At 69.1% G+C, this 55,092-nt stretch carries 57 protein-coding genes, 1 tRNA gene and 1 other RNA gene (1 of these 59 only partly in view); 36 read left to right on the top strand and 23 right to left on the bottom strand.

The window, feature by feature from the left end; genetic code table 11:
- From N5D62_RS18770 to N5D62_RS18755, 4 genes are all read left to right on the top strand, one after another.
- On the top strand, nucleotides 1-1,936 hold the 3' portion of the coding sequence (locus tag N5D62_RS18770; protein WP_279759395.1) for a DNA translocase FtsK. It extends 440 nt beyond the left edge of the window; the window shows 1,936 of its 2,376 coding nt (coding positions 441-2,376); its start codon lies off the left edge, out of view; the stop codon is at nucleotides 1,934-1,936.
- A gap of 84 nt (nucleotides 1,937-2,020) precedes the next feature.
- Nucleotides 2,021-2,644 (top strand): outer membrane lipoprotein chaperone LolA, encoded by a 624-nt coding sequence (gene lolA, locus N5D62_RS18765; protein WP_279759394.1) that lies wholly within the window; start codon nucleotides 2,021-2,023, stop codon nucleotides 2,642-2,644.
- A 7-nt stretch (nucleotides 2,645-2,651) separates the two neighbouring features.
- Nucleotides 2,652-4,046 carry a replication-associated recombination protein A gene (locus N5D62_RS18760; RefSeq protein WP_279759393.1) on the top strand — a complete coding sequence of 465 codons (1,395 nt, stop codon included), beginning with the start codon at nucleotides 2,652-2,654 and terminating at the stop codon, nucleotides 4,044-4,046.
- A gap of 3 nt (nucleotides 4,047-4,049) precedes the next feature.
- Complete coding sequence (locus N5D62_RS18755; RefSeq protein WP_279759392.1) at nucleotides 4,050-5,051, top strand: amino acid ABC transporter substrate-binding protein; 1,002 nt, start codon at nucleotides 4,050-4,052, stop codon at nucleotides 5,049-5,051.
- Here N5D62_RS18755 and N5D62_RS18750 read toward each other — a convergent pair.
- Entirely contained in the window at nucleotides 4,966-5,973 is a 1,008-nt protein-coding gene (locus N5D62_RS18750) for a LysR family transcriptional regulator (RefSeq protein WP_279759391.1), read from the bottom strand. The genes N5D62_RS18755 and N5D62_RS18750 overlap by 86 nt on opposite strands.
- Before the next feature lie 136 nt (nucleotides 5,974-6,109).
- On the opposite strand from N5D62_RS18750, the gene sugE reads away from it, so the two are divergent.
- The gene (gene sugE, locus N5D62_RS18745) at nucleotides 6,110-6,430 is read left to right on the top strand and encodes a quaternary ammonium compound efflux SMR transporter SugE (protein ID WP_279759415.1); all 321 of its coding nucleotides are present in this window, start codon (nucleotides 6,110-6,112) and stop codon (nucleotides 6,428-6,430) included.
- A 79-nt stretch (nucleotides 6,431-6,509) separates the two neighbouring features.
- On the opposite strand, the gene N5D62_RS18740 is transcribed toward sugE, so the two are convergent.
- The 3 genes from N5D62_RS18740 to N5D62_RS18730 all read right to left on the bottom strand — a co-directional run bounded on the left by N5D62_RS18740 (nucleotide 6,510) and on the right by N5D62_RS18730 (nucleotide 9,756).
- Nucleotides 6,510-7,760, bottom strand: a complete 1,251-nt coding sequence (locus N5D62_RS18740) for a hypothetical protein (RefSeq protein WP_279759390.1) — start codon at nucleotides 7,758-7,760, stop codon at nucleotides 6,510-6,512.
- Between the two features lie 13 nt (nucleotides 7,761-7,773).
- On the bottom strand, nucleotides 7,774-8,412 hold the full coding sequence (locus N5D62_RS18735; protein ID WP_279759389.1) for a hypothetical protein: 639 nt from the start codon (nucleotides 8,410-8,412) through the stop codon (nucleotides 7,774-7,776).
- A 204-nt stretch (nucleotides 8,413-8,616) separates the two neighbouring features.
- A complete protein-coding gene (locus N5D62_RS18730; RefSeq protein ID WP_279759388.1) occupies nucleotides 8,617-9,756 on the bottom strand; it encodes a hypothetical protein in 1,140 nt (379 codons plus the stop codon).
- Nucleotides 9,757-9,827: 71 nt separating this feature from the next.
- Between N5D62_RS18730 and N5D62_RS18725 the strand changes: the two genes are divergently transcribed.
- Entirely contained in the window at nucleotides 9,828-10,148 is a 321-nt protein-coding gene (locus N5D62_RS18725; protein WP_279759387.1) for a hypothetical protein, read from the top strand.
- 37 nt (nucleotides 10,149-10,185) lie between these two features.
- Here the strand turns inward: N5D62_RS18725 and N5D62_RS18720 are convergent, their stop codons facing one another.
- The 6 genes from N5D62_RS18720 to rpsU form a co-directional block, all read right to left on the bottom strand.
- On the bottom strand, nucleotides 10,186-10,941 hold the full coding sequence (locus N5D62_RS18720; RefSeq protein ID WP_279759386.1) for a hypothetical protein: 756 nt from the start codon (nucleotides 10,939-10,941) through the stop codon (nucleotides 10,186-10,188).
- Nucleotides 10,942-10,959: 18 nt separating this feature from the next.
- Nucleotides 10,960-12,537, bottom strand: coding sequence for a TRAP transporter large permease subunit (locus N5D62_RS18715; RefSeq protein WP_279759414.1), 1,578 nt, complete (start codon nucleotides 12,535-12,537; stop codon nucleotides 10,960-10,962).
- A complete protein-coding gene (locus N5D62_RS18710) occupies nucleotides 12,537-13,145 on the bottom strand; it encodes a TRAP transporter small permease subunit (protein ID WP_279759385.1) in 609 nt (202 codons plus the stop codon). The genes N5D62_RS18715 and N5D62_RS18710 overlap by 1 nt, the downstream gene beginning before the upstream one ends.
- Nucleotides 13,146-13,433: 288 nt before the next feature.
- Nucleotides 13,434-13,775, bottom strand: a complete 342-nt coding sequence (locus N5D62_RS18705) for a TIGR01244 family sulfur transferase (RefSeq protein ID WP_279759384.1) — start codon at nucleotides 13,773-13,775, stop codon at nucleotides 13,434-13,436.
- A gap of 35 nt (nucleotides 13,776-13,810) precedes the next feature.
- Nucleotides 13,811-14,257, bottom strand: a complete 447-nt coding sequence (locus N5D62_RS18700) for a GatB/YqeY domain-containing protein (protein ID WP_279759383.1) — start codon at nucleotides 14,255-14,257, stop codon at nucleotides 13,811-13,813.
- Nucleotides 14,258-14,400: 143 nt separating this feature from the next.
- Entirely contained in the window at nucleotides 14,401-14,613 is a 213-nt protein-coding gene (gene rpsU, locus N5D62_RS18695) for a 30S ribosomal protein S21 (protein ID WP_012346814.1), read from the bottom strand.
- Nucleotides 14,614-15,085: 472 nt separating this feature from the next.
- On the opposite strand from rpsU, the gene N5D62_RS18690 reads away from it, so the two are divergent.
- Nucleotides 15,086-16,111 (top strand): GGDEF domain-containing protein, encoded by a 1,026-nt coding sequence (locus N5D62_RS18690; RefSeq protein ID WP_279759382.1) that lies wholly within the window; start codon nucleotides 15,086-15,088, stop codon nucleotides 16,109-16,111.
- Nucleotides 16,112-16,159: 48 nt separating this feature from the next.
- Here N5D62_RS18690 and N5D62_RS18685 read toward each other — a convergent pair whose 3' ends face one another.
- From N5D62_RS18685 to N5D62_RS18650, 8 genes are all read right to left on the bottom strand, one after another.
- Nucleotides 16,160-16,636: an EVE domain-containing protein gene (locus N5D62_RS18685; RefSeq protein ID WP_279759381.1), complete on the bottom strand. Its 477-nt coding sequence runs from the start codon at nucleotides 16,634-16,636 to the stop codon at nucleotides 16,160-16,162.
- A 72-nt stretch (nucleotides 16,637-16,708) separates the two neighbouring features.
- Nucleotides 16,709-16,893, bottom strand: a non-coding RNA gene (gene ssrS, locus N5D62_RS18680) — 6S RNA.
- Nucleotides 16,894-16,920: 27 nt separating this feature from the next.
- Nucleotides 16,921-17,253, bottom strand: a complete 333-nt coding sequence (locus N5D62_RS18675; RefSeq protein ID WP_279759380.1) for a cell division protein ZapA — start codon at nucleotides 17,251-17,253, stop codon at nucleotides 16,921-16,923.
- Nucleotides 17,250-17,504, bottom strand: a complete 255-nt coding sequence (locus N5D62_RS18670; protein ID WP_279759379.1) for a cell division protein ZapB — start codon at nucleotides 17,502-17,504, stop codon at nucleotides 17,250-17,252. The genes N5D62_RS18675 and N5D62_RS18670 overlap by 4 nt, the downstream gene beginning before the upstream one ends.
- Before the next feature lie 48 nt (nucleotides 17,505-17,552).
- Nucleotides 17,553-18,191, bottom strand: a complete 639-nt coding sequence (gene nth / locus N5D62_RS18665; protein WP_279759378.1) for an endonuclease III — start codon at nucleotides 18,189-18,191, stop codon at nucleotides 17,553-17,555.
- 26 nt (nucleotides 18,192-18,217) lie between these two features.
- Nucleotides 18,218-18,850 (bottom strand): electron transport complex subunit RsxB, encoded by a 633-nt coding sequence (gene rsxB, locus N5D62_RS18660; protein ID WP_279759413.1) that lies wholly within the window; start codon nucleotides 18,848-18,850, stop codon nucleotides 18,218-18,220.
- 83 nt (nucleotides 18,851-18,933) lie between these two features.
- Entirely contained in the window at nucleotides 18,934-20,259 is a 1,326-nt protein-coding gene (gene phaZ / locus N5D62_RS18655) for a polyhydroxyalkanoate depolymerase (RefSeq protein ID WP_279759377.1), read from the bottom strand.
- Between the two features lie 229 nt (nucleotides 20,260-20,488).
- Complete coding sequence (locus N5D62_RS18650) at nucleotides 20,489-21,691, bottom strand: aspartate/tyrosine/aromatic aminotransferase (RefSeq protein WP_279759376.1); 1,203 nt, start codon at nucleotides 21,689-21,691, stop codon at nucleotides 20,489-20,491.
- Between the two features lie 167 nt (nucleotides 21,692-21,858).
- Between N5D62_RS18650 and uvrB the strand changes: the two genes are divergently transcribed.
- A complete protein-coding gene (gene uvrB / locus N5D62_RS18645) occupies nucleotides 21,859-24,024 on the top strand; it encodes an excinuclease ABC subunit UvrB (protein ID WP_279759375.1) in 2,166 nt (721 codons plus the stop codon).
- Nucleotides 24,025-24,039: 15 nt separating this feature from the next.
- On the opposite strand, the gene N5D62_RS18640 is transcribed toward uvrB, so the two are convergent.
- The 4 genes from N5D62_RS18640 to N5D62_RS18625 form a co-directional block, all read right to left on the bottom strand.
- Complete coding sequence (locus N5D62_RS18640; RefSeq protein ID WP_279759374.1) at nucleotides 24,040-25,251, bottom strand: acyltransferase; 1,212 nt, start codon at nucleotides 25,249-25,251, stop codon at nucleotides 24,040-24,042.
- A gap of 325 nt (nucleotides 25,252-25,576) precedes the next feature.
- The gene (locus tag N5D62_RS18635) at nucleotides 25,577-27,382 is read right to left on the bottom strand and encodes a rhodanese-like domain-containing protein (RefSeq protein ID WP_279759373.1); all 1,806 of its coding nucleotides are present in this window, start codon (nucleotides 27,380-27,382) and stop codon (nucleotides 25,577-25,579) included.
- A gap of 32 nt (nucleotides 27,383-27,414) precedes the next feature.
- On the bottom strand, nucleotides 27,415-28,392 hold the full coding sequence (locus tag N5D62_RS18630) for an aliphatic sulfonate ABC transporter substrate-binding protein (protein ID WP_279759372.1): 978 nt from the start codon (nucleotides 28,390-28,392) through the stop codon (nucleotides 27,415-27,417).
- A 116-nt stretch (nucleotides 28,393-28,508) separates the two neighbouring features.
- Nucleotides 28,509-29,414: a LysR substrate-binding domain-containing protein gene (locus tag N5D62_RS18625; RefSeq protein WP_279759371.1), complete on the bottom strand. Its 906-nt coding sequence runs from the start codon at nucleotides 29,412-29,414 to the stop codon at nucleotides 28,509-28,511.
- A 135-nt stretch (nucleotides 29,415-29,549) separates the two neighbouring features.
- Between N5D62_RS18625 and N5D62_RS18620 the strand changes: the two genes are divergently transcribed.
- Together N5D62_RS18620 and N5D62_RS18615 are read left to right on the top strand one after the other, a co-directional pair.
- Entirely contained in the window at nucleotides 29,550-29,945 is a 396-nt protein-coding gene (locus N5D62_RS18620) for a RidA family protein (RefSeq protein WP_279759369.1), read from the top strand.
- A gap of 1 nt (nucleotide 29,946) precedes the next feature.
- Complete coding sequence (locus N5D62_RS18615; protein WP_279759368.1) at nucleotides 29,947-31,050, top strand: NADH:flavin oxidoreductase; 1,104 nt, start codon at nucleotides 29,947-29,949, stop codon at nucleotides 31,048-31,050.
- Nucleotides 31,051-31,056: 6 nt separating this feature from the next.
- On the opposite strand, the gene N5D62_RS18610 is transcribed toward N5D62_RS18615, so the two are convergent.
- Nucleotides 31,057-31,692, bottom strand: a complete 636-nt coding sequence (locus tag N5D62_RS18610) for a TetR/AcrR family transcriptional regulator (RefSeq protein ID WP_279759367.1) — start codon at nucleotides 31,690-31,692, stop codon at nucleotides 31,057-31,059.
- Nucleotides 31,693-31,794: 102 nt separating this feature from the next.
- On the opposite strand from N5D62_RS18610, the gene N5D62_RS18605 reads away from it, so the two are divergent.
- The 26 genes from N5D62_RS18605 to nuoI all read left to right on the top strand — a co-directional run.
- Entirely contained in the window at nucleotides 31,795-32,199 is a 405-nt protein-coding gene (locus tag N5D62_RS18605) for a VOC family protein (protein WP_279759366.1), read from the top strand.
- Nucleotides 32,097-32,534 carry a low molecular weight phosphotyrosine protein phosphatase gene (locus N5D62_RS18600; protein ID WP_347881825.1) on the top strand — a complete coding sequence of 146 codons (438 nt, stop codon included), beginning with the start codon at nucleotides 32,097-32,099 and terminating at the stop codon, nucleotides 32,532-32,534. Before N5D62_RS18605 ends, N5D62_RS18600 begins: the two co-directional genes overlap by 103 nt.
- Nucleotides 32,535-32,703: 169 nt before the next feature.
- Nucleotides 32,704-33,237, top strand: a complete 534-nt coding sequence (locus N5D62_RS18595; protein ID WP_279759364.1) for a Fe-S cluster assembly transcription factor — start codon at nucleotides 32,704-32,706, stop codon at nucleotides 33,235-33,237.
- Between the two features lie 52 nt (nucleotides 33,238-33,289).
- The gene (locus tag N5D62_RS18590; protein WP_279759363.1) at nucleotides 33,290-34,510 is read left to right on the top strand and encodes an IscS subfamily cysteine desulfurase; all 1,221 of its coding nucleotides are present in this window, start codon (nucleotides 33,290-33,292) and stop codon (nucleotides 34,508-34,510) included.
- Nucleotides 34,511-34,552: 42 nt separating this feature from the next.
- The gene (iscU, locus tag N5D62_RS18585) at nucleotides 34,553-34,969 is read left to right on the top strand and encodes a Fe-S cluster assembly scaffold IscU (RefSeq protein WP_279759362.1); all 417 of its coding nucleotides are present in this window, start codon (nucleotides 34,553-34,555) and stop codon (nucleotides 34,967-34,969) included.
- An 8-nt stretch (nucleotides 34,970-34,977) separates the two neighbouring features.
- Nucleotides 34,978-35,301: an iron-sulfur cluster assembly protein IscA gene (gene iscA, locus N5D62_RS18580; RefSeq protein ID WP_279759361.1), complete on the top strand. Its 324-nt coding sequence runs from the start codon at nucleotides 34,978-34,980 to the stop codon at nucleotides 35,299-35,301.
- A 145-nt stretch (nucleotides 35,302-35,446) separates the two neighbouring features.
- Nucleotides 35,447-35,968, top strand: coding sequence for a Fe-S protein assembly co-chaperone HscB (hscB, locus tag N5D62_RS18575; RefSeq protein WP_279759360.1), 522 nt, complete (start codon nucleotides 35,447-35,449; stop codon nucleotides 35,966-35,968).
- A 30-nt stretch (nucleotides 35,969-35,998) separates the two neighbouring features.
- Entirely contained in the window at nucleotides 35,999-37,867 is a 1,869-nt protein-coding gene (gene hscA / locus N5D62_RS18570) for a Fe-S protein assembly chaperone HscA (RefSeq protein WP_279759359.1), read from the top strand.
- Between the two features lie 36 nt (nucleotides 37,868-37,903).
- On the top strand, nucleotides 37,904-38,242 hold the full coding sequence (gene fdx, locus N5D62_RS18565; protein WP_279759358.1) for an ISC system 2Fe-2S type ferredoxin: 339 nt from the start codon (nucleotides 37,904-37,906) through the stop codon (nucleotides 38,240-38,242).
- 42 nt (nucleotides 38,243-38,284) lie between these two features.
- Complete coding sequence (tsaD, locus tag N5D62_RS18560) at nucleotides 38,285-39,343, top strand: tRNA (adenosine(37)-N6)-threonylcarbamoyltransferase complex transferase subunit TsaD (protein WP_279759357.1); 1,059 nt, start codon at nucleotides 38,285-38,287, stop codon at nucleotides 39,341-39,343.
- A gap of 41 nt (nucleotides 39,344-39,384) precedes the next feature.
- Nucleotides 39,385-40,719, top strand: a complete 1,335-nt coding sequence (locus tag N5D62_RS18555; protein ID WP_279759356.1) for a branched-chain amino acid ABC transporter substrate-binding protein — start codon at nucleotides 39,385-39,387, stop codon at nucleotides 40,717-40,719.
- 184 nt (nucleotides 40,720-40,903) lie between these two features.
- Nucleotides 40,904-41,173, top strand: a complete 270-nt coding sequence (gene rpsO, locus N5D62_RS18550; protein ID WP_279759355.1) for a 30S ribosomal protein S15 — start codon at nucleotides 40,904-40,906, stop codon at nucleotides 41,171-41,173.
- Nucleotides 41,174-41,456: 283 nt separating this feature from the next.
- Nucleotides 41,457-43,595, top strand: a complete 2,139-nt coding sequence (pnp, locus tag N5D62_RS18545) for a polyribonucleotide nucleotidyltransferase (protein ID WP_279759354.1) — start codon at nucleotides 41,457-41,459, stop codon at nucleotides 43,593-43,595.
- Nucleotides 43,596-43,629: 34 nt separating this feature from the next.
- Nucleotides 43,630-44,616 (top strand): NAD(P)H-quinone oxidoreductase, encoded by a 987-nt coding sequence (locus tag N5D62_RS18540; protein WP_279759353.1) that lies wholly within the window; start codon nucleotides 43,630-43,632, stop codon nucleotides 44,614-44,616.
- Nucleotides 44,617-44,664: 48 nt separating this feature from the next.
- Nucleotides 44,665-45,405: a triose-phosphate isomerase gene (gene tpiA, locus N5D62_RS18535; RefSeq protein ID WP_279759352.1), complete on the top strand. Its 741-nt coding sequence runs from the start codon at nucleotides 44,665-44,667 to the stop codon at nucleotides 45,403-45,405.
- A 34-nt stretch (nucleotides 45,406-45,439) separates the two neighbouring features.
- Nucleotides 45,440-45,835: a preprotein translocase subunit SecG gene (secG, locus tag N5D62_RS18530; protein ID WP_279759351.1), complete on the top strand. Its 396-nt coding sequence runs from the start codon at nucleotides 45,440-45,442 to the stop codon at nucleotides 45,833-45,835.
- Nucleotides 45,836-45,969: 134 nt separating this feature from the next.
- Nucleotides 45,970-46,054 (top strand) — tRNA-Leu (locus N5D62_RS18525).
- A gap of 292 nt (nucleotides 46,055-46,346) precedes the next feature.
- Nucleotides 46,347-46,706 (top strand): NADH-quinone oxidoreductase subunit A, encoded by a 360-nt coding sequence (locus tag N5D62_RS18520; protein ID WP_279759350.1) that lies wholly within the window; start codon nucleotides 46,347-46,349, stop codon nucleotides 46,704-46,706.
- Nucleotides 46,707-46,877: 171 nt separating this feature from the next.
- Complete coding sequence (locus N5D62_RS18515) at nucleotides 46,878-47,354, top strand: NADH-quinone oxidoreductase subunit B (RefSeq protein ID WP_067067101.1); 477 nt, start codon at nucleotides 46,878-46,880, stop codon at nucleotides 47,352-47,354.
- Between the two features lie 20 nt (nucleotides 47,355-47,374).
- Nucleotides 47,375-47,971 (top strand): NADH-quinone oxidoreductase subunit C, encoded by a 597-nt coding sequence (locus N5D62_RS18510; RefSeq protein ID WP_279759349.1) that lies wholly within the window; start codon nucleotides 47,375-47,377, stop codon nucleotides 47,969-47,971.
- Nucleotides 47,972-47,973: 2 nt separating this feature from the next.
- On the top strand, nucleotides 47,974-49,230 hold the full coding sequence (locus N5D62_RS18505; protein WP_279759348.1) for an NADH-quinone oxidoreductase subunit D: 1,257 nt from the start codon (nucleotides 47,974-47,976) through the stop codon (nucleotides 49,228-49,230).
- 29 nt (nucleotides 49,231-49,259) lie between these two features.
- A complete protein-coding gene (locus N5D62_RS18500) occupies nucleotides 49,260-49,757 on the top strand; it encodes an NAD(P)H-dependent oxidoreductase subunit E (protein ID WP_279759412.1) in 498 nt (165 codons plus the stop codon).
- A gap of 12 nt (nucleotides 49,758-49,769) precedes the next feature.
- Entirely contained in the window at nucleotides 49,770-51,158 is a 1,389-nt protein-coding gene (nuoF, locus tag N5D62_RS18495) for an NADH-quinone oxidoreductase subunit NuoF (RefSeq protein ID WP_279759347.1), read from the top strand.
- Between the two features lie 22 nt (nucleotides 51,159-51,180).
- Nucleotides 51,181-53,514, top strand: a complete 2,334-nt coding sequence (gene nuoG, locus N5D62_RS18490) for an NADH-quinone oxidoreductase subunit NuoG (RefSeq protein ID WP_279759346.1) — start codon at nucleotides 51,181-51,183, stop codon at nucleotides 53,512-53,514.
- Nucleotides 53,515-53,527: 13 nt separating this feature from the next.
- A complete protein-coding gene (nuoH, locus tag N5D62_RS18485) occupies nucleotides 53,528-54,622 on the top strand; it encodes an NADH-quinone oxidoreductase subunit NuoH (protein WP_279759345.1) in 1,095 nt (364 codons plus the stop codon).
- A 42-nt stretch (nucleotides 54,623-54,664) separates the two neighbouring features.
- Nucleotides 54,665-55,092 (top strand): NADH-quinone oxidoreductase subunit NuoI (gene nuoI / locus N5D62_RS18480; protein WP_279759411.1); only part of this gene is annotated, 428 nt, incomplete at its 3' end.

The following is a 55,092-nucleotide window of genomic DNA, read 5'->3' as shown; positions in this document are numbered from 1 at the left end:
GGCCGCGAGCTGCGCGCTCGAATGGACCCGCCTCTACGGCTGGGAATCGCGCCTGCCCGGCCATGCCGGCGGCGTGCTGGGCTACCTGCTGGGCCCGGCCAGCATGACGCTGCTGGGCTTCGCCGGTTCGGGCGTCGTGTGGATCGCCGCGCTGGTGGCGGGCGTGGCGCTGTCGCTGAAGTTCTCGTGGCTGCGCGTGGCCGAGCAGATCGGCACCTGGATCGAGGGCCTGATCGAGAAGCGCGAGACCCGCCGCGAGATCGCCGAGGACAAGCGCGTCGGCAAGGAGGCCAAGCGCGAACGCGAGGCCATCGTCGAGGTCGAGCGCCACATCGAGGAAGAACACCACATCCCGATCGTCATCGAGCCGCCGGTGGTGGAGGTGCCCAAGTCCACGCGCGTCATCAAGGAGCGCCAGCAGACGCTGTTCACCGACCCGGCCGACACCAAGCTGCCGCAGGTCGACCTGCTGGACGCGCCGCCGCCGCGCATCGAGACGGTCACGCCCGAGTCGCTGGAGATGACCAGCCGCATGATCGAGAAGAAGTTGAAGGACTTCGGCGTCGAGGTGCGGGTGGTGGCGGCCTCGCCCGGCCCGGTGATCACGCGCTATGAGATCGAGCCGGCGACCGGCGTGAAGGGCTCGCAGATCCTGGGCCTGGCCAAGGACCTGGCGCGCTCGCTGAGCCTGACCTCGATCCGGGTCGTCGAGACGATCCCGGGCAAGAACTACATGGCGCTGGAACTGCCCAACGCGCGCCGCCAGACGATCCGGCTGTCCGAGATCCTCGGCTCGCAGGTCTACGCCGACGCCTCGTCCTCGCTGACGATGGGCCTGGGCAAGGACATCGTGGGCCTGCCGGTGGTGGCTGACCTGGCCAAGATGCCGCACTGCCTGGTGGCCGGCACGACCGGCTCGGGCAAGTCGGTGGGCATCAACGCGATGATCCTGTCGCTGCTGTACAAGGCCGAGGCGCGCGATGTCCGCCTGATCCTGATCGACCCGAAGATGCTGGAAATGAGCGTCTACGAGGGCATCCCGCACCTGCTGGCGCCGGTCGTGACCGACATGAAGCAGGCCGGCAACGCGCTGAACTGGTGCGTCAACGAGATGGAGCGGCGCTACAAGCTGATGTCCAAGCTCGGCGTGCGCAACCTGGCGGGCTACAACAAGAAGATCAACGACGCGGCCGAGCGCGAGGAGAAGCTCCCCAACCCGTTCAGCCTGACGCCGGAAGAGCCGGAGCCGCTGGACCGCCTGCCCCACATCGTCGTCGTCATCGACGAGCTGGCCGACCTGATGATGGTGGTCGGCAAGAAGATCGAGGAGCTGATCGCGCGCCTGGCGCAGAAGGCCCGCGCGGCCGGCATCCACCTGATCCTGGCGACGCAGCGGCCGTCGGTGGACGTGATCACCGGGCTGATCAAGGCCAACATCCCGACGCGCCTGTCCTTCCAGGTGTCGAGCAAGATCGACTCGCGGACCATCCTCGACCAGATGGGCGCGGAGGCGCTGCTGGGCATGGGCGACATGCTCTACATGGCCTCGGGCACCGGGCTGCCGGTGCGGGTGCACGGCGCCTTCGTCAGCGACGACGAGGTGCACCGCGTCGTCGAGTACCTGAAGGAGCAGGGCGGCGAGCCCAACTACATCGAGGGCATCCTGGAGGGCGGCGTGCTCGATGGCGACGGCGGCGGCGACGGCCTGCCGGGCCTGGCCGCCGGCGGCGACGGCGAAGCCGACCCGATGTACGACCAGGCGGTGGCGGTGGTGCTGCAGCACAAGCGGGCGTCGATCTCGCTGGTCCAGCGTCACCTGCGCATCGGCTACAACCGGGCCGCCCGATTGCTCGAGCAGATGGAGAAGTCCGGGCTGGTGTCGTCGATGGCGACCAACGGCAACCGCGACATCATCGTGCCCAAGCGCGACGAGTGATTCCCCGGCCGCGCTCCCTGGCTGCACCTCTCCGGCTGAACATCCCCGGCTGAACATTCCGGCTGAATGACCAAGGCGGTTTCCATGTCCCTTCGTTCCCTGTCCCGCGGCCTGGCCGCGATCGCGCTGGCCGCCGGCGCCGCGCTGGCCCATGCCGACGGCGTGAGCGCGCTGCAGCAATTCGTCTCCGAGGTGAAGAGCGGCCGCGCCGCTTTCACCCAGACCGTCACCGCGCCCGACGGCAAGCGCAAGAAGACGACGACCGGCACCTTCGAGTTCCAGCGTCCGAACCAGTTCCGCTTCACCTACGCCAAGCCGGCCGAGCAACTGATCGTGGCCGACGGCAAGGAAGTGTGGGTCTACGACCCCGACCTGCAGCAGGCCACGGTCCGCCAGATGGACCAGGCGCTGGGCGCGACGCCGGTGTCGCTGCTCGCGGGCGGCGACCTGTCCAAGGACTTCGTGCTCAAGGCGCTGCCGGCGGCCGGCGGCGTCGAGTGGGTCCAGGCGACGCCCAAGCGCAACGACGCCAACCTGCAATCGCTCAAGCTCGGCTTCAAGGGCCGCGACCTGGCGGCGCTGGAGATCCTGGACGGCTTCGGCCAGCAGTCGCTGATGCAGTTCTCGGCTGTCGAGCCCAACGCCAAGGTGCCGGCCGAGCGTTTCCGCTTCTCGCCGCCGCCGGGCACCGACGTCGCGCGTCCGTGATGCCGCGATGAGCAACGCCTCGCTCTTCCCGGACGAGTTCGATCCGGTCCCGGGCGCGTCGTCGTTCGCGGCGCCGCCGAGCCCGCATGCGCCGCTGCCCGAGCGGCTGCGGCCCCGCCAGCTCGACGAGGTCGTCGGCCAGCGCCACCTGCTGGGGCCGGGCATGCCGCTGCGGGTCGCGCTGGAAAGCGGCCGGCCGCATTCGATGATCCTGTGGGGCCCGCCGGGCGTCGGCAAGACGACGCTGGCGCGGCTGATGGCGCAGTTCTTCGACGCGCAGTTCATCGCGATCTCGGCGGTGCTGGGCGGCGTCAGGGACATCCGCGAGGCGGTCGAGCGCGCGCAGGCCGCGGCGGGGCAGGGCCGGCGCACGATCGTGTTCGTCGACGAGGTCCACCGCTTCAACAAGGCGCAGCAGGACGCCTTCCTGCCGCACGTGGAGTCGGGGCTGTTCAGCTTCATCGGCGCGACGACGGAGAACCCGTCGTTCGAGGTGAACTCGGCGCTGCTGTCGCGGGCGACGGTGCATGTGCTGAAGTCGCTCGACGAGCAGGACATGCGCGAACTGCTGGCGCGCGGCCGCGAGGCCCTGGGCGCTCCGCCGGTGAGCGAGGCGGCGACGCTGCGCCTGATCGGTTACGCCGACGGCGACGCGCGGCGCTTGCTGAACACGCTGGAGACGGTGGCGCAGCTGACGCCGCCAGGCACCGCGGAGATCGACGAGGCGCTGCTCGAGCGCACGCTGGGCGAGCAGCTGCGGCGCTACGACAAGGGCGGCGACCAGTTCTACGACGTGATCTCGGCGCTGCACAAGTCGGTGCGCGGCTCCAACCCGGACGCGGCGCTGTACTGGCTGGTGCGGATGCTCGATGGCGGCGTCGACGCGCGCTACATCACGCGGCGGCTGATCCGGATGGCCAGCGAGGACATCGGCAACGCCGATCCGCGCGCGCTGCGGCTGTGCCTGGACGCGGCGGAGACCTACGAGCGGCTGGGTTCGCCCGAGGGCGAGCTGACGCTGGCGCAGGCGGTCGTGTACCTGGCGATCGCGCCCAAGTCCAACGCCGTCTACAACGCCTACAACCAGGTCCGCGCGCTGATCAAGCAGGACAGCTCGCGGCCGGTGCCGGTGCACCTGCGCAACGCGCCCACGCGGCTGATGAAGGAACTGGGCTACGGCAAGGCGTATCGCTACGCGCATGACTTCCCCGGCGGCTACGTGGCCGGCGAGCAGTACCTGCCCGACGGCCTCGAGGACCAGCGCTTCTACGAGCCGGTGCCGCGCGGACTGGAGATCAAGATCGGCGCGCGCCTGGACGAACTCCGGCGGCTCGATGCCGAGGCGCTCGGCCAGGACGGGCCAGCGTCGCCGGACGCGGCCGACCCGTCGAGCGAGGCCTGAACGATGCGCGCGAGGATCGCCAGTCTGGTGGCCGCGTCGATGCTCGCGGTCGCCGGCATGGCGTGCGCGGCCGTGTCGGCGCCCAGGCCGGGCAAGCTGGTCTCGACCCAGCCGCAGGCCCCGGCGTCGCAGGCTGCCCGGCGTCCCCCCCAGCCGGCCGAAGGCCCGACGCTCACGCGCATCCGCGAGACCGGCGTGATCGTCATCGGCTACCGGCCCTCGTCGGCGCCGTTCTCCTACCTCGATGCCCAGTTGCGGCCGACCGGCTACTCGGTCGACCTGTGCGAGCGGGTCATCGCCTCGCTGCGGATCCGGCTGAACCTGCCTGACCTGGAAGTGCGCCGTGTGGCGGTCGGCTCCGCCACGCGCATCCCGATGGTCAGCAACGGCACGCTGGACATGGAGTGCGGCATCACCACCAACACCGCGGAGCGCTCGCGCAGCCAGGCGTTCTCGGTGACCATCTTCGTGGCCGAGACCAAGCTGATGACGCGCCACGGCGAGAAGGTGCAGAGCCTGGCCGACCTGCGCGGGCGGCCGGTGGTCAGCACGATCGGCACCACCAGCATCCAGCACCTGGCCAAGGTCAACGAGCAGCAGGGCCTGGGCATCCGCATCGTCGCCGGACTGGACGATCCGGACGCCTTCCAGCTGCTGCGCAGCGGCCGCGCCGACGCGTTCCTGATGGACGACGTCATCATCCGCAGCCTGCTGGCGCAGCAGGGCTCGGCGATCTCCGCCGACGACTACGTGATCTCGGACCAGGCGCTGACGATCGAACCCTACGCGATCGGGCTGAACCGCGACGATCCGCGGTTCAAGTCGATGGTCGACGAGGTGCTGGTCGGTTTGTTCCGCAGCGGCGAGATCCAGGCGATCTACAAGCGCTGGTTCGAGTCCCCGCTGCCGCCCACCGGCATCAACCTGCGGATGCCGATGAGCGCCGCCTTCCGGCGCGTGGTCGCGCAGCCGACGGACTCGCCGGATCCGGAGCGCTATCGCTGACGGGCCCGCGGCCGCTGTCCACGGGGCCCGAACAGCCGTCGCGCCCCTCGAGCAGCTCGACGAACCGCCGCGCGGCCAGTCCCAGCGGCCGCGCCTGGGTCCAGACGACATCGACATAGAGCTGCAGCGCCGTCGTGAAGTTGCCGGCCGGGATCTGGGCGAGCTCGCCCGAGGCCAGCGCGCCGCGCACGAAGCCCGACGGCAGCCAGGCCCAGCCGAGTCCCGCCGACACCATGCGCAGCGCCGCCACCGGGCTGTCGGTGCGCCACTGCACCCGCGAGACCGAGATCCGTTTGTCCACGTCGCAGGCGTCGCGGCCCGCCACGAGGATCTGGCGCTCGGCGATCAGGTGCTCGTCGCGCAGCGCGGCCGGGTCCTGCGCGAGCATCGGATGCGAGGCGGCCGCGACGGCGATCAGCGTCTCGCGCGCCACTTCATGGAAGCTCTCCGTGGGGTCGAGCCCCTGGCGTTCGAAGACCAGCGCCAGATGCGCGCGCCCGGACTTCAACATCGCCAGCGCGTCGGCCTGAGGCGCCGTCAGCAGCTCGACCTCGAGCAGCGGGAACTCCGCGGACAGCGTGCGCAGCGCGTCGCTCCACGGCGTCGCCGCGACGAGTTCCGGCACGACGGCGATGACCAGCGCCGGCTCCAGCCCCTGCGTCATCGACAGTGCATGGCGGTTGAGCTGGCCGAGTTGCTCGGTCAGTCGCCGCGCCTGCGGCTCGAGCGCGCGGGCCTGGGCGGTCGGCACCGGCTCGCGGCCGGCGCGGTCGAAGAGCACCAGGTCGAGCTCCGCCTCCAGTTGGGCGATCGTCATGCTGACCGCCGAGGGCACGCGCCCCAGCGCGCGGGCCGCCGCCGAGAACGAGCCGTGATCGATCGCGGCGAGGAAGACGCGGAGGTTGTCGAGGTCGAAGGCCATGGGGTGATCTATCAGCGGTCCTGAAGGAATCTGACTTTATGTATCAGATTCTCGAACATACAGTCCGCCCCAACGCCTTTCAAGGGGAAAGGCCGTGGGGTTCGGCAAGGCGCCGGACCAGGACAAGGAGATCGACATGGTGTGGGGTGTGCTGTTTCTGGCCGGACTGTTCGAGATCGGCTGGGCCGTGGGCCTGAAGTACACGGAAGGGTTCACGCGGCTGTGGCCGACCGTGGGCACGGTGGCGGCGATGGTGACCAGCGTGGTGCTGCTGGGCTGGGCGCTGAAGCACCTGCCGGTCGGGACGGCCTACGCGATCTGGACCGGCATCGGCGCGGTCGGCACCGCCATCGCCGGCATCGTGCTGCTGGGCGAGTCCGCGTCGCTGGCGCGGATCGCGTGCATCGGGCTGATCGCCGTCGGGATCATCGGATTGAAGATGGTGTCGTCACAGTGATCGGCCGCGGTTGCGGTCCCGGCCGTGGCTGCGGCAACGGCAACGGCGACGGCGACGGCGACGGGGGAGGGCACCGTGCTCAGCGGAACGCGGACAGGGCCTCCCGGCCCTTGGCAGTGAGGAAGCGCCAGACGGTGTCCAGCGGCAGGGCGAGCTCCTCGTCGCACATCCGCATGGCGTAGCTCGTCGCCTCGGCGCGGAAGACCACCTGGCCGGGCTGTGGATAGACATCGGTCCAGGTGATCGACGCCCGGCACTCCGCGTCGCCGTTGTCGGGCGAGTAGGCCTTGTCCAGCAGGTCGCGCAACGAGGGTTCGGGAGGCGCGGTTGGGGCGGTCGCCGCCGCGTCGGCCGTCTCCGTCCCCGTCCCGGGCGTCCCGGGCGTCCCGGGCGTTCCAGGCGCTCCGGCCGCCCCGTCCGGCTCCTCCGTCTCCTCTGGCTCGGTCGGCACCCAGGCGCCGGGTTCGAACCAGTCGGCCACGCGGGCCGGCTGGCCGGTGGCCACCTCGTAGACCGTGATCTCGTGGCCGACGAACGGATGGCTGCCGCCGCAGTAGCCGTCGCTGGCGGTCTGGATCACGACATGCGCCGGCGACCAGGCCAGCACGCTCTGCGAGCCGGACGTGTGGAAGCTCGCGTCCGGCGAGCGCTCGACGCGGCCGAAGTTGATGCAGGCCAGGTGGTCCCGCATCCGGGCGATCAGGTGCTCGTGGAGCGCCGCGTTGATGGCCGCGAGGCCCGGGCCGGCGCCGAGCAGGCGCACGCCCTCGTGCGGCGTGCCCCAGGCGTCCTGGTCGACGCTCTCGACGACGCCGTCGGCGTTGGGCATCGGCAGCACCAGCCGTTCATAGCGGCCGGCGCCGATCGCGTGCACGGTGACGATCGGCTTCAGGCCGGCCTCGCGGGCGGCGTGGTACTGGTCGTCGGCGATGCGACGGGCGGTGATCGGGAGCGGCTTGCCGCCGTCTGGCGCTTGCCACCGGCCGGTGAGCGCGCGGGCATCGCAGTCCAGGTGCAGCCGGCCGGTGAGGGCGCCCTTGGCGGCGATCTCGCGCCAGTCCCCGGGCGCACCGTCGGGGAGCAACACCAGGTCCGACAGCGCGGCGCGGTAGTAGTAGCTGCCTTCCTTCGCCTGGCCGGCGTTGTCCGACGCGAGCATCAGCGTGATCGGCGTCTTGCCGAGCGTGCCGGCCCAGACGCCGTCCTTGCAGGCCGCGGTAGCGGCAAGCGCGGGCGACGACGCCAGGGCGAGGCCCGCCAGCGCGGCGAGCAGGCTTGCCTTCGCCCTGCGCTGCCCTTGGTCGAGGGCTCGACGGGCCCAGGCCGTCATCGCCGTCATCTCGTCAGCGCCGCTCGATGTCGTAGATCGTGCCCTGCTTGGCCCAGTCCTGGACCACCGACTGCGGCACCGTCAGCGTCTTGTCCTCGAAGTAGTCCGGAGCGCTGACCTTCGAGGGGTTGTCGATGTCGCGCTGGGCGCCGCGGACCTTGTTGTAGCCCACCTTGGGCATCTGCAGTTCCAGCTTGCCGTCGGCCGCCTGCTTGATGCGGATCACGCCGTAGGTGGCGCCCGATTCGCCGGTCAGCTTGTTGAGGTCGATCAGGTAGAGGTCCCCGGCGGCGGGCGCCGCGGTGTAGTCGCCGACGTGTTTGCCGCGGTCGTCGGCGGCGATCTTGCCCACCAGCAGCAGCGCGGCCACGACGCCCAACAGCAGCACCCAGCTGAAGCGCTGGAACACCGGAATGGGGTGCTTGGTCAGCTTGGGTTCGACCTCCTTGGCCGGCAGCTCGGCCCCGCGCTGGCAGACGTCGCAGACCAGCAGGTACTTCTTGCTCGAGACCCACTGGAACAGGTAGTAGAGGTGATGGATCTTGTACTGGAGCGCCAGCTTGAACGGGCGCTCGCGCTCGCACGTGGCGCAGTGGTGGTGGTTCTGAACGCCCAGATCGGCGACGGCGCCCTTGGATCCCCAGATCAACATGTCGATGTCCTCCCTCGAAGTCGGTGCGGCGGACGTGAATCGCCCGCTCGATCAAGGGGCGCACGCTATCAGCGCCCCAGGCGCGAATCGCCCGGCTGCCCCAAAAAGCCAGCATTTTGCTGACCTACCGCACGAAAAAACCGAAGTCGACGGGGTGTCACCCGGGCGGGTGACGCGAGGGCGCATCGGCGGGGCGGGACCCCGTCAGCGGAATGACTTCAGCGCGTCCTGGCCGTCCTTCGTGAGGAAGGGCTGGACGACCGCGAGGGGCAGCGCGATGTCCTCGGCGCAGGGTGTCATCGCATACGAGGTGGCGCCCTCGAAGACCAGTTTCCCCGCCACCGGATGGACCGCGTAGCCGCCCCAGCGGATCTCGTCGCGGCAGTCGGCGTCCGGGCCGTTGGCCGTGCGCGCGTAGGCCGACATCAACAGGCGGCCGAGCGCCGAGGTCTTCGGGATCTCCTTGCGCAGTGCCGGGACGAGCCAGGCCGCCGTGTCCACGGGGGCGCCGGTGTCCAGGCGGTAGGTCGTGACGACGCTGCCGTGCCACGGATGCGCGCCGCCGCAATACCCTTCGGTCCAGGTGCTGATCACGGCGAAGGCCGCGTTCCATGCGAGGACCGTCTGCCCTTGCGAGGACTCGTAGCCGGCTTCGGGGCCGCGCTCCCGGCGTCCTTGGGCCACGCAGTCCAGGTGATCGACCGCCGCCTCGACGGCCTTGGCCTGCAGGACGGCGTTGAGCGCCTCCAGGCCGGGGCCCGTGCCGACCAGCCGCACGCCGCGATGCACGACGCCGATCGACTGCCCCTTTGTTCCGGCGCCACCGGGGACGGCGTAGCTGAGTTCTTCGAATCGCCGCCCGCCGATCTCGCCGGTCTTGTCGAGCCTGGGCTTCAGGCCGGCCTTGCGCGGCGCATTGAAGGCTTCGCCCGGGACCGCGTTCGCGACGATCGGGAGCCGCCTGGTGCCGTCCGCTGAACGCCATTCGCCGCCGAGCGCCGTTCCCTCGCAGGACAGCGTCAGCTGGCCCGTGGGGCGTTCCTGGGCGTCGAGTTCCTGCCACGTGCCGGTCTTGGCGTCGCGGACCAGCGTGAGGTCGCCGAGCGAGCTGCGGTAGTAGTAGCGGCCCACGGCGGGCCGGTCGTTCTCGGCGGCGTTCAGCTCGATGGACACCGGCGTGCCGCCGAGCGTGCCGCGCCAGGTGCCGTCGACGCAGGCGGCGGGCGCCGCGTGGGCCGGGGCGATGCCCAGCGAGGCGACGATCGCCAGCGTGAGCACGCCATGAAGGCGCAGGAGTCGACGCGGAGAGGGCGAGTCAGGGAGGGCCAGGGGACGTGCGCGCATGGCGGCGACTGTAGCCGCGGGCAGGGCATGGGACTTGCCGACGCACGTCATCCGGACTTCAGGAGATTCCCATGCCCGACTTCGACGAACGCCGCGACAAGGCCTACGACCACGCGCAGGAAGCGGCCTACTGGCGCGACAACTACGCCAAGCGGCCGTACGTGCAGCCCACCGACACGCATGACGACTTCGGTCCGGCCTATGCGTATGGCGTCGACGCCTTCGCGCGTTATCCCGATCGCGAGTTCGACGACTTCGAGGCGGAACTGCACCGCGACTGGGGCAACCAGCGCCAGGGCTCGTCGCTCGAATGGGCGCGGGCCAAGCCGGCGGTGAAGGACGCCTGGCAGCGCATCAAGGAGGCGTCGAACATGCCGCCTTCCACCCGCTGAGCGGGTGCGATCGCGATCGCGGTCTCTCCCCGCGCGTCTAGCAGGGCGAGGCGATCGCGCCGAACAGGCCGTTGAGCAAGCCGGTCGTGAGGCGGGCGCGATTGAGCACGATGTCGCCGAGCAGCGCCGTCACGCCAGCCAGCCAGGCGGCGTAGCCGAAGCCGACGTAGTCGTTGAACAGCAGCGTGTGCAGCCAGTCCTGCTGGAACAGATAGCCGTAGCCGGTGAGGCCGACGGCCGCCAGGACCAGCAGCGCCGGCACCGTCACTTGGATGGCCGCGCGCGGGCGCCACCACGCGATCAAGGCCAGCAGCGCGAAGGCCGCGGCGTTCGTGCCGCTGACGATGCGGAACTCGCACAGCCATTGGCGGCTGGCGGAGGCGTAGGCGGACTCGGCGATGCGCCGAAGCGTTTTTTCCGCCTCGTCGAGCGAAGCGATGTCTGACCGGGTGCCGTCTTCGATCAACTGCGCGATGCGCCGGCGGCATTCGCAGTCGGCGTCCTGCATGCGGTCGAGCACGGCCGCGGTGATGCGCGGAACGTCGTCCCGCAGCCGGCGTGTCGCGACGTCGCGCTCGATGGACAGGCGCTTGAGCGCGTCGCGGGCCATCGCCCCCAGGCGCGATTCATCCAGGCGCTCGATGCGCTCGCCGATGCGGCGTTCCATCTCCAGTCGGAGCAGCTCGCGCGCGCCGCGCTCGACGAGCAGTGGCTGCACCAGCGATGCCGCCAGCGCGAGGCCGAAGAGCAGGGCGCCGATCGCGCCGAGTGCGATCAGTCCACGGCGCAGCATGGCCGGCTCACCGCGTCCTCACTTCTTCTCGTCCAGCGAGCGCCGCACCGCCTCCATCGGATCCTCCGCGTCGGAGGCGGGCGCGGACGCCTCGGAGGCCGGCGCCGACGCCGCCTCCGGCAGTCCGAACAGCGCGTTCGTGTCCGCGTTCGGATCGACGCGGCCGGACTGGCCGGCGTCGATGCCCTGCAGCATCTCGGTGGCCTTGTCGAGGTCGACGATCTCGGCCTTGTCCAGGAAGGCCGTCACCGTCACCGGGAAGAAGATCACGATCGCCACCAGCACCAGCTGCATCAGCACCCAGGGGATCGAGCCCATGTAGATGTCGCTGGACTTCACCCGCTGCGGCAACGCGCCGTTCTTGAACAGCGAATCCGCGATCCCCCGCAGGTAGAACAGCGCGAAGCCGAACGGCGGATGCATGAAGCTGGTCTGCATGTTCACGCACAGCATCACGCCGAACCACACCAGGTCGATGCCCATCTTGTCGGCGACCGGACCCAGCAGCGGCAGGATGATGAAGGCGATCTCGAAGAAGTCCAGGAAGAACGCCAGGAAGAAAATGAACAGGTTCACCACGATCAGGAACCCGACCTGACCGCCCGGCAGGTTGGACAGCAGGTGCTCGATCCACTTGCCACCCTCGACGCCCTGGAACACCAGCGAGAAGGTCCGCGAACCGATCAGGATGAACACCACCATCGCGGTGATGCGCATCGTGCCGATCATGGCCTCCTTGACCACCGGCCAGGTCAGCCGCCGATGCAGCGCCGCCAGGATGAAGGCGCCGACCGCGCCCATCGCGCCGGCCTCGGTGGGCGTGCAGATCGCCGTGTCGATGCCGGGCAGGCCGCCCATCGAGCCCAGCACCGCGAAGATCAGGATCGCCGACGGGACGATGCCCCGCAGGCACTTGCGCCACAGCGCCCAGCCGTTGAGCGTGCGTGCCGCGAGCGGCACGCCGGGCACGTGCTCGGGCTTGATGCGTGACAGCGCGAAGGTGTAGAGCGCGAAGATCAGCACCTGCAGGATCGACGGCCCCCACGCGCCCTTGTACATGTCGCCCACCGGCTTGCCGAGCTGGTCCGCCAGCACCACCAGCACCAGCGACGGCGGCACCAGCTGCGTGATCGTCCCCGACGCCGCCAGCACGCCGGTGGCGTAGCGCATGTTGTAGCCGTACCGCATCATGACCGGCAGCGAGATCATCGCCATTGCGATCACCTGGCCCGCCACCGTGCCGGTGATCGCGCCCAGGATGAAGCCCACGATGATCACCGAGTAGCCCAGCCCGCCCCGCACCGGGCCGAACAACTGGCCCATCGAATCGAGCATGTCCTCGGCCAGCCCGCACTTCTCCAGCAGCGCGCCCATCAGCGTGAAGAAGGGGATCGCCAGCAGCAGGTCGTTGGAGAGGATGCCGAAGACGTTCTGCGGCAGCGCCAGCATGAACTCCGGCGGGAACCAGCCCTGGCTCACCGCGAAGAAGCCGCAGGCCAGGCCCAGCGCCGCCAGCGAGAACGCCACCGGGAAGCCGATGAGCATGATGATGATCAACCCCGCGAACATCAGCGGGGGAAACTGCTCCATCGTGATCATTGCAGCGGCCTCTCGTAATGCGTGTCCATCTCGACGAGATGGGCGAGGTAGCCGATACGCTTGATCACCTCGGAAATGCCCTGCAGGAACATGAGCCCGAATCCCACCGGCAGCGTCAGCGCCGCCGGCCAGCGGATCAGGCCGCCCGCGTTGCCGGAAACCTCGCCGCTGCTCAGCAGCTTCCAGGCATAACCGCCCAGGCCCAGCGCGGCGACCGTGTCGTCAGGCCGCATGCCGGTCGTGAGCTTCACCATGAAGAAGTCCCACGACAACCAGCCCGCGTAGCCCATCACCGGCAGCAGGAACACGATCAACCCGAACAGGTCGATGTAGACCTTGCCGTGGCCGCGCCAGCGCGTGTACAGGATGTCCACCCGGACATGCTCGTTGAGCCGCAGCACCTGCGCCGCGCCCAGCATCACGCAGATCGCGAACAGGTACCACTGGATCTCGAGGAAGGCGTTGGAACTGATGTCCAGCCCGTAACGGATCACCGCATTGGCGGCGCTGATAAAGCACGACAGCAGGACAGCCCAGGCGGCAAGCGTGCCGAACCGGTCCGTCAGCCAGTCGATGCCCTTGGCGAATGCAAGCAGGGCGTTCATCGACGAGTCCAGGTCTCCATCTTCAGAGCCCGCGACGGGGAGGGCTCGTTTTTCTTGGCGTAGACGTGGACTGTAGCGAGCGGGGGCTCGTCGAAAACCGATTTGGGGCGGGGGCTGGGGAAAGCACTGACGCCTCTGCTTGGACCGAGCAGGATCGAGCCGACCGGGGGCCCCTTGTCTCCATCTCCCCCCTTTGACTGCCTCCCGGCAGTCAAATTCCTTCCTTAAGTTCCGACAAGGGGCCCCCGGTCGTCTCGATCTCTCGAGATGCCGAGTGGCCCGCGGTCGTCACAGTTGGGTGGCGGCGGCGAAAAGGCGCGTGGAACGCGCGCCCGAGCGGCAGAACGCCAGCACCGGCTTGGGCACCTCGTCGAGCAGCGCGCGCATTGCGGCGATCTCCTCCGGCGACTGGTAACCCCCTTGCACCGGCAGATGCCGGTAGACAAGGCCCGCGGTCTCGGCCGCGGCACGGACCTGCTCGCTGGTCGGCTGGTCAGGACCTCCCTCGAAATCAGGGCGGTTGTTGATCACCGACTTGAAGCCGGCCTCGGCCAGCGCAGCCATCGCCTCCGGCGTCAGCTGCGGGGCGACGCAGAAATCCGGCGTCAGTTGTTGGACGGTCAGTTCCATCGAGCTCTCCTGTCGTTGAAGCGGCAGCCGGGCGCTCAGCCCGCCAGCGCCGCCTTCACCGCCGCCGAGACCAGACCCATGTCGGCCTTGCCCGCCAGCTTGCCCTTGACCGCGCCCATGACCTTGCCCATGTCGCCCGGTCCCTTCGCACCCAGCTCGGCCACGATCGCGCCGACCTCGGCCTTGATCTCGTCCTCGCTCAGGCGCTGCGGCAGATAGGCCTCCAGGACCTTCAGCTCCGCGCTTTCCTTGTCCGCCAGGTCCTGCCGTCCCGCGGCGGAGAACTGGCTGATCGAATCCTTGCGCTGCTTGATCAGCTTGTCGACGATGGCCACCAGCATCACGTCGTCGACCTCGACGCGCTCGTCCACTTCCTTCTGCTTCACCGCCGCCAGCAACATGCGGATCGTGCCCAGGCGCTCGCTGTCCTTGGCGCGCATGGCCGACTTCATGTCTTCGGTGATCTGTTCCTTCAAGGTCATACGGGCTCCTTGCTGTTCAAACAAAAACAAAAGCAAAAAACAAAAAAGCCCGCGGCAGCGTCCTGCGCGGGCTTTCTGTGCTGTTCGGGCAGTGGGGCGCGGTCAGTGACGGTCCCCGGTGCCGAAGCGTTCCGATCGGTCGATCAGTACAGCTTCTTGGGCAGCTGCATGCTGCGCACGCGCTTGTAGTGACGCTTCACGGCGGCAGCCTTCTTGCGCTTGCGCTCGGCCGTCGGCTTCTCGTAGAACTCGCGGGCGCGCAGCTCGGTGAGCAGGCCCAGCTTCTCGATGGTGCGCTTGAAGCGGCGCAGGGCCACGTCGAACGGCTCGTTTTCTTTGACGCGAATGGTGGTCATGAAATTCCTTCAAATAGCGCTCGGTGTTCGCAAGGAAGGACTTGCCTTCGAAGCGGAGGTATCCGGATTCCACTTCCGAATCGACGCGCAGGGTTTGCCAGCAAAACGCGGATTCTAGCCTTATTTTTGACGCTCCGCCATATCACGTGACACCCTCGTGTGGCCGCCACGCCAGCCCCCGAACGGTTCCAGGGCAAGACGGGCCCGGAAGACGCCTCGCGAATCCGACATTCTCCCTGACGCCGGCCGTGACATTTTCCCGCCCCGGGCGAGGCGCGGGCGAAGAACCGCCCGGCTGGGTGAAGCGGCTCGCCATCGGTCCGCGCCGCCGCGCGCTAGGATGCCGCACCCCAAGCTTAGGGGGAGAGACGCCCCGGCCCCGTCGGCGGCACTTGCCCGGGCGACGGACGCCCATCTACATTCGATCCACCACCATTCGACCGCCAGGGGAATCCCCGGCATGGCCCGACCCATGGAATTACAAGCCGCCGCGACACCCGCGCCTGCCAGTTTCGATGCTTGGCTGGCCTCGTCGGGATCGCCCCAGGGGCCCGTCGCGGCCGGCCTGCTCAGCCTGCTCGAGCCCACCGGCGCCTGCCTGACCGTGAAGTCGATGGCCACCGGTCGCTACGTGTTCGCCAGCCCGGGCATGAGCGAGTTCTTCGGCCGGCTGGAGACCGGCATCGTCGGCGCGGCCGACGCCGAGCTGATGCGCGGGGACGAAGTGCAGGCGATGCGCCGCTCCGAGCAGGCGACGCTGGCGCAGCGCGGCGTCGTGAGCTCCGAGCACCGCCTGGAGATCGGCGGCCGCCGCCGCGAGTTCATGGTCACGCGTTTCCCGCTAGGCCCGGAACACGTGATGGCGCTATGGAGCGACAAGACCGAGGAACGCCATCGCGAGACGCACCTGCAGCGCGCGCTGCAACAGCTCGAGCAGCAGCAGAAGTCGCTGGAGCAGATGCGCCGCGAGCTGCAGCAGGGCAGCGGCCGCGACGAGGTCTCCGGCCTCTACATGCGCGCGCAGTTCGACGACCAGTTGCTGCGCGAGATCGATCTCTCCACCCGCGAACACCGCGAGTTCACGCTGGTGCTGATCGCGCTGGACCCGGTGTCCCCGGAAACCGCCGAGGGCCTCGGCGAGGAGCCGCGCCAGCGCCTGCTCGAAGGCCTGGGCCGCATGCTGCGCGCCAACACCCGCGCGATGGACGCCGCCTGCCGCATCGGCGACGACCTGTTCGCGGTGCTGCTGTCGGGCGTCGGGCTCGCGACCGCGCATGCGCGCATGGAGCAGCTCCGCCGCCAATGCCACGCGCAGATCGTGGTGCTGCACGGGCAGGACCTGGGCCTGTCGCTGTCGATGGGCGTGGCGAGCTTCCCGCACACCGCGTCGCGTCAGGAAGAGCTGCTCGGCGCGGCCGAGATGGCCGTCAAGGAAGCGCAGCGCCGCGGCGGCAACCAGGTCGTGCTGGCGTCGATCCCGTTCGGGATGGGCGGCTGATCAGGATCGCCATGTCGGCCGCGCACGCGCGGCCGTTCCCGTTCCCGCTCAGGCGAGCAGCTGTTGCAGGTGCCGCCATTCCGCCGCCGTCACCGGCGTGATCGACAAGCGGTTGCCCGGCTGCAGCGTGCGCAGGCCCGCCAGCGCGGGATCGCGCTTCATCTCCGCCAGGCTCAGCAGCCGCGTCTTGCGCACGAAGCGCACGTCGACGTGCTGCCAGCGCGGCTCCTCGCGCTTGGACTTCGGGTCGAAGTAATGGCTGTCGGGATCGAACTGGGTCTCGTCGGGGTAGGCCGTGCTGCTGACCTCGGCGATGCCGGCGATGCCGGGCTCCGGGCAGGACGAGTGATAGAACAGCACGCCGTCGCCGACCCGCATCTGGTCGCGCATGAAGTTGCGCGCCTGGTAGTTGCGCACGCCGGTCCACGGCAGTTCGCCGGCCGCCTGCAGGTGATCGATCGAGGCCTCGTCCGGTTCGGACTTCATCAGCCAGTACTGCGGGGCGCTGGCGGGGGTGGTGCTCATCGGGGCTCCTCGCGAGATCGATCGACCATGAAAAAACCGCGCGTGACGTCGAATCAGGCGCGGTTCCGGGAAAGGGTGTCCACGGCGAGCCGTGAGCCGCATTCCTGAACCCAAGGGGTACAGGTGGGCGAGGTCAACATGGCTTCGGGTTCATCTGACGCGAGACGCTCACACCAGCCAGGTAATGTTCCAAGCCCTTGCTCGCGAGAGCATCGGTTCAAGGAAATATAAAACTCACGCGAACGCAGTGGACGAGGTGGATTCTACGCGCCGCGTCCCGCCGCTCACAGCAGTTGCCCGTCTTGGACAAGGGCTTCGTCGAGCCGCTTCATCAGCATTTCAAGATCGGGTAGGACTTCTCCGCGCGCATCGCCGGCCGCCGCTCCGCCCGCATCGCTGACGGCCGCTGGCGCCGACGAAGATTCGCTGAGCGAATACGCGAGGTTCAGCGCCGCGAGCACCGCGATGCGCTCGCGCGCCTTGATGCGTCCGGCGTCGCGGATGGCGCACATTTCCTTGTCGACACGGGCGACCGCCTTCTGCAGCGCGGCCTCGCCGCCCTCGGGGCAGCCGAGCAGATAGCTCTGACCCATGATCGTGACTTCCATTTGCTTCATGCGCCCGGCTTTCGAGTGTCTGGGGTATCGGCGCCATCGTCGCCCGAGAGCAGGTCGGCGGCTTCCAGCGGCAGGCGCTCCAGCAGCGCGTCCACGCGCGCGCGCGCCGCGGACAGCCGCGAGCGCAGGCTGTCGCGCTCCAGCGTGAGCGCCTGGACCTGCTGCTCCAGCAGGGTGTTCGTACGCTTGAGTTCCTCATGGCGCACCAGCAGGCGCTCCACGCGGTCGACAAGGTCGTTGATGCTAGACATGGCTTCCCTGACGGAATGAACGCGCGGATTGTAGGGGGCGGGGTTCGCTCAGCGCGCCGCGGCCAAGGGCGCGCTGTCACATTGCGCGACGACGGCGCAACGCTCGCACAGCGGCCGGCGGGCCTGGCAGACGTAGCGACCATGCAGGATGAGCCAGTGGTGCGCGTCGACCAGGAACTCCTCGGGCACGCGCGCGAGCAACTGCTGTTCGACCTCGAGCACGTTCTTGCCCGGCGCCAGGCCGGTGCGGTTGCCGACACGGAAGATGTGCGTGTCCACCGCCATCGTGGCCTCGCCGAAGGCGACGTTGAGCACCACGTTGGCCGTCTTGCGGCCCACGCCGGGCAGGGCCTCGAGCGCCTCGCGGCTGCGCGGCACCTGGCCGCCGTGCTGCTCGATCAGGAGGCGGCAGGTCGCGTGCAGGTTCTTGGCCTTGGTCTTGTACAGGCCGATCGTCTTGATGTACTCGGCGAGCTTCTCCTCGCCGAGCGCCAGGATCTTGGCCGGCGTGTTGGCCACGACGAACAGCCGCCGCGTCGCCTTGTTGACGCCGACGTCGGTCGCCTGCGCCGACAGCAGCACCGCGGCGAGCAGCTCGAAGACGCTGGCGTACTCGAGCTCCGTCTGCGGCGACGGATTGGCATGGCGGAGGATCTCGAAGAACTCGCGGATCTGGGTCGTGTTCATGGCGCGCGGTCGGGCTGGCGGAAGGGTCAGGCGCCGCGCTTGGCGCGGGCGCGGGCGAGCGCGGCCTCGATGACGGCGCGCTTGCGGTCGAGCTGGGCCGGGTCGGCGAGGCGCGACGCTTCCTCGAGGTGCTCGAGCTTGTGCTGGGCCTTGGCCTCGAGCCGGGCGTCATGCTCTTGCCGGTCGCGTTCGACGCGGATCTCGCGCCAGCGGTAGCGCTCGCGGGCGCGCTCGGCCTGCGGGGCGCTCCAGGCGGCCCAGCCGCCCAGGCCCGGCGTGACTGGCGTCAGCGAGATGCAGTCGACCGGGCAGACCGGGATGCAGAGCTCGCAGCCGGTGCAGTCCGCGTCGAGGACGACATGCATCTGCTTGTTGCTGCCGACGATCGCGTCCACCGGGCAGGCCTTGATGCACAGCGTGCAGCCGATGCACCAGGCCTCGTCGATGACGGCCAGCGCGCGCGGGCCTTCGGTGCCGTGTTCGGGATTGAGCGGCAGCGCGTCGCGGCCGGTGAGGGCGGCCAGACGCACGATGCCCTCGGCGCCGCCGGGCGGGCACTGGTTGATCGCCGCCTCGCCGCGCGCGATCGCGTGCGCGTAGGAGTGGCAGTCGGGATAACCGCAGCGCGTGCATTGCGTCTGCGGCAGGGCCAGGTTCAGGCGCTCGACGAGGTCGTCGAACGCGGCGCCCGAAGTGGGCGCGGCGGCGGCGGTCGGTTCAGGATCGGCGGAAGGGGCGGGATTCACTCGGACGGCTTGCGCGAACGGCGCGCCGCCGGACGAGTCGTGGCGGACGCGCGCCGGGCCGCGGCGGGCTGGTGCAACGGGGCCGCATCGTACTTGGCAATGAAGTCGCGGACCTCCGGATACACCTTCTCGCGCCAGCGGCGGCCCGAGAAGATGCCGTAGTGGCCGGCGCCGACCGCGTCGTAGTGGAACTGGTGCTTCGTGTCGATGCCGCTGCACAGCTCATGCGCGGCGCGGGTCTGGCCGGCGCCGGAGATGTCGTCCAGCTCGCCCTCGACGGTCAGCAGCGCCGTCTGGGTGATGTCCTGGGGACGCACCAGGCTGCCGCTGACGTTCCAGGTGCCGTTGACCAGCGCGAAGTCCTGGAACACCGTCTTGATCGTGTCCAGGTAGTACTCGGCCGGCATGTCCAGCACGGCGTTGTACTCGTCGTAGAAGCGGCGGTGCGATTCGGCGCTGTCGTCGTCGCCGCGGACCAGGTCGAGGAAGTAGTCGTAATGCGAGGTCAGGTGCCGGTCCGGGTTCATCGCGACGAAACCGGTGTGCTGCAGGAAGCCGGGATAGACCTCGCGGCCCGCGCCCGGGTAGGTGGTCGGGACGCGGTAGATGACGTTGTTCTCGAACCAGCTGTAGCTCTTGTTCATCGCCAGGTTGTTGACCGCGGTCGGGCTGCGGCGGGCGTCGATCGGGCCGCCCATCATCGTCATCGAGCGCGGCGTGGTCTCGCCGGCGGAAGCCATCAGCGAGATCGCCGCCAGCACCGGCACCGTCGGCTGGCACACCGAGATCACGTGGCAGTCCTCGCCGACGTGGCGGATGAAGTCCTGGACGTAATGGATGTAGTCGTCGAGGTGGAACGGGCCCGCGTCCAGCGGCACCATGCGGGCGTCGGTCCAGTCGGTGATGTAGACCTTGTGGTCCTTGAGCAGCTGCTTGACGGTGTCGCGCAGCAGCGTGGCGTGGTGGCCGGACAGCGGCGCCACGACCAGCACCGTCGGCTGCGCCTTCATCTTGGCCAGCACCGCGGAGTCGTCGGTATAGCGCTTGAAGCGCAGCAGGCGGCAGAAGGGCTTGTCCAGCGACACCAGTTCCTGCACCGCGACGTCGACGCCGTCGACCTCGACGCTGCGCAGCTCGAATTCCGGCTTCTCGTACTCCTTGGCCAGCCGGTGCATCAGGTCCAGGCCGGCCGACATGCGGTGCGACAGCGGCGTGTGCGCGAACGGCGACAGCGGGTGGCTGTAGAGCTTGGCCGTGGCGCTGGCGAATTCGGAGAACGGGCTCAGCAGCGCGCGTTGGGTTTCATAAAGCTGGTAGAGCATCTGGCGGACCTCTCGAGGGGGAGTGAGGCGGGAGCTGGCACCCGTTGTGCAATGCAGCAATTCTAGGTCCCGGCTGTGAGCAGTGTGTGTCGCCGATGGGTCGTGCCGGGCGGGAGCAGGGACTTCGAACTGCCGGATTTCGCCACAAATGCGCAGGGCCGGCCCGCTGTTGACGGAACCGGCCCTGGGTTCGATAGCGACCGTGCGATCAGCGCATCGAAGTGTGGCCTCAGCCCTGCTTGACGGCCGCGATCGCGGCGGCGACCGGCTTCAGGTTCTTGCTGTTGAGCGCGGCCACGCAGATCCGGCCGGAATCGACGCCGTAGACGCCGAATTCCGCGCGCAGGCGCTGCATCTGCTCGGCGGACAGGCCGCTGTAGCTGAACATGCCCTTCTGGCGGGTGACGTAGCCGAGGTCGTCGGTGATGCCGGCGGCCTTCAGCTCGGTGACCAGCGCCTCGCGCATCTGCTTGATGCGCACCCGCATGCCGGCCAGTTCCTCTTCCCACTGGGCGCGCAGCGCCGGCGTGGACAGCACCGTGGCCACGACCTGCGCGCCATGCGTCGGCGGGTTGGAGTAGTTGGTGCGGATGACGATCTTGAGCTGGCTCAGGACCTTGGCGGCTTCCTCGGCGGAGGCGGCGACGACGCTCAGCGCGCCCACGCGCTCGCCGTACAGCGAGAAGCTCTTGGAGAAGCTGGTCGAGACGAAGAAGTCCAGGCCGGCGGCCAGGAACTGCTGGATCACCGCGCCGTCCTCGGCGATGCCTTCGCCGAAGCCCTGGTAGGCCATGTCCAGGAAAGCGACCAGGCCGCGGGCCTTGACCGCCTCGACGACCTGCGCCCACTGCGCGGGCGTCAGGTCGTAGCCGGTCGGGTTGTGGCAGCAGGCGTGCAGCACGACGACGGTCCCGGCCGGGGCGGCGTTCAGCGCGGCCAGCATCCCGTCGACGTTGATGCCGCGGTTGGCGGCGTCGTAGTAGGGGTAGGTCTCGACCGGGAAGCCGGCGTTGGTGAACAGCGCGCGGTGGTTTTCCCAGGACGGGTCGGAGATCAGGACCGTCGCGCCCGGGTTGAGCTTCTTCAGGAAGTCGGCGCCGATCTTCAGGCCGCCGGTGCCGCCCAGCGCCTGGACGGTCGCCACGCGCTTGCTCTTGAGGATGTCGCTGTCGGCGCCGAAGACCAGGCCCTGGACGGCCGCGTCATAGGCGGCGATGCCGTCGATGGGCAGGTAGCCGCGCGGCTTGGGGGCGGCCTGCATCTGCGCTTCCGCGGCGGCCACGCAGGCCAGCAGGGGCAGCTTGCCGTTGTCGTCGTAATAGACGCCGACGCCCAGGTTGACCTTGTTGGGATTCGGGTCGGCGTTGAATTGCTCGTTCAGACCCAGGATGGGGTCGCGGGGGGCCATGGCGACGGCGGCGAACAGGGACATGGAGGCTTTCCTGACAGTGCGTTGGCAAGAGCGTGGAGGACCGGATCGGGAGAAACCCGTCCGGCTGCGCTACGCTGTCGCGTCCTGACGCCCGAGGCGCCTCCCGCGCGCCCAGCGAAGCCCGCCGATTGTAGGCAGGGAACCTGCGTTGCCCCTGGGAAACCCTGATGAGCCGATCCACCGCCGCCAAGCCCGAAACCCCCGTCGCCACGGGGAAGAAGTCCGCCTCCACCGAGGCGGCACCCGCCGTGGCGGGCGAGCCGCCGAAGGGCGAATTCGTTTCTTTCGAAGGCTCCCCGTTCCAGCTGTTCCAGCCGTACCCGCCGGCGGGCGACCAGCCCGCGGCGATCCAGCAGCTGGTCGAAGGCGTCCAGGACGGCGAGAGCTACCAGACGCTGCTGGGCGTGACGGGCTCGGGCAAGACCTTCACGATGGCCAACACGATCGCCCGGCTGGGCCGCCCGGCGATCGTGTTCGCGCCCAACAAGACGCTGGCGGCGCAGCTGTACAGCGAGTTCCGCGAGTTCTTCCCGAAGAACGCCGTCGAGTACTTCGTCAGCTACTACGACTACTACCAGCCCGAGGCCTACGTCCCGCAGCGCGACCTGTTCATCGAGAAGGACAGCGCGATCAACGAGCAGATCGAGCAGCTGCGGCTGTCCTGCACCAAGAGCCTGCTGGAGCGGCGCGACGTGGTGATCGTGGCCTCGGTCTCGGCGATCTACGGCATCGGCAACCCGAGCGACTACCACCAGATGGTGATGACGCTGCGGGTGGGCGACAAGGTCGGCCAGCGCGACGTGATCCAGCAGCTGGCGCGGATGCAGTACACGCGCAACGAGATGGAATTCACCCGCGGCCACTTCCGCGTGCGCGGCGACACGATCGACGTGTTCCCGGCCGAGCACTCGGAGCTGGCGCTGCGCATCGAGCTGTTCGACGACGAGGTCGAGGGGCTGGTGCTCTTCGACCCGCTGACCGGCCAGATCCGGCAGAAGATCCCGCGCTTCACCGTCTACCCCTCGAGCCATTACGTGACGCCGCGCGACCGCGTGGTCGCGGCGATCGAGACGATCAAGGAGGAACTGCGCGAGCGCGTGGCCTTCTTCATCAAGGAGGGCAAGCTGGTGGAGGCGCAGCGGCTGGAGCAGCGCACCCGCTTCGACCTGGAGATGCTGCAGGAAGTGGGCCACTGCAAGGGCATCGAGAACTACACCCGCCACCTGTCGCAGGCCGCGCCGGGCGATCCTCCGCCGACGCTGGTGGACTACCTGCCGGCCGACGCGCTGATGTTCCTGGACGAGAGCCACGTGCTGATCGGCCAGTTCGGCGGCATGTACAACGGCGACCGGGCGCGCAAGAGCACGCTGGTGGAGTACGGCTTCCGGCTGCCGTCGGCGATGGACAACCGGCCGCTGAAGTTTGAGGAGTACGAGCGCAAGATGCGCCAGGCCATCTTCGTCAGCGCGACGCCGGGCGACTACGAGAAGCGCCAGGCCGGCGCGGTGGTCGAGCAGCTGGTGCGGCCGACGGGGCTGGTGGATCCGGTGGTCGAGGTGCGGCCGGCGACGCACCAGGTCGACGACGTGCTGCAGGAGATCCGCGAGCGCATCGAGGTCAACGAGCGGGTGCTGATCACGACGCTGACCAAGCGCATGGCCGAGCAGCTGACCGAGTACCTGAGCGACAACGGCGTCAAGGTGCGCTACCTGCACTCGGACGTGGACACGGTCGAGCGGGTGGAGATCCTGCGCGACCTGCGGCTGGGCACCTTCGACGTGCTGGTGGGCATCAACCTGCTGCGCGAGGGCCTGGACATCCCCGAGGTGTCGCTGGTGGCGATCCTGGACGCGGACAAGGAAGGTTTCCTGCGGGCCGAGCGCAGCCTGATCCAGACCATCGGGCGGGCGGCGCGCAACGTCAACGGCAAGGCGATCCTGTACGCGGACCGCATCACCGAATCGATGAAGAAGGCGATCGGCGAGACCGAGCGCCGCCGCGCGCGGCAGGTCGAGTTCAACGCGGCCAACGGCATCACGCCGCGTGGCGTGGTCAAGCGCATCCGCGACCTGATCGACGGCGTCTACAGCGACAAGCCGGGCCGCGACGACGCCAAGGTGATCGCCGAGGCGGCCGAGGTCGAGGCGATGAGCGAGAAGGACCTGAGCAAGCGCATCCAGCAGCTGGAGAAGCAGATGCTGGAGCACGCGCGCAACCTCGAGTTCGAGAAGGCCGCGCGGCTGCGCGACCAGCTGTCCCAGCTCAAGGAGCAGGCCTTCGGCGCGGCGGTGCACGACAACGTCGTGCCGATCACCGCGAGCAAGGGCAAGTGAGGCCCGGCGCCCGGTTCAGGGCGCCGCGATCGCGTTGGGCATGGGCGTCGTCGCCGCTGGCCGGGCGGCGGCCTTGCGATGGGACATCGCGGGCCGCTCGATGACCTGGTAGGTCAGCCGGGTGATCGCCACCAGCACGACGGTGAGGCCGCAGACGATGCCCCAATAGGCGACGCGGCCGATCGGCGCCGCGTCCGCGTCCGCGACGGGGACGCGCCAGGCGAAGGCCAGGTACAGCAGCAGGCCCTGCAGCAGGTACATCGAATAGGTCGGCTCGCCGAAGCTGCGCGAGAGCGGCGCGGTCAGCGCGCCGAACAGTGATGTGCCGGCCGCGATCAGGCAGAAGGCGAGGGTGGCGGCGCACAGCGGGCGGTCGGCGTAGCCGCTGTCGCCGTCGACGAGCGCCAGCACCACGGCCGCGATCGCCGCCACCGAGGCCAACGGCGTGGCGGCGATCCGGCGCCACGCCGGCACGCGGACCAGCACGGCCGCGACGATGCCGCCCAGGAAGGGCTTGGACTGCGCCAGGTGCGGCTGCCAGACCGAGGTCACGATCAGCAGCGGCACGCACAGGCTGACGGCCAGCGCCCAGGGCGGCGGACGCAGCCGCATCGCCCAGGCGGCCGCGGGCAGCAGCAGGTAGAAGAGCCACTCGTAGGTCAGCGACCAGGTGACGCCGGCCAGGATGCGGCCGGTGTCGGCGACGCCGTTGATGTCGGGCTGTCCGGCGAAGGTGAAGGTCGCCCAGGCGCCGAGCTGGCGCGCCAGTTCCCCGGGGCGGACCCGCAGCGTCCAGCCCGAGAGGAAGCCGCAGATCAGCACCACGAAGGACACCGCCACCAGGTACATCGGGACCAGCCGGCGCAGCCGCGCGTCGAAGAACTCGTCCCAGGCGACCGGCCGGCCCGAGGCGCGCGCATCGAGCAGCTTCCCGACGAACAGGAAGGCGGTGACCATGAAGAACATCGACACCGCGATCGCGCCCAGGGACTTGGCCGGCGAGGGATCGACCGCCCAGGTGCCGCGCTGGGTCATGCTCCACCAGAGCTCGGCGTGCTGGATGAACACGGCCAGCGCCAGGTAGCCGCGCAGGCCGTCGATGGTGGGATAGCGGGAATCGGCGACATGTTCGCCGCCGAAGCGCAGCCAGGCGGCGTTCACCGCCATCGCGATCAGCGCGATCGCGGGCCAGGCCAGGTAAGTCCCGCTGAAGTCGACGACAGGCATCCGGAATCCCTTGCGCCGGCAGGGGGGCGGCGGTCCGGGATTGTTCGCGGCGATCCGGGGGACGCGATGCCCCGTCAATCAGGGGCGCCGGTGGCGCGTACCGGGCACGCCAGCGCGTCGGCCCGTTGTCCCGTCGGCATCGCGCACCGATTGCGGCGGCCATGCGCCTGGGTGCACGCTGGCGCCGCGCCTCGCCTCGCCCCGCCCCGCCCCGCCTCGCCTCGCCTCGCCTCGCCTCGCCCTGCCTCGCCTCGCCCTGCCTCGCCTCGCCTCGCCCTGCCTCGCCTCGCCTCGCCCCGGCCGGTCGGCGGGCTGAGCGTGTGGCTCAGCCCTCGACTACGCGGAAGAAGTGGGTCCCGTCGCGGTCGAGTTGCGCGATCAGCCCGAACTCCCAGTCCAGGTAGGCCTGCATCTCGGCGCGCGGGTGTTCGACGCCCTCGTAGGGGCGGCGATAGCGGTCGTCGCGCGGAAAGGCCAGGCGCGGATTGGCGGACTCGATCGGCAGGCCCGCGTCGTACCAGGCGCTGGTGCCGCCCTCGAGCACGAGCAGCTCGCGCCCCTCGGCGGCCAGCTCGGCCGCGAGGTCCGCCGCGACGAAGCGCGGCAGCACGCCCAGGTTGCCGGTCAGCACGACGCGGCGCGCCGGCGGGATCACGCTGCGCAGCGCTTCCGCGAGCCGGGCGCGCGGGCTCCACCAGGCGCCGGGGATGTGGCGGACGACGTAGGTGATGCTCGGCGCCACGTCGACGACGACGGTGTCGGGCTGCTCCTTGTCGGCGTCCTCGGCGCGGAACCCGGCCAGCGCCAGCGGCGTCACGGTGGCGACGGTGGGCGACAGCGGCTGCGGCGGCAGGTCGGGGCCGGATTCGGTGTGGGCGGCGGCGTCCGGCGGCAGGACCGCGACCTCCCAGCCCATCTGCGCCAGCCACGCGGCGGCCATCGGTGCGCGGATGCCGTCGTCGTCGGCCAGCACCAGGCGGGCGCCGCGCACGGGCGCGTGGTGGTCGGTCTCCTGCACGAGCTGCCCGCCGGGCGCGTGGCGGAAGCCGGGCCGGTGGCCGCGGGCGTACTCGGCGGCGCCGCGGACGTCGAAGCGGTAGGTCGTGCGCCGGGAATCGGCCAGCCAGTCGGCCAGGACCGCGGTGTCGATGCGCTGCACGCGCGCCCGCTTGGCGAGGGCGGTCGCGCCTTGCCGGGTGACGGTCGCGTCGCCCGCCGGAATGTCCTCGTGCGAGCGGCCCTGGCCCTGCGCCAGCGCCAGGCCGGCCAGGCGCCAGCCGATCGTGCCGTTGCGCAGCGCGAAGACGGGATTGGGCAGGCCGGCGTCGATCAGCGATTGCGCGCCGATCAGGCTGCGGGTGCGGCCGGCGCAGTGCACGACGATCGTCGTCGCCGGATCGGGCGCCAGGTCGCGCGCGCGGCGGACCAGTTCGCCGCCGGGCACGCTGATCGAGCCCGGCAGGCTGGCGATGCGGTACTCGTCGAAGCGGCGGGCGTCGAGCACGACGAGGTTGGCGCCCCGGGCGAGCAGCGCGTGGACTTCCTCGGCCGACAGCGAGGGCGTGTGGCGGCGGGCCTCGACGAGCTCGCCGAAGGCCTTGCTCGGCACGTTGACGTCGCGGAAGAGCTCGAAGCCGGCCTCGCGCCAGCCACCGAGGCCGCCGTCGAGCAGGGCGACGTCGGTGTAGCCCAGCGACTGGAGCTTGCGCGCCGACGCGGCCGCGACGCCTTCGCCGTCGTCGTAGACGACGATCGGCACCTCGCGCCGCGGCAGCCGGCCCCAGGCGTCGAGCTCCAGCCGCGACGCGGCCAGGTTCGCCGCCCACAACGGATGGCCTTCGGCATACGGCGCTTCCTCGCGGACGTCGAGCAACGCGATCTCCACCCGGGCCAGCAACGCGGCGCGGACATCGGCCGCGGTGCGCGTGGGCAGCGGCGTCGGATGACGCGGCGCGGGCGGTCGCGTGGGTGAGACGGTCGCCGCCGGCGTGGCCCCCGACGTCGACGTGGCGCCCGACGTCGAGTTCGAAGCGAAGGCGGCCGAGGCGTTGGCCGTGGCCTTGGAGAGGGAGGGGGCCGCCGGCGTGGCGGGTGAGGTCGAGGTCGAGGCGTCGGGGTTCAGGACGGACATGGCAGGGCTCCTTCGGATCGGACGTGCGGGGCTCAGGCCGGCTTCCAGACCGGCGACTCCTGGATCTGGACGCGGCGCGGCAGGATCTGCGCGCCGCTGAAGGCGTCGGCGATGCGCTGCTGTTCGGCGAGCGACTCGGCGTCGACCGGGCGGACCGCGTAACTGCGGCGCTCGTTGGCGGCGGCGACGGTCGCGGCGTCCAGGCCGAGCACCGGCGCGTGCCAGTCGGCCGCGGCGGCCGGGTTCTTCTTGACCCAGTCGCCGGCGCGCTGGAGTTCCTCGTAGACGTGCTGCAGCACCTCGGGATGCTGTTGCGCGAAGGGCGTGGCCGCCAGGTAGAAGCGGCGGTAGGCGGCGGTGCGCGTGCCGTCGACGAGGATGCGGGCGCCCGACTGCCGCTGCACGGCGGCCAGGAACGGATCCCAGACGACCCAGGCGGCGATGGCGCCGTTCTCGAAGGCGGAGCGGCCGTCGGCGGGGGAGAGATAGGCGGGCTCGATGTCGCGGATCGACAGGCCGGCCTGGTTCAGCGCCTCGAGCAGCAGGTAATGCGCGCCGGCGCCCTTGGCGAAGCCGATCTTCCTGCCCTTGAGCTGCGCGACGCTGGTGATCGGCGAGTCCTTGCGCACGACGATCGCCTGCGCGGTGGGCGAGGGCGTCTCGATCGCGTAGTAGGTGAGCTTGGCGCCGGCCGCGAGCGCGAAGGGCGGGACGGCGTCGGCGACATCGGCGCTGAGGTCGAGCGCGCCGATGTTGAGCGCCTCGAGCAGCGGCAGGCCGGAGGTGAACTCGTGCCACTGCACGGCGACCTGCTGCGGCGCGAGCGCCTTCTCGAGCACGCCGCGCGACTTCAGGTAGAGGGTGAGGGTGCTGGACTTCTGGTAGCCGATGCGCAGGGGGCGGGTGTCGGCGGCGCGGACGGGGAGCGCGGGGAGGGCGGTAGCACCGGCGAGCGCGGCGGCCTGGGCGAGCCAGCGGCGGCGGGACGGACGGTCGGAAAGGGCGGACATGGCGGCGGACTCGGCGGTGAGCAGTGAGGGGGAACGCCGCAGCCTAGGGATCGGGTGTCCGGGGAGGAACGAAGCAAAGTGAGGATCGATAGTCGGTCGCGATGCAGCGTGTGCGCTCAGGACGTCTCGGAGTCCTGCGACGTTTCCGACTGCCCCCGCAGCCAAGCGATCGCGGCCTGGGCGCTCGCCGACGGCGCGCGTTCGCTGCTGACCGCGACGTGGTACGTGTGCCCCGCGATCACCGGGCCGAAGGGTTGCTCGAGGTGGCCGGCCGCCAGTTCCTCGGCGATCAGCGCCTGGCTGACCAGCGCGATGCCGTGGCCCGCGACCGCCGCCTGGATCGCGTGCCCTTCATCGGAAAAGCGCAGTTGCCCCGCCGGCGACAGGCCCTCGATGCCGGCGGCTTCGAACCAGCGTTCCCAGGTCGGGTTCTCCGGCTGCGCGCGCCGCCAGTCGAAGCAGATCAGCGGCACCCGCGCGAGGTCCTCCACCGATCGCACGCCGAGCCGCGGATTCGCCACCGGCGCGAAGCGGTCGGTGAACAGCGGTTCGGCCGTCAGGCCAGGGTAGGGGCCGCGCCCGTAGCGGATGGCGATGTCGACCGCCGTCGAGCGCAGGTCGACGACATCGTCCGAGGCCTGCAACTGCAGGTCGATGCCGGGATGCAGGCGACGGAAATCCACCATGCGCGGCACCAGCCATTTCACGGTGAAGGCGTTCGTCGCGGAGATCACCACCTGCGGCCGGCGGCGCGGCTGGGTCAACCGATCGAGCGCCGATTGGAAGGCGTCGAAGCCGTCGCGCAGGACCGGGTACAGCTGCGTGCCGGCCTCCGTCAGCGTCACCCGGCGGACCTGCCGGTCGAACAGCGCGACGCCGCTCAACTCCTCCAGCCCCCGGATCTGATGGCTGATCGCCGTCGGCGTGACGGCCAGTTCCTCGGCGGCCGCCTTGAAGCTGCCCAGCCGCGCGGCGGCCTCGAAGGCGCGCAGCGCGGACAGCGGGAGAGAGCGTCGATCCATGGCGGGGTTCGATGAAAGATGAATCAGGCTCATCTTACGGCTGACAATTGAACCTTTGTCGCCGTGCGGCGCGCTCTCTATCGTTCAGTTACGGGCTTCATGTCGAGGTCTGCAACGAATGAATGGAATACAGCCATGCTGGAACGCGTCGTCACCCATCCCGATCCCTATGAGCCCTACCTGCTGTCGCAGGGCATCAAGTTCGGGAATCTGCTGTTCATCTCCGGCCAGGCCGGCGCCGGCGAGGACGGAAAGATCGTCCCGGGCGGTTTCCTGGCGCAGGGCGAGCAGGCCTTCGCCAACCTGCGCCGTGCGCTGGTGGCCGGCGGCGCCAGCCTGAAGGACGTGATCAAGGTGACGATCTTCGTCACCGACATGGGCCATTTCGATGACGTCGTCGCGCTGCGCCGCAAGTTCTTCTCGGCGCCGTATCCGGCCGACACGATCGCTGAGATCAAGGCGCTGTACACGCCCGAGGCCATGATCGAGATCGAGGCCATCGCCCAGGTGCCGGGCGGGGAGGGCCGTTGAGATGAGCGCGGCCTCCTTGTTCACGCCAGTGGCACTCGGGGCGCTGTCGTTGCCCAACCGGCTCGCGGTCGCCCCGATGACGCGGGTCAGCGCGACCGCCGACGGCCGGCCCACCGCTCGGATGGCGTCGTACTACGCGGGCTTCGCGGCCGGCGGCTTCGGGCTGGTGATCACCGAAGGGACCTACACCGATCGCGCGCATTCGCAGGGCTACCTCTTCCAGCCTGGACTGGCGGACGACGCGCAGCGCGACGCGTGGCGGCCGGTGGTCGACGCGGTCCATGCCGAAGGCGGGCGGATCGTGGCGCAGCTGATGCACGCCGGCGCGATCTCCCAAGGCAATCCGCACCGGGCCGGGACGAAGGGGCCGTCGGCCGTCCAACCCGCGGGGACGCAGATGAGCTTCTATCGCGGCGAAGGACCGTATCGGAGGCCGGAAGCGATGACCGTCGCGGAGATCGTCGAGGCGATCGAGGGCTTCGCGGCGGCGGCCGTGAGGGCGAAGGCGGCGGGCTTCGACGGCGTCGAGCTGCACGGTGCCAACGGGTATCTGCTGGACCAGTTCCTGACGGCGCACACCAACCTGCGCGAGGACGGCTACGGCGGCAGCCTGAACAAGCGCCTGCGGCTCGCGGTCGAGACGATCGTCGCGGTGCGGGACGCGGTGGGCGCGGGGTTCCCGGTCGGCTACCGGGTGTCGCAGGGCAAGGTCAACGACTTCGGCCACAAGTGGCAGGGCGGCGAGGCGGATGCCGAGGTGGTGTTCCGGACGCTGTCGGCGGCGCCGATCGATTTCCTCCACACGACCGAATTCGAAGCCTGGCAGCCGGCATTCGGCGATGGGCCGAGCCTGGCGGCGCTGGCGAAGCGACATGCGACGGTGCCGGTGATCGCGAACGGATCGCTGCACGAGCCGGCGCGAGCGGTCGGGATGCTCGAGCGCGGCGAGGCGGACTTGGTCTCGCTTGGTCGAGGCGCGCTGACGCATGCGGATTGGCCCAGGCGCGCTCGGCAGGGTGACGCGCTGTCCGAATTCGATCGCGCGCTGCTGGCGCCGATCGCGGATCTGGCGAACGCGGATCGGATCAGCGCGGCCTTGTCGTGAACGACGTCAGGGCCGGAGTGGGCTGGCGCCATGGATGGCGCCGCTCACCACCTGCCCGACAAACCTCGCATCGATCGCCTCTCGCGAGAACCAGCGCCGGTAGAACAGCGGGCCCACCAGGGCGGCGACCATGGCCGGGGCGTCGGTATCGGCGGCGATTTCCCCTTTGAGCCGAGCCCGCTCGATGACGGCCAGGAACGGACCCGCGTGCCCCGCCTGCGCGCGGCTCTGCAGCGCCGCCAGTTCCGGATTGCGCTCGCCCGCATCCACCATCGACGGCAGCACCGACGCCCATGCCGCCGTGCCCAGCAGGTGGGCCAGGTCGAGCAGCAGCGCCGTCAGGTCCGCCGTCAGGCTGCCGAGGTCCGGTGTCTGCTGCGGCGTGCCCAGGTGATGGCAGGCCTCGACGACCAGCTCCGTCCGCGTGCGCCAGTGGCGGTAGATCGTGGTCTTGGCCACGCCGGAGCGACGCGACACCTCGTCCACGGTCAGCCCGCTGACGCCGAGTTCCGCCAGCAGGGCGGATGCCGTCTTCAGCACCGTCTCGCGGGATCGCCGCACCCGCTCGTCGAGCTTCTCCACCCCCGTGCCGTCGCCATTCCCACCCCCGTCCAGGGGTGTTGCGCTCTTCTTGGCTGCCATCGTGACCTCAAGTTCTGCTACGCTATAGTAGCGCTACTAAATCGTAGCGAAACGTCCGTGGTCGTCCGCTGGGACGACCTTTGATTGATCGAAGGAATCGCCATGAACTTTATTTCGGTGCGGATCATCACCGCCGACATCCGCCGCCTGGTCGCTTTTTATGAACACGCCTTGGGCGTCCAGGCCAGTTGGCTGAACGAGGAGTTCGCCGAACTCCAGGCGGCCGGCGCGACGCTGGCCATCGGCAGCACCCGGACGCTGGGCTTCTTCTCGACCGGCGACCTCGCCCAGCCCGCCGCGAACCGGAGCGTGTTCCTGGAGTTCATGGTCGAGGACGTCGATCGCCACTTCGAGCAACTGCGACCCGAGGCGACCGCGCTCGTCCAGGCGCCGACGACGATGCCGTGGGGGAATCGCTCGCTGCTGATCCGGGACCCGGACGGCAACTTGGTCAACTTCTTCAGCCCCGTCACCGAGATGGCGCGCAAGAGGTTCGGGCTCCAGTGAGGGCATCCGGGAGTCGCGACAATCGCGCTCCCGATGATCGCTCCCAAGACCACGCCCGGCGCAGGGGCTATGAGCTCTGCGACCAACGGGCGCGCGCACTGCGCCCCGACGATTTCGAGCGCTTCGACCTGCTCGTCGCCATGGATGCCGGCCACCTCCGCGAGCTCCGCCGCCGCTGTCCTGCTGCGCTGCAGCACAAGATTTCCCTGCTTCCAGGGGAAATCCAGATACCAGATCCCTATTACGGCGGTGCGGACGGCTTCGACCACGTGCTTGACCTCCTTGAGTCAGGCTGCGCCCGTCTAGCGCAAATCGCGGCAGGCCGCCTGGCCTGAACCGGCCACCTCGGTGGCTGTCGGGGGTTACCCGAGCACGCGATTTCTTAATTGAGTAAAATGCTCGGACATTGCAGGGGATAACCCTTGCTCCGTGAGTCGACCCGGCGTCAGCCGAGCCGCCGCCTCCATGTCCTGAAGCCCAACAAGGGCGCCAAGGAGAAGTTCGATGCGTCTCACCACCAAAGGCCGTTTTGCCGTCACCGCGATGATCGACCTGGCCCTGCGCGAAAACAGCGGCCCCGTCGCGCTGGCGGCGATCAGCCAGCGCCAGCAGATCTCGCTGTCCTACCTGGAACAGCTGTTCGGGAAGCTGCGCCGCCACCAGCTGGTCGAATCCACCCGCGGCCCCGGCGGCGGTTACTCGCTGGGCCGCCGCTCCGACGAGATCACCGTGGCCGACATCATCGTCGCCGTGGATGAGCCCATCGACGCCACCGGCTGCGGCGGCAAGGAAAACTGCATGGGCGACGACAACGGCCGCTGCATCACGCACGACCTGTGGACGGCGCTGAACAACAAGATGATCGAGTTCCTCGACTCTGTCACGCTGCGCAAGCTCGTCGACGACCAGCTCGCCAAGGGCGTCACCGTCGAGGAGGCGCCCATCAAGCGCGCCATCTCCAGCACCCCCGTCGTCAAGCCCATCCGCATCACCGCGCCGAATTCCGTCTTCGCGCTCGGCAACGCGATGAGCAAGTGATCCCGGATCCCAGGTCCCTCCCGATTCAGTAGTCGACAAGAAGAACGTTCCCATGGACATGACCCCGCACTTCCCCATCTACATGGACTACGGCGCCACCACGCCGGTGGACCCGCGCGTCGTCGACGCGATGATCCCGTGGCTGCGCGAGCACTTCGGCAATCCGGCGTCGCGCAGCCATGCCTGGGGATGGGAGGCGGAAGAAGCCGTCGAGAAGGCCCGCGGCCAGGTCGCCCAGCTGATCGGCGCCGACCCGCGCGAGATCGTCTGGACCTCCGGCGCGACCGAGTCCAACAACCTCGCCATCAAGGGCGCGGCCAACTTCTACCAGTCCCGCGGCAAGCACCTGATCACCGTCAAGACCGAGCACAAGGCCGTGCTCGACACGACGCGTGAACTGGAGCGCCAGGGCTTCGAGGTGACCTACCTCGAGGTCAAGGAAGACGGCCTGATCGACCTGGACGTGCTCAAGGCGGCGATCCGCCCGGACACGATCCTGATCTCGGTGATGTTCGTGAACAACGAGATCGGCGTGATCCAGGACATCCCGACCATCGGCGCGCTGTGCCGCGAGAAGGGCATCGTCTTCCACGTCGACGCCGCGCAGGCCACCGGCAAGGTCGAGATCGACCTCGCCACGCTGCCGGTCGACCTGATGAGCCTGGCCTCGCACAAGTCCTACGGCCCCAAGGGCATCGGCGCGCTGTACGTGCGCCGCAAGCCGCGCGTGCGCCTGGAAGCGCAGATGCACGGCGGCGGTCACGAGCGCGGCCTGCGCTCGGGCACGCTGCCCACGCACCAGATCGTCGGCATGGGCGAGGCCTTCCGCATCGCCCGCGAGGAAATGGCCACCGAGCTGCCCCGCATCAAGGCGCTGCAGCAGCGCCTGCTGGATGGCCTCAAGGACATCGAGCAGGTCTTCATCAACGGCGACCTCGAGCGCCGCGTGCCCCACAACGTCAACGCCTCGTTCAACTACGTCGAGGGCGAGTCGCTGATCATGGGCATCAAGGGCATCGCCGTGTCGTCGGGCTCGGCCTGCACGTCCGCCAGCCTGGAGCCCAGCTACGTGCTGCGCGCGCTGGGCCGCAGCGACGAGCTGGCGCATTCGTCCCTGCGCATGACGATCGGCCGCTTCACGACCGAGGAAGAGATCGACTACGCCGTCACGCTGCTCAAGGACCGCGTGGCCAAGCTGCGCGAGCTGTCCCCGCTGTGGGACATGTTCAAGGACGGCATCGACATCAGCACCATCCAGTGGGCCGCTCACTGACCTGCCCATTGACCCCCGAACAAGAGACGTTGGAGAACTGACATGGCATACAGCGACAAGGTCATCGACCACTACGAGAACCCCCGCAACGTCGGCGGTTTCGACAAGGGCGACGAGTCCGTGGGCACCGGCATGGTCGGCGCCCCGGCCTGCGGCGACGTGATGAAGCTGCAGATCAAGGTGAACCCGGCCACCGGGCTGATCGAGGACGCCAAGTTCAAGACCTACGGCTGCGGCTCGGCGATCGCCTCGAGCTCGCTCGTCACCGAGTGGGTCAAGGGCAAGACGCTGGACCAGGCGCTGTCGATCAAGAACAACCAGATCGCGGAAGAGCTCGCGCTGCCGCCGGTCAAGATCCACTGCTCGATCCTGGCCGAGGACGCGATCAAGGCCGCCGTCGACGACTACCGCGCCAAGCACGGCCAGACCGCCGACGCCGGCGCGACCGCCACCGCCTGAGGCCCGCGATGTCCGTCACCCTGACCGAAGCCGCCGCCCGCCACGTCACGCGCTACATCAGCAAGCGTGGCCGCGGCGTCGGCGTGCGCCTGGGCGTCAAGACCACCGGCTGCTCGGGCCTGGCCTACAAGCTGGAGTACGCCGACGAGGTGGCGCCCGAGGACGTCGTCTTCGAGGGCCACGGCGTCAAGGTGCTGATCGATCCCAAGAGCCTGCCCTACCTGGACGGCACCGAGCTGGACTTCGTCCGCGAGGGCCTGAACGAAGGTTTCAAGTTCCGCAATCCGCGCGAGAAAGACCGCTGCGGCTGCGGCGAATCCTTCCGCATCTGATGGCCTGTCCCCGGACGGGCGTCGACGCCCGTCCCGCCCCCCGAGGGGGCCGACAGCCCCCATCGGGCGGCCCGGCGCTGGCTTTCGGGCGGCTTCGACACCCTTGCAGCGGCGCGGCCAGGAGCCGCGCTTTTTCATTGACATCGTGAGACTCGACGACGACGACTTCACCCTGTTCGGCCTGCCCCAGCGCTTCGCGCAGGACGGCACCGAGATCGCCGCGCGCTGGAAGGCGCTGGCGGCCAAGGTGCATCCGGACCGCTTCGCCGCCGACGGCGCGGCCTCGCAACGCCTGGCGATGCAGTGGTCGCTGCGCGTGAACGAGGCCCACCAGCGCCTGCGCGATCCGCTCAAGCGCGCGTCCTACCTCTGCGAGCTGCGCGGCGCGCCGATCCAGGCCAACGAGAACACCCGCATGCCGGCCGCGTTCCTGATGGAGCAGATGGAATGGCGCGAGTCGCTCGACGACGCGAAGACGCCGGACGCGATCCTGGCGATCGACCGGCAGGTCGCCGAACGCGAGCGCGCGTTGCTGGCGCAGGCCGGCCGACAGCTCGATGACGAGGCCGATGCCGCCGGCGCCGCCGAATCGGTGCGCGCGCTGATGTTCCTGACGCGTTTCCGCTCGGACATCGACCAGCGCCTGGACGCGCTCGAGCATTCCTGATTCCCCTTCGAAGAACAAAGACAAGACACCATGGCCCTGCTGCAGATCTCCGAACCCGGCGCGTCGCCCGATCCCCATCAGCGTCGCATCGCCGTGGGCATCGACCTGGGCACGACGCACTCGCTGGTGGCGGCGGTCCGCCACGGCGTCGCCGAGTGCCTGCCCGACGACCAGGGCCGCGTGATCCTGCCGTCGGCGGTGCGCGTGATGCCCGAGGGCCGCCGCCAGTTCGGCTTCGACGCGCTGGCCGCGCAGGCCGAGGATCCGGAGAACACCATCGTCTCGGTGAAGCGCTTCATGGGCCGCCGCGTCGACGACATCGCCAACCGCGACAAGCTGCCCTACCGCTTCGAGGACACGCCCGGCATGCTGAGCATCGCCACGCGCGAGGGCCTGAAGTCGCCGGTCGAGATCAGCGCCGAGATCCTCGCGACGCTGCGCCAGCGTGCCGAGGACACCTTCGACGACGAGCTGTTCGGCGCCGTCATCACCGTGCCCGCGTACTTCGACGACGCGCAGCGCCAGGCGACCAAGGACGCCGCGCAGCTCGCGGGCCTGAACGTGCTGCGCCTGATCAACGAGCCCACCGCCGCCGCCATCGCCTACGGCCTGGACAACGGCAGCGAAGGCCTCTACGCGGTCTACGACCTGGGCGGCGGCACCTTCGACATCTCGCTGCTGCGCCTGACGCAGGGCGTGTTCGAGGTCGTCGCGACCGGCGGCGACGCGCAGCTCGGCGGCGACGACTTCGATCGCCTGCTCGCCGACTGGGCGCTGGCGCAGGCTGGGCTGAGCGTCAGCAGCGCCGCGGACAAGCGCCGCGTGCTGGTGGCCGCGCGCCAGGCCAAGGAGGCGCTGACCGACGCCGATCGCGTCACGCTGTCCGCGACGCTGGACGCCGGCGCGCTGGCCGTCGAGGTCTCGCGCGCGCAATTCGACGAACTGGCGCTGCCGCTGGTCAACAAGACGCTGCTGGCGGTGCGCCGCGTGCTGCGCGACGCCAAGGTCGGCGCCGACGAGGTGCACGGCACGGTGATGGTCGGCGGCTCGACGCGCATGCCGATCGTGCGCCGCAGCGTCGGCGAGCTGTTCGGCCGCGAGGTGCTGACCAACCTGAATCCCGACGAGGTCGTCGCGCTCGGCGCCGCCGTGCAGGCCAACCAGCTGGCCGGCAACAACGCCGACGGCGAGATCCTGCTGCTCGACGTGATCCCGCTGTCGCTGGGCCTGGAGACGATGGGCGGCCTGGTCGAACGCATCATCGAGCGCAACGCGACGATCCCCGTGGCGAAGGCGCAGGACTTCACCACCTTCAAGGATGGCCAGACCGCGCTGGCGGTGCACGTGCTGCAGGGCGAGCGCGAGCTGGTCGCCGAATGCCGCTCGCTGGCGCGCTTCGAGCTGCGCGGCATCCCGCCGATGGCCGCCGGCGCCGCCCGCATCCGCGTGACCTTCCAGGTCGACGCCGACGGGCTGCTGAGCGTGCAGGCGCGCGAGCTGGGCTCGGGCGTCGAGGCGGCGGTGCAGGTCAAGCCGAGCTACGGCCTGTCCGACGACCAGATCGCGACGATGCTGCGCGAGGGCTTCGCCAGCGCCGAATCCGACATGGCCGCGCGCAAGCTGCGCGAGGCCCGCGTCGAGGCCGAGCGGATGATCCTCGCCACCCAATCGGCGCTGCGCGCCGACGGCGACCTGCTCAGCGACGCGGAACGCGCCGACATCGCCACGCTGCAATCGGAGCTGCTCGCCCACGCGCAGGCCGACGACGCGGTCGCCAACGCCGATGCCATCGACGCCGCCGTCCAGGCGCTGGCCAAGGGCACCGAGGCCTTCGCCGCCGCGCGCATGAACCGCGGCATCCAGCAGGCCCTGACCGGCCGCAGCATCGATCAAGTCTGAACGCGAGCCGACGCCGCCAGCTTCAAGGACCCCCTCATGCCTGTCATCAAGATCCTTCCCCATCCCGAGTACGCCCCCGAGGGCAAGACGCTGTCGGCGCCATCCGGCACCACGATCTGCGAGGCGCTGCTGGACAACGGCGTCGAGATCGAGCACGCCTGCGACCAGGTCTGCGCCTGCACGACCTGCCACGTGATCGTGCGCGAGGGCTTCGCGTCGCTGTCCGAGATGGAGGAGAACGAGGAAGACATGCTGGACCGCGCCTGGGGCCTGGAGCCCAACTCGCGCCTGTCCTGCCAGGCCATCCTGTCCAACACCGACGTGACGGTCGAGATCCCCAAGTACTCGATCAACCACGCCAAGGAAAACCATTGACCGCCGCGCGGCGCTCCGCGACCCGGCACGGCGGCTGATCCCATGCGCGTCCTCGGCATCGAATCCTCCTGCGACGAGACCGGCGTGGCGCTGGTCGACGCGTCCGGCGACGGCGTGCCGGCGCTGCTGGCGCATGCGCTGCACAGCCAGATCTCGATGCACCAGGCCTACGGCGGCGTGGTGCCCGAGCTGGCCTCGCGCGACCACATCCGCCGCGTGCTGCCGCTGACGCGCGAGGTGCTCGCCAGCGCCGGGCTGTCGCTGGCCGATGTCGATGTCGTCGCCTACACCCAGGGGCCGGGGCTGGCCGGCGCGCTGCTGGTCGGCGCGGGCGTCGCGGCCTCGCTGGGCGCGGCGCTGGACCGGCCGGTGATGGGCATCCATCACCTCGAGGGCCATCTGCTGTCGCCGTTCCTGTCGGCCGATCCGCCGGAGTTCCCCTTCGTGGCGCTGCTGGTCTCGGGCGGCCACACGCAGCTGATGCGCGTCGACGACGTCGGCAGCTACGAGCTGCTCGGCGAGACCATCGACGACGCCGCCGGCGAGGCTTTCGACAAGTCGGCCAAGCTGCTCGGCCTGCCGTATCCGGGCGGCCCGCACCTGGCCAGGCTGGCGGAACAGGGCGATCCGACGGCCTTCGCGCTGCCGCGGCCGCTGCTGCACAGCGGCAAGCCGGACTTCAGCTTCGCCGGCTTGAAGACGGCCGTGCTGACGCAGGTCCGCAAGCTCGAGGCGCAGCCTGGCGGCATCGCCGAGCCGCAACGCGCCGACCTGGCCGCGTCGACGCAGGCGGCGATCGTCGAGGTGCTGGTCAAGAAGGCGCTGCTCGCGCTGAAGGAGACCGGCCTGAAGCGGCTGGTCGTCGCGGGCGGCGTCGGCGCCAACAAGCGCCTGCGCGAGGAACTGAACGCGGCCTGTGAGAAGCGCCGCGTCCGCGTCCACTATCCCGAGCTGCACCTGTGCACCGACAACGGCGCGATGATCGCGCTCGCTGCCGGGCTGCGGCTGCAGCGCGACATGGGCAGCCTGAGCCGCGACGGCGGCTTCGAGGTCCGGCCGCGCTGGGACCTGTCGCAGCTCGCCGCCTCGACCCAGCCGTGAGGCGCGGGGCGAGGAGGGCAGCGGTCGCGCTGGCGGCCGCGATGGCCGTGTTCATCGGGCTTTCGGCCATCGGCCCGGTCGCACCGGACGCGAGGGCGGTGTCGATGGACGCGGCGAATGCGGGGAATGCGTCGAGTGCGGGGAATGCAACGAGCGAGGCGAGCTCCGCGCGGCAGGCGCCGATCCGCCTCGCGCTGATCGAGGGTCTCTCCGGCCCCTTGGGCAACGGCGGCGAAGCGGTCTTCCGAAACCTGGTCTGGGCGACCGAGCGAGTGAACGCCCGCGGCGGCGTGAAGCTGCCTGGCGGCGCGCGCCCGCTCGAGCTGGTGCGCTTCGACAGCAAGGGTTCGGTCGAGGAATCGCTGGCGATGCTGCGCGCCGCGACCGACCAGTCCATTCCCTTCGTCCTGCAGGGCAACAGCTCGGCGGTGGCGGGCGCGCTGATCGCGGCGCTCGACCGGCACAACGCCCGCGAGCCGGCGCGTCGCGCGCTGTTCCTGAACTACGCCGCCGTCGACCCGGTGCTGACCGGCGCGCAGTGCAGCTTCTGGCACTTCCGCTTCGACGCCAACACCGACATGCGGCTGGCGGCGCTGGTCGAGGTGGTCGCGCAGGACCGGGCGCTCAAGCGGGTCTACCTGATCGGCCAGGACTACAGCTTCGGCCAGCATTTCCGCCAGGAGGCGAGGGCGATGCTGGCCCGGCGCCGGCCGGACCTGGAGATCGTTGGCGACGAGCTGCATCCGCTCGGCCGCGTGAAGGACTTCCTGCCCTACGCGACCAAGATCCGCGCCAGCGGCGCGCAGGCGGTGCTGACCGGCAACTGGGGCAACGACCTGACGCTGCTGATCAAGGCGGCCCGGGACATCGGGCTCGACGCGCGCTTCTTCACGTTCTACGGCAATGCGCTGGGCGTGCCGGGCGTGCTCGGCGAGGCGGGCGTCGACCGCGTGCTCGCCGTCGCCGAATGGCATCCGAATGCGGGCACCGCCGATTCGGAGCGCTTCTATGCCGCGTTCCGCCAGCGCTTCCCGAAACCGGAACACGACTACCTGCATGCCCGCATGCAGCTGATGGTGGAGATGCTGGTCGCGGCCATCGAGAAGGCGGGCGGCACCGATCCGAAGGCCGTCGCGCGGGCGCTGGAGGGGCTCCGCCTCGATGCCCGCCCCTTGGGCGTCGCCCACCAGGGATGGATGCGGGCGTCGGACCACCAGCTCCAGCAGCCGCTGGTCGTGAGCGTGATGCGCCGCGCCGGCGAAGCCGGCACGGCGCACGACAACGAGGGCTCCGGCTACGGCTTCCGCACGCTGCGCGACCTCGACGCGGCCCAGGCCGAACAGCCGTCCACCTGCCGGATGAGCCGCCCCGGCTGAGGGTCGTGTATACTCCCGCAGTTCTTTCGGCCGCTCCCAGGAGGGGGTGAAAGATCAACCAGCACGGCACGGGTCGGTTTCACCTGTGACCGCAAGTCCAACCTCGGAAACCGTCTGCGCACTCGACGCCTGTTCAGGCCATGCCGGCGGACCTTCCGAATCACTCCGGAACAAGGAACGCAACATGTCCAGCTTCGACCAGAACAAGGCCGAGATCGTCAAGGCCAACGCCCGCAGCGCCAACGACACCGGCTCCCCTGAAGTGCAAGTCGCCCTGCTGACCGCGCGCATCAACGAACTGACCCCCCACTTCAAGCAGCACCTGAAGGACCACCACGGCCGTCGCGGCCTGCTGAAGATGGTCAACCAGCGCAAGAGCCTGCTGGCCTACCTGAAGAACAAGGACGCGGACCGCTACACCGCCCTGATCCAGAAGCTGGGTCTGCGCAAGTAATTCGCGCGTGAATGCAAAGAGCCTGATTGGTCCGATCCCAACAGGCTCTTTGTCGTTTCTGCACGCCGTGGGCCGGGTTGTTCCGGCCGGCGGCTCGACCGGTCCCCGGACCGGTCGGACAACGGAGTCGAGCTGACGTGGCGACGATGTGTCATTCCAAAGCGCTTGCCGGCCAAGGCCGACGCGGCAGCCGCTCTGGAATGGCATCCCGCCAAACCCAGCTTCACTCCCGGTTTTGCGCCGCACCGCAAGCGGCCGCGATCGTGAACTGAGGAGAACTCGAATGAGCATGTTCAACAAGGTCGTCAAGACGTTCCAGTGGGGCCAGCATCAGGTCGTGATGGAGACCGGCGAGATCGCCCGTCAATCCTCCGGCGCCGTCCTGGTCAACATCGAGGACACCGTCGTCCTCGCCACCGTCGTCGCCAAGTCCTCGCCCAAGGCCGGCCAGGACTTCTTCCCGCTGACCGTCGACTACATCGAGAAGACCTACGCCGCCGGCAAGATCCCCGGCAGCTTCTTCAAGCGTGAAGGCCGCCCGAGCGAGCTCGAGACGCTGACCTCGCGCCTGATCGACCGCCCGATCCGCCCGCTGTTCCCGGAAGGCTTCTTCAACGAAGTCCAGGTCGTCGTGCACACGGTGTCGCTGAACCCTGAAGTCCAGGCCGACATCGCCGCCCTGATCGCCACCAGCGCCGCGCTGGCCATCTCCGGCATCCCGTTCAACGGCCCGATCGGCGCCGCCCGCGTGGGCTACGTCAACGGCGAGTACGTGCTGAACCCGGGCAAGACCCAGCTGATCGACTCGAAGCTGGACCTGGTCGTCGCCGGCACCGAAGCCGCCGTGCTGATGGTCGAGTCCGAGGCCGACCAGCTCAGCGAAGACGTCATGCTGGGCGCCGTCACCTACGGCCACGAGCAGGGCAAGGTCGCGATCGCCGCGATCAACGAACTGGTCCGCGAAGCCGGCAAGCCGTCCTGGAACTGGGTCGCCCCGGCCAAGGATGAAGCCTTCATCGCCAAGGTCAACGCCCTGGCCGAGGAAGAGCTGCGCGCCGCCTACCAGATCCGTTCGAAGCAGGCCCGCACCGAGGCCTGTCGCACCGCCTACGCCAAGGTCAAGGACGCCCTGACCGCCGAAGGCACCGCCTTCGACGGCGTGGAAGTCGACGGCCTGCTGTTCGAGATCGAAGCCCGCATCGTGCGCGGCCAGATCCTGGCCGGCGAGCCCCGCATCGACGGCCGCGACACCCGCACCGTGCGCGCCATCGAGATCCGCAACAGCGTGCTGCCGCGCGCCCACGGCTCGGCGCTGTTCACCCGCGGCGAGACGCAGGCGCTGGTCGCCGCGACGCTGGGCACCGACCGCGACGCGCAAGTCATCGACGCGCTGGCCGGCGAGTACTCCGAGCGCTTCATGCTGCACTACAACATGCCCCCGTTCGCCACCGGCGAAACCGGTCGCGTGGGCAGCCCCAAGCGCCGCGAGATCGGCCACGGCCGCCTGGCCAAGCGCGCGCTGGTCGCGGTGCTGCCGACCAAGGAAGACTTCCCGTACTCGATCCGCGTGGTCTCGGAGATCACCGAGTCCAACGGCTCGTCGTCGATGGCTTCGGTCTGCGGCGGCTGCCTGTCGCTGCTGGACGCCGGCGTGCCGCTGAAGGCGCACGTCGCCGGCATCGCCATGGGCCTGATCAAGGACGCCAACCGCTTCGCCGTGCTGACCGACATCCTGGGCGATGAGGATCACCTGGGCGACATGGACTTCAAGGTGGCCGGCACGACGACGGGCATCACCGCGCTGCAGATGGACATCAAGATCCAGGGCATCACCAAGGAGATCATGCAGGTCGCCCTGGCGCAGGCCAAGGAAGCGCGCCTGCACATCCTGGAGAAGATGGTCGACGCGATGGGTTCGGCCAACGCCGAGATCTCGCAGTTCGCGCCCCGCCTGTACACGATGAAGATCAATCCGGAGAAGATCCGCGACGTGATCGGCAAGGGCGGCGCGACCATCCGCGCGCTGACCGAGGAAACCGGCACGCAGATCGACATCGCCGAGGACGGCACGATCACGATCGCCTCGACCGACGGCGACAAGGCCGAGCTGGCCAAGAAGCGCATCGAGCAGATCACCGCGGAAGCCGAGATCGGCAAGGTCTACGAAGGCCCGGTCACCAAGATCCTGGACTTCGGCGCGCTGATCAACATCCTGCCGGGCAAGGACGGCCTGCTGCACATCAGCCAGATCGCCCACCAGCGCGTGGAGAAGGTCACCGACTTCCTGAGCGAAGGCCAGATCGTCAAGGTCAAGGTCCTCGAGACGGACGAGAAGGGCCGCATCAAGCTGTCGATGAAGGCGCTGCTGGACCGCGACGCCCCGGCGCCGCACCACGGCCACGGCGAAGGCTCGGCCGAGTAATCGGCCCGCGCGACCGCTTGCCACGACGCTTGCCATGAAGGCGATCGCCATCACCCAGCCCGGCGGACCGGAGGTCCTGCGGCTGATCGAGCGCCCCGATCCCGTCGCCGGGGTGGGGGAGTGCCTGGTCCGCGTGCAGGCCTACGGCATCAACCGGCCGGACGTCCTGCAACGCAAGGGCGCCTATCCGGCGCCGGCCGGTGCCAGCGACCTCCCGGGGCTGGAGATCGCCGGCACGATCGAGGCGGGCGACGCGCAGGCGTTGGCCGCCGCCGGCCTGAAGGTCGGCGACGCGGTCTGCGCGCTGGTCGCGGGCGGCGGTTACGCCGAACTCTGCACGGCGCCGGTGGCCCAGTGCCTGCCGGTGCCCAAGGGCTGGTCGATGGCCGAGGCCGCGAGCCTGCCGGAGACCTTCTTCACCGTCTGGAGCAACGTCTTCGAGCGTGCCCGCCTGCAGCCTGGCGAAAGCCTGCTGGTGCACGGCGGCAGCAGCGGCATCGGCGTGACGGCGATCCAGCTGGCGAAGGCCCTGGGCTCGACGGTGCTGGTCACCGTCGGCAACGCGGACAAGGCCAAGGCCTGCCTCGCGCTGGGCGCCGACCTGGCGATCAACTATCGCGAGCAGGACTTCGTCGAGGCCGTGAAGGCGGCGACGCAAGGACGCGGGGTCGACGTGATCCTGGACATGGTGGCGGGCGACTACGTCGCGCGCAACGTGCAGTGCCTGGCCGACGACGGCCGCGCCGTGATCATCGCGGTGCAGGGCGGCGTGAAGGCCGAGTTCGACGCGGGCCAGGTCTTGCGCCGCCGGCTGACGATCACCGGCTCCACGCTGCGTCCGCGCCCGGTCGCGTTCAAGGCCGGCATCGCCCGCGCGCTGCGCGAGCGCGTGTGGCCGCTGCTCGAGTCCCGCGCGATCGCGCCGGTGATCTACAAGCAGCTGCCCGCGACGGACGCCGCCGCGGCGCATGCGCTGATGGAATCGGGCGAGCACGTCGGCAAGATCGTGCTGGCGTGGTGAGCCTCGCGGCTCGCTCGCGGGAATTTCGGATTCAAGGGAGTTGATCTGATGCGCAAGAAACTGGTGGTCGGCAACTGGAAGATGCATGGCACCCGTGCATCCAACGCCGTGCTGCTGGCGGGCCTGAAGGAAGCGGGTCCGTGGAATGCCCAGGTGGCGGTGTGCGTGCCGTTCCCGTACATCGCGGAGACGGCGCTCGCGCTGACCGGCACGCAGGTGGCGTTCGGCTCGCAGGATTGTTCGGCGCACGAGCAGGGCGCCTACACCGGCGAGGTGTCGTCGGCGATGCTGGCGGACATCGGCTGCCGCTTCGCGATCGTCGGCCATTCGGAGCGCCGCGCGTACCACGCGGAAGGCGACCAGCTGGTCGCCGACAAGGCCAAGGCGGCGCTGGCGCATGGCGTCACGCCGATCGTCTGCGTCGGCGAGACGCTGGCCGAACGCGAGGCCGGCCGCACCGAGGAAGTCGTCAAGCGCCAGCTCGCGGCGGTCGTCCACATGCTGACGCACTGCATCGGCGAGATCGTGGTGGCCTACGAGCCGGTGTGGGCGATCGGCACCGGCCTGACCGCGACGCCGGAGCAGGCGCAGCACGTGCACGCGCTGCTGCGCCAGCAGCTGCGCGCGGCCACGCAGAAGGCCGACCAGATGCAGATCCTGTACGGCGGCAGCGTCAAGCCCGACAACGCCGCCCAACTGTTTGCGCAGCCGGACATCGACGGCGGCCTCATCGGAGGCGCCGCGCTGAAGGCGGCCGATTTCGCGGCGATCTGCCGCGCCGCCGGCTGAAGCCCGGCGTTCAAGGTTCCTGGAGAAAGAAGCAATGCAAGTGATGATGAACCTGGTGCTGGTGCTGCAGCTGATCGCGGCGCTGGCGATGATCGGCCTGGTGCTGGTCCAGCACGGCAAGGGCGCCGACATGGGCGCCTCGTTCGGCAGCGGGGCCTCGGGCTCGCTGTTCGGCGCGACCGGCAGTGCCAACTTCCTGTCGCGCTCGACCGCGGTCGCGGCGACGATCTTCTTCGTGGCGACGCTGGCGCTGGCCTACATGGGCAGCCACCGCGACGGCAGCGGCTTCAACACGGGTCCGTCGGCCGGCGAGCAGCTGCTGGAGCGCGCCGCCACGCCGGCGTCGCCGGCCTCGGCCGCGGCGCTGCCGGGCGCGTCGATCGCTCCCCAGGCCGCGCCTTCGGCGGCGGCCTCCGGCGCCTCGAACTGACAGCGATGGGCGGCCAGCGTAAGCTCCTCGACAAAATTGCTTCGGTTTCCCTTTCGGGTTCAGAAAGCGGTATAGAATTCGAGGCTGTCTGAAACGCGAGCCGTCAAGACAAAGTCACTGAAAGGTGACACCCAGCCGACGTGGTGAAATTGGTAGACACGCTATCTTGAGGGGGTAGTGGCGAAAGCTGTGCGAGTTCGAGTCTCGCCGTCGGCACCAGAATAAATCGGCCTGCCATGGTCTTCGCGATCTAGCCGGAAAGCCGGATCGAAGGTGATCAAGCAGGTCGAGGGACTCCGGAAATCTCCATGCCACATGCGTGTGCGATTCTCCGGAGGACAAGGCGGGCGCGGTCCGTGAGCGATTGGATAATCGCTGGCGGCGCGCCCGTTGCTTTTGCCGAATCGATTGGTCGGCCCATGGCCCGCCAATCATCGGTGACACGTCGGGAATTGGTTTTGCCGCGCTCTGTCGGCATATTCGAGTCCCGGCATCAAAACGAGAGCAAGTCGTGAGCCTGGAACAATACCTGCCCGTCATCCTTTTCATCCTGGTCGGTTGCGGAGTGGGTATCGCCCCGCAAGTGCTGGGCTTCCTGGCCGGCCCGCGTCGCCCTGACGCGGCGAAGAACAGCCCCTACGAGTGCGGCTTCGAGGCCTTCGAGGACGCGCGCATGAAGTTCGACGTGCGCTACTACCTCGTGGCCATCCTCTTCATCCTCTTCGATCTGGAAATCGCCTTCCTCTTCCCCTGGGCGGTCTCGCTGCGCGAGATCGGCGCCGAGGGCTTCTGGGCGATGATGATCTTCCTCGGCATCCTGGTCGTGGGCTTCGCCTACGAGTGGAAGAAGGGCGCGCTCGACTGGGAGTGACCATGCGGTGACGGCGTCCCGGCGGCAGGCCGGACCCGTGAATGCTTCAGGACACGGCGCCCGTTTCGGGCGCGTGTCCGTTAGGGAAGACCCAGTCGTCAAGGCGGCGTCAAGAGATGTCCGCGGCTTCGAAGGCCTTCCCAGCTGATCTCGAAAGATTGGAAATTCGATATGGGTAACGAAGGCGTTTTGAAGGAAGGCTTCATGACCACCCAGCTGGACAAGCTGGTGAACTGGTCCAAGACCGGCTCGTTGTGGCCGATGACCTTCGGTCTCGCCTGCTGCGCGGTCGAGATGATGCACGCGGGCGCCGCCCGCTACGACATCGACCGCTTCGGCATGCTGTTCCGTCCGAGCCCCCGCCAGTCCGACCTGATGATCGTGGCCGGCACGCTGTGCAACAAGATGGCGCCGGCGCTGCGCAAGGTCTACGACCAGATGGCCGAGCCGCGCTGGGTGCTCTCCATGGGCAGCTGCGCCAACGGCGGCGGCTACTACCACTACAGCTATTCGGTGGTGCGCGGCTGTGACCGCATCGTCCCGGTCGACGTCTATGTCCCGGGCTGTCCGCCGACCGCCGAGGCGCTGCTCTACGGCATCCTGCAGCTGCAGGCCAAGATCCGTCGCGAGAACACCATCGCTCGCTGAGCAGAAGCAGGCTGACTCCCATGACCATGAAACTCGACACCCTGCAGGCGGCGCTGCACAGCGTGCTGGGCGACCAGATCGTCGCGCTCAAGCGCGCGCTGGGCGAAATCACCATCACCGTCGCGGCCAAGGACTACTTCAACGTCGCCAAGCTGCTGCGCGATCACTCGGAGCTGCGCTTCGAGCAGCTGATCGACCTGTGCGGCGTGGACTACTCGACCTACAAGGACGGCGCCCATGAAGGCGCGCGCTTCGCGGTCGTGTCGCACCTGCTGTCGATCAACAAGAACTGGCGCCTGCGCGTCAAGGTCTTCGCGCCCGACGACGACTTCCCGTCGGTCGCCGCGGTGACCCCGATCTGGAACGCCGCCAACTGGTTCGAGCGCGAGGCGTTCGACATGTACGGGATCATCTTCGAAGGCCACGAGGACCTGCGCCGCATCCTCACGGACTACGGCTTCATCGGCCACCCGATGCGCAAGGACTTCCCGGTGACGGGCCACGTCGAGATGCGCTACGACCCCGAGCAGAAGCGGGTGGTCTACCAGCCGGTGACCATCGAGCCGCGCGAGATCACCCCGCGCGTGATCCGCGAAGACAACTACGGGGGCCTGTGAGCATGCCAGCCGAAATCAAGAACTACACCCTGAACTTCGGCCCGCAGCATCCGGCCGCGCACGGCGTGCTGCGCCTGGTGCTGGAGCTGGACGGCGAAGTCATCCAGCGCGCCGACCCGCACATCGGCCTGCTGCACCGCGCCACCGAGAAGCTGGCCGAGACCAAGACCTTCATCCAGTCGCTGCCCTACATGGACCGCCTCGACTACGTGTCGATGATGTCCAACGAGCACGCGTACTGCCTGGCCATCGAGAAGATGCTCGGCCTGGAAGTGCCGGAGCGCGCGCAGTACATCCGCGTGATGTTCGGCGAGCTGACCCGCATCCTGAACCACCTGCTGTGGTTGGGCGCGCACGGCATCGACTGCGGCGCGATGAACATCCTCATCTACTGCTTCCGCGAGCGCGAGGACATCTTTGACATGTACGAGGCGGTCTCGGGCGCGCGCATGCACGCGGCCTACTTTCGTCCGGGCGGCGTCTACCGCGACCTGCCCGACGCGATGCCGCAGTACAAGGTCAGCAAGATCAAGAACCAGAAGGCGATCGACAAGCTCAACGAGAACCGCCAGGGCTCGCTGCTCGATTTCATCGAGGACTTCTGCAACCGCTTCCCGGCCAACGTCGACGACTACGAGACGCTGCTGACCGACAACCGCATCTGGAAACAGCGCACCGTGGGCATCGGCGTCGTCACGCCGGAGCGCGCGCTGAACCTGGGCCTGACCGGCCCGATGCTGCGCGGCTCGGGCATCGCCTGGGACACCCGCAAGACCCAGCCGTACGACGTGTACGGCCGCATGGACTTCGACATCCCGGTCGGCACCAACGGCGACACCTACGACCGCTACTGCGTGCGCGTCGAGGAGATGCGCCAGTCCAACCGCATCGTCCAGCAGTGCGTGAAGTGGCTCAAGGCCAACCCCGGCCCGGTCATCACCGACAACCACAAGGTGGCGCCGCCCAGCCGCGTGGCGATGAAGACCAGCATGGAAGAGCTGATCCACCACTTCAAGCTGTTCACCGAAGGCTTCCGCGTCCCCGAGGGCGAGGCCTACGCCTCGGTCGAGCATCCGAAGGGCGAGTTCGGCATCTACATCGTCAGCGACGGCGCCAACAAGCCGTACCGGCTGAAGATCCGCGCGCCGGGTTATTCGCACCTGGCCGCGCTGGACGAGATGGCCCGCGGGCACATGATCGCCGACGCGGTGGCCGTGATCGGCACGATGGACATCGTGTTCGGTGAAATTGACCGTTGAGTGGTGAAGCGATGAGCAGCACTGAATTCATCCTGAGCGAGGCCACCGCGGCCCGCTTCGCCCGCGAAGTCGCCAAGTACCCGGCGGAGCAGGCGCAATCGGCCGTGATGGCCTGTCTGTCGATCGTCCAGCAGGAGCAGGGCTTCGTGTCCCGCCAGGCCGAGGACGCGATCGCGGACTACCTCGGCATGCCGGCGATCGCCGTCTACGAGGTCACGACCTTCTACAACATGTACAACCAGCGCAAGCTGGGGGCGTTCAAGCTCAACGTCTGCACCAACCTGCCGTGCCAGCTGCGCGACGGCCAGAAGGCGCTGGACCACCTGTGCGCGAAGCTGGGCGTCGAGGCCGGCGGCACGACCGCCGACGGCGTCTTCACCGTGCAGCAGAGCGAGTGCCTGGGCGCCTGCGCCGACTCGCCGGTGATGCTGGTCAACGACCGCCAGATGCTGAGCTTCATGAGCGCCGAGCGGCTGGACGAGCTGGTGGACGCGCTCAGAGCGCACCACGCGGCCAACAAGAACTGAGGGACCTGGACGATGACGAACATCGATCTCTCGAAGTGGCAGGCCACCGGCAAGGAAACCTGCTTCCACGACCGCAACATCACCCCGCAGATCTACGCGGGCCTCGATGGCAAGAACTGGTCGCTGAAGGACTATGAAGCGCGCGGCGGCTACCAGGCCCTGCGCAAGATCCTCGCCCAGGGCGAGGGCCAGGGCATGACCTCCGACCAGGTCATCGCCGAGGTGAAGGCCTCCGGCCTGCGCGGCCGCGGCGGCGCCGGTTTCCCGACCGGCCTGAAGTGGAGCTTCATGCCCCGCCAATTCCCGGGCGCGAAGTACCTCGTCTGCAACAGCGACGAAGGCGAGCCGGGCACCTGCAAGGACCGCGACATCCTGATGTTCAACCCGCACATCGTCATCGAAGGCATGGCGATCGCGGCGTTCGCGATGGGCATCAAGGTCGGCTACAACTACATCCACGGCGAGATCTTCGAGGTCTACGAGCGCTTCGAGGCGGCCCTGGAAGAGGCCCGCGCCGCGGGCCTGCTGGGCGACAACATCCTGGGCAGCAACTTCAGCTTCCAGCTGCACGCGCACCACGGCTTCGGCGCCTACATCTGCGGCGAGGAAACCGCGCTGCTGGAATCGCTGGAAGGCAAGAAGGGCCAGCCGCGCTTCAAGCCGCCGTTCCCGGCCTCGTTCGGCCTGTACGGCAAGCCCACGACGATCAACAACACCGAGACCTTCGCCGCGGTGCCCTGGATCATCCGCAACGGCGGCCAGGCCTACCTCGAGGTCGGCAAGCCCAACAACGGCGGCACGAAGATCTTCTCGATCTCCGGCGACGTCGAGCGCCCGGGCAACTACGAGATCCCGCTGGGCACCTCGTTCGAGAAGCTGCTCGAGCTCGCCGGCGGCATGCGCGGCGGCCGCAAGCTCAAGGCGGTGATCCCGGGCGGCTCGTCCGCGCCGGTGCTGCCGGCCGACATCATGATGCAGTGCACGATGGACTATGACTCCATCGCCAAGGCCGGCTCGATGCTGGGCTCGGGCGCCGTCATCGTGATGGACGAGACCCGCTGCATGGTGACCAGCCTGCTGCGCCTGTCCTACTTCTACGCGCACGAGTCCTGCGGCCAGTGCACCCCCTGCCGCGAGGGCACGGGCTGGATGCACCGCGTGATCGAGCGCATCGCCCACGGCAAGGGCCGCGTCGAGGACATCGAGCTGCTGAACTCCGTGGCCGACAACATCCAGGGCCGCACCATCTGCGCGCTGGGCGACGCCGCGGCGATGCCGGTGCGCGCGATGCTCAAGCACTTCAAGGCCGAGTTCATCGCGATGATCGAGCAGGCCCAGCAGAACAAGGCGCACGCCGCGTCGTCCCCGTCCGCCACGGCGAAGTCGCCGGCGCACGCCTGATCCGGAGCCGCTGAGAAGAACTATGGTTGAAATCGAACTCGACGGCCAGAAGGTCGAAGTGCCCGAGGGCAGCATGGTCATGCATGCCGCCGAGAAGGCCGGGACCTACATCCCGCACTTCTGCTACCACAAGAAGCTGAGCATCGCGGCCAACTGCCGCATGTGCCTGGTCGACGTGGAGAAGGCGCCCAAGCCGCTGCCCGCCTGCGCGACGCCGGTGACGCAGGGCATGATCGTCCGCACCAAGAGCGAGAAAGCCATCAAGGCCCAGCAGGGCGTGATGGAGTTCCTGCTGATCAATCACCCGCTGGACTGCCCGATCTGCGACCAGGGCGGCGAGTGCCAGCTGCAGGATCTGGCCGTCGGCTACGGCGCCGGCGCCTCGCGCTACACCGAAGAGAAGCGCGTCGTGTTCCACAAGAACGTCGGCCCGCTGATCTCGATGGAAGAGATGAGCCGTTGCATCCACTGCACGCGCTGCGTCCGTTTCGGCCAGGAGATCTCCGGCGTGATGGAACTCGGCATGGCGCACCGCGGCGAGCACAGCGAGATCCAGACCTTCGTCGGCCGCACGGTGGACTCGGAGCTGTCGGGCAACATGATCGACATCTGCCCGGTCGGCGCGCTGACCAGCAAGCCCTTCCGCTACAGCGCCCGCACCTGGGAACTGTCGCGTCGCAAGAGCGTCAGCCCGCACGATTCGACCGGCGCCAACCTGATCGTCCAGGTCAAGAACAACGAAGTGCTGCGCGTCGTCCCGCTGGAGAACGAGGCCGTCAACGAGTGCTGGATCGCCGACCGCGACCGCTTCTCGTATGAAGCCCTCAACGGCGACGAACGCCTGACCACGCCGATGCTCAAGCAGGGCGGCGAGTGGAAGCCGGTCGACTGGACCACGGCGCTCGAGTACGTGGCCAACGGCCTCAAGCAGATCAAGACGGAGAAGGGCGGCGCGTCCATCGCCGCGCTGGGCTCGGAGCACAGCACCGTCGAGGAACTGCACCTGCTGGCGCAACTGGTGCGCGGCCTGGGCAGCGAGAACATCGACACGCGGCTGCGCGTGAGCGACGCCGCACTGCGCGCCGCCGACGGCAAGGCCCTGTGGCTGGGCACGTCGATCGCGTCGCTGTCGACGCTGGACCGCGCGTTCGTCGTCGGTTCGTCGCTGCGCAAGGACCACCCGCTGTTCGCGCAACGCCTGCGCCAGGCCGCCCGCCGCGGCGCGCGGGTCGTGGCGCTGAACGGCTCGGTCGAGGACTGGAAGCTGCCGGTCGCCGCGACGATCGCCGCCGCGCCGTCGGCCTGGGCCGCTGAACTGGCCAACGTCGCCGCCGCCATCGGCGCCGCCAAGGGCGTCGGCGCCCCGGCGCAAGGCCAGGCGACGGACGCCGCCAAGGCGATCGCCGACGCGCTGCTGTCGGGAGAGCACAAGGCCGTGCTGCTCGGCAATGCCGCGATCCAGCATCCGCAGGCCGCGACGCTGCTGTCGCTGGCCACCTGGATCGGCGAGCAGACCGGCGCCAGCGTCGGCGTGCTGTCCGCCGCGGCGAACACCGTCGGCGCCCAGCTGGTCAAGGCCCAGCCGGGGCAGGGCGGCCGCTCCGCCGCCCAGCTGCTCAACGACCAGCCCGCCAAGGCGCTGCTGCTGCTGAACGTCGACCCGGTGCTGGACGGCGCGAACGCCGCCGCCGCCGCCAAGGCCGTCAACGCGGCCGAGATGGTCGTCGTGATGAGCCCGTTCAAGACCGGCCCGGTCGTCGAGTTCGCCGACGTGCTGCTGCCCGTCGCCCCGTTCACCGAAACCTCGGGCAGCTTCGTCAACGCCGAGGGCCGCCTGCAGAGCTTCGTCGGCGTGGCCAAGGCCCGCGGCGAGACCCGTCCGGGCTGGAAGGTGCTGCGCGTACTGGGCAACCTGCTCGGCCTGCCGGGCTTCGAGTTCGACAGCTCCGAGCAGGTCCGCGCCGCGGCGCTGGGCTCGACGCTGGACCTGGGCGAGCGCTTGTCCAACGCGGTGTCGGCGGCCTCCGCCGCCGCCGCGCCGGTGCAGGGCCTGGAGCGCCTGACCGCCGTGCCGATCTACGCGACCGACGCGCTGGTGCGCCGCGCCACCTCGCTGCAGCTGACCCGCGACGGCCGCGATGCCGCCACCGTCTCGCTGTCGCAGGCGCTGTGGACCGAGCTCGGCCTGGCCGAGAAGGGCGCGCAGGTCCGCGTGACGCAGGACGGCGGCGTGGCCGTGCTGGCCGCGCAGCTGGACGCGTCGCTGCCCGCGAACGTGGTGCGCATCCCCGCCGGCATCCCCGAGACCGCCGCGCTGGGCGCGTTCACCGGCTCGATCGCCGTGACCAAGGCCTGAGGACGAGACGACGATGGAAAACTTCTATAACGCCGGCGCCTCGATGCTGGGTGTGGTCTGGCCGGTGATCTGGAGCCTGCTCAAGATCGTCGCCGTGCTGCTGCCGCTGCTGGGCTGCGTCGCCTACCTGACGCTGTGGGAACGCAAGGCCATCGGCTGGTCGCAGATCCGTCCGGGTCCGAACCGCGTCGGCCCGATGGGCCTGCTGACCCCGATCGCCGACGCGGTGAAGCTGATCTTCAAGGAGATCATCGTCCCGAGCGCCGCGAACAAGGGCCTGTTCTTCCTCGGCCCGATCATGACGATCATGCCGGCGCTGGCCGCCTGGGCGGTCGTGCCGTTCGGCCCGGGCGCCGCGATCGCCGACGTCAACGCCGGCCTGCTGTTCCTGATGGCCATCACCTCGCTCGAGGTCTACGGCGTGATCATCGCGGGCTGGGCGTCCAACTCGAAGTACGCCTTCCTGGGCGCGCTGCGCGCCTCGGCGCAGATGGTCTCGTACGAGATCGCGATGGGCTTCTGCCTGGTCGTCGTGCTGATGGTGACCGGCTCGATGAACGTCAGCGCGATCGTGATGAGCCAGGAGCAGGGCTGGTTCGCGTCGCACGGCGTGAACATCCTGTCGTGGAACTGGCTGCCGCTGCTGCCGATCTTCCTGGTGTACTTCATCTCCGGCCTGGCCGAGACGAACCGCCACCCGTTCGACGTCGTCGAAGGCGAATCGGAAATCGTCGCCGGCCACATGATCGAGTACTCGGGCATGTCGTTCGCGATGTTCTTCCTGGCCGAGTACGCCAACATGATCCTGGTGTCGGCGCTGGCGGTGCTGATGTTCCTGGGCGGCTGGTCGGCCCCGATCTCCTGGTCGCTGTTCGGCATGGACACGCCGGCCTGGATCCAGCACTCGATGGCGTTCTGGAACTGGTTCTGGCTGTTCGCCAAGACCTTCTTCGTCGTGACCTGCTTCCTGTGGGTGCGCGCGACCTTCCCGCGCTATCGCTATGACCAGATCATGCGTCTGGGCTGGAAGATCTTCATTCCGGTCACCCTGGTGTGGCTCGTCGTGGTGGGTCTGTGGATCCAGTCGCCGTTCAACATCTGGAAGTAATCCGAGGTATCTGCTGTGATCAAGGACCTAGTCAAGAGCTTCATGCTCACCGAGCTGCTGAAGGGCATGGCCCTGACCGGCCGGCATTTCCTCTCGAAGAACATCACGGTGCAGTTCCCGGAAGAGAAGACCCCGCTGTCTCCTCGCTTCCGCGGCCTGCACGCGCTGCGCCGCTACGAGAACGGTGAAGAGCGCTGCATCGCCTGCAAGCTGTGCGAGGCCGTGTGCCCCGCCATGGCGATCACGATCGAATCCGACGTGCGCGCCGACGGCTCGCGCCGCACGACGCGCTACGACATCGACCTGACCAAGTGCATCTTCTGCGGCTTCTGCGAGGAGAGCTGCCCGGTGGACTCGATCGTCGAGACCGAGATCTTCGAATACCACGGCGAAAAGCGGGGCGACCTGTACTTCACCAAGGACATGCTCCTGGCGGTCGGCGACCGCTACGAGCAGCAGATTGCCGCTAG

Source organism: Mitsuaria sp. GD03876 (assembly GCF_029840635.1).
Taxonomy (GTDB): Bacteria; Pseudomonadota; Gammaproteobacteria; order Burkholderiales; family Burkholderiaceae_C; genus Roseateles.
The sequence above is the reverse complement of the archived record's forward strand: the minus strand, read 5'-3'. Positions and strand labels throughout refer to the sequence as shown.

Bases quoted from the DNA above. Each gene is read 5' to 3' on its own strand.
- uvrB (WP_279759375.1), top strand. From the start codon at position 21,859: ATGAGCCGATCCACCGCCGCCAAGCCCGAAACCCCCGTCGCCACGGGG.
- N5D62_RS18730 (WP_279759388.1), bottom strand. From the start codon at position 9,756: ATGCGCGCACGTCCCCTGGCCCTCCCTGACTCGCCCTCTCCGCGTCGA.
- N5D62_RS18610 (WP_279759367.1), bottom strand. From the start codon at position 31,692: ATGGCAGCCAAGAAGAGCGCAACACCCCTGGACGGGGGTGGGAATGGC.
- nuoF (WP_279759347.1), top strand. From the start codon at position 49,770: ATGACGAACATCGATCTCTCGAAGTGGCAGGCCACCGGCAAGGAAACC.
- nuoG (WP_279759346.1), top strand. From the start codon at position 51,181: ATGGTTGAAATCGAACTCGACGGCCAGAAGGTCGAAGTGCCCGAGGGC.
- N5D62_RS18650 (WP_279759376.1), bottom strand. From the start codon at position 21,691: ATGTCCCTGTTCGCCGCCGTCGCCATGGCCCCCCGCGACCCCATCCTG.
- N5D62_RS18630 (WP_279759372.1), bottom strand. From the start codon at position 28,392: ATGTCCGCCCTTTCCGACCGTCCGTCCCGCCGCCGCTGGCTCGCCCAG.
- hscA (WP_279759359.1), top strand. From the start codon at position 35,999: ATGGCCCTGCTGCAGATCTCCGAACCCGGCGCGTCGCCCGATCCCCAT.
- N5D62_RS18700 (WP_279759383.1), bottom strand. From the start codon at position 14,257: ATGACCTTGAAGGAACAGATCACCGAAGACATGAAGTCGGCCATGCGC.
- N5D62_RS18625 (WP_279759371.1), bottom strand. From the start codon at position 29,414: ATGGATCGACGCTCTCTCCCGCTGTCCGCGCTGCGCGCCTTCGAGGCC.
- rpsU (WP_012346814.1), bottom strand. From the start codon at position 14,613: ATGACCACCATTCGCGTCAAAGAAAACGAGCCGTTCGACGTGGCCCTG.
- nth (WP_279759378.1), bottom strand. From the start codon at position 18,191: ATGAACACGACCCAGATCCGCGAGTTCTTCGAGATCCTCCGCCATGCC.
- N5D62_RS18590 (WP_279759363.1), top strand. From the start codon at position 33,290: ATGGACATGACCCCGCACTTCCCCATCTACATGGACTACGGCGCCACC.
- N5D62_RS18720 (WP_279759386.1), bottom strand. From the start codon at position 10,941: ATGCTGCGCCGTGGACTGATCGCACTCGGCGCGATCGGCGCCCTGCTC.
- nuoH (WP_279759345.1), top strand. From the start codon at position 53,528: ATGGAAAACTTCTATAACGCCGGCGCCTCGATGCTGGGTGTGGTCTGG.
- N5D62_RS18735 (WP_279759389.1), bottom strand. From the start codon at position 8,412: ATGTTGATCTGGGGATCCAAGGGCGCCGTCGCCGATCTGGGCGTTCAG.
- N5D62_RS18620 (WP_279759369.1), top strand. From the start codon at position 29,550: ATGCTGGAACGCGTCGTCACCCATCCCGATCCCTATGAGCCCTACCTG.
- N5D62_RS18605 (WP_279759366.1), top strand. From the start codon at position 31,795: ATGAACTTTATTTCGGTGCGGATCATCACCGCCGACATCCGCCGCCTG.
- N5D62_RS18675 (WP_279759380.1), bottom strand. From the start codon at position 17,253: ATGAAGCAAATGGAAGTCACGATCATGGGTCAGAGCTATCTGCTCGGC.
- N5D62_RS18510 (WP_279759349.1), top strand. From the start codon at position 47,375: ATGACCATGAAACTCGACACCCTGCAGGCGGCGCTGCACAGCGTGCTG.
- secG (WP_279759351.1), top strand. From the start codon at position 45,440: ATGCAAGTGATGATGAACCTGGTGCTGGTGCTGCAGCTGATCGCGGCG.
- N5D62_RS18740 (WP_279759390.1), bottom strand. From the start codon at position 7,760: ATGACGGCCTGGGCCCGTCGAGCCCTCGACCAAGGGCAGCGCAGGGCG.
- rpsO (WP_279759355.1), top strand. From the start codon at position 40,904: ATGTCCAGCTTCGACCAGAACAAGGCCGAGATCGTCAAGGCCAACGCC.
- iscA (WP_279759361.1), top strand. From the start codon at position 34,978: ATGTCCGTCACCCTGACCGAAGCCGCCGCCCGCCACGTCACGCGCTAC.
- N5D62_RS18505 (WP_279759348.1), top strand. From the start codon at position 47,974: ATGCCAGCCGAAATCAAGAACTACACCCTGAACTTCGGCCCGCAGCAT.
- N5D62_RS18555 (WP_279759356.1), top strand. From the start codon at position 39,385: ATGGCCGTGTTCATCGGGCTTTCGGCCATCGGCCCGGTCGCACCGGAC.
- tpiA (WP_279759352.1), top strand. From the start codon at position 44,665: ATGCGCAAGAAACTGGTGGTCGGCAACTGGAAGATGCATGGCACCCGT.
- N5D62_RS18635 (WP_279759373.1), bottom strand. From the start codon at position 27,382: ATGTCCGTCCTGAACCCCGACGCCTCGACCTCGACCTCACCCGCCACG.
- iscU (WP_279759362.1), top strand. From the start codon at position 34,553: ATGGCATACAGCGACAAGGTCATCGACCACTACGAGAACCCCCGCAAC.
- N5D62_RS18760 (WP_279759393.1), top strand. From the start codon at position 2,652: ATGAGCAACGCCTCGCTCTTCCCGGACGAGTTCGATCCGGTCCCGGGC.
- N5D62_RS18750 (WP_279759391.1), bottom strand. From the start codon at position 5,973: ATGGCCTTCGACCTCGACAACCTCCGCGTCTTCCTCGCCGCGATCGAT.
- sugE (WP_279759415.1), top strand. From the start codon at position 6,110: ATGGTGTGGGGTGTGCTGTTTCTGGCCGGACTGTTCGAGATCGGCTGG.
- lolA (WP_279759394.1), top strand. From the start codon at position 2,021: ATGTCCCTTCGTTCCCTGTCCCGCGGCCTGGCCGCGATCGCGCTGGCC.
- N5D62_RS18670 (WP_279759379.1), bottom strand. From the start codon at position 17,504: ATGTCTAGCATCAACGACCTTGTCGACCGCGTGGAGCGCCTGCTGGTG.
- N5D62_RS18615 (WP_279759368.1), top strand. From the start codon at position 29,947: ATGAGCGCGGCCTCCTTGTTCACGCCAGTGGCACTCGGGGCGCTGTCG.
- N5D62_RS18540 (WP_279759353.1), top strand. From the start codon at position 43,630: ATGAAGGCGATCGCCATCACCCAGCCCGGCGGACCGGAGGTCCTGCGG.
- N5D62_RS18710 (WP_279759385.1), bottom strand. From the start codon at position 13,145: ATGAACGCCCTGCTTGCATTCGCCAAGGGCATCGACTGGCTGACGGAC.
- N5D62_RS18755 (WP_279759392.1), top strand. From the start codon at position 4,050: ATGCGCGCGAGGATCGCCAGTCTGGTGGCCGCGTCGATGCTCGCGGTC.
- tsaD (WP_279759357.1), top strand. From the start codon at position 38,285: ATGCGCGTCCTCGGCATCGAATCCTCCTGCGACGAGACCGGCGTGGCG.
- N5D62_RS18515 (WP_067067101.1), top strand. From the start codon at position 46,878: ATGGGTAACGAAGGCGTTTTGAAGGAAGGCTTCATGACCACCCAGCTG.
- N5D62_RS18595 (WP_279759364.1), top strand. From the start codon at position 32,704: ATGCGTCTCACCACCAAAGGCCGTTTTGCCGTCACCGCGATGATCGAC.
- N5D62_RS18725 (WP_279759387.1), top strand. From the start codon at position 9,828: ATGCCCGACTTCGACGAACGCCGCGACAAGGCCTACGACCACGCGCAG.
- N5D62_RS18640 (WP_279759374.1), bottom strand. From the start codon at position 25,251: ATGCCTGTCGTCGACTTCAGCGGGACTTACCTGGCCTGGCCCGCGATC.
- pnp (WP_279759354.1), top strand. From the start codon at position 41,457: ATGAGCATGTTCAACAAGGTCGTCAAGACGTTCCAGTGGGGCCAGCAT.
- N5D62_RS18685 (WP_279759381.1), bottom strand. From the start codon at position 16,636: ATGAGCACCACCCCCGCCAGCGCCCCGCAGTACTGGCTGATGAAGTCC.
- phaZ (WP_279759377.1), bottom strand. From the start codon at position 20,259: ATGCTCTACCAGCTTTATGAAACCCAACGCGCGCTGCTGAGCCCGTTC.
- N5D62_RS18690 (WP_279759382.1), top strand. From the start codon at position 15,086: ATGGAATTACAAGCCGCCGCGACACCCGCGCCTGCCAGTTTCGATGCT.
- N5D62_RS18705 (WP_279759384.1), bottom strand. From the start codon at position 13,775: ATGGAACTGACCGTCCAACAACTGACGCCGGATTTCTGCGTCGCCCCG.
- fdx (WP_279759358.1), top strand. From the start codon at position 37,904: ATGCCTGTCATCAAGATCCTTCCCCATCCCGAGTACGCCCCCGAGGGC.